Below are 57,671 nucleotides of genomic sequence, written 5' to 3' on the forward strand. Positions count from 1 at the left end.
CTCTTTAACATGGAGCAAAAATAACATATTGCTACCTAAGCGCCTATACCTATTATTTAATACTAGCAACAAGCACTATTTATACCTTCAGGCTTTTAATTCTCCTTTGATTAAGCTCCGTCAGTTCCATCCCCTTCAATAATGTAGATCGCAAGAGCTTTGTGTGCCCGGAATGGATTCACCGGGAGTGGCGCTCCTGGGCGCCGCAGGCATTCCGCTATTAAACTACCTACCTAACCTTTCAAGGGTTTTGAACCCTTGAAGGGTTGAAATCGCTCCACTAATTATTAAACTGCTAAGGATATCAAAACCTCTGGAAGGTTGGACAAAAAACTTCAATTGTTAAACTATCTTTGACATCTTTCAGGGCAGGTACAGCCTTTTACAGAGGCGAACGTTTTTTCTGCCCTAAGAAGCAATCCGTGGCTTTAACCAGGCGGATCCCTAAAAAGGAGTGGGTGCCAAACGTAGTGGGTTGCTTTTTCACAAACCCACCACGTCCCGCTGTTTTTTAATCGGAATATCTTACTTGATAACCAGCCAAGCAATTTGCCTGGAATGGCAGTGGCGATCTTGGACACCGCAGGCATTCCGCTGGCGCGGAATATTCGGATTGCAAATCCGAGTTACATGTAGCTCGCAGTTGAACTGCGATTAGTCCGCAAGGGCTTTAGCAACAACCGTATATTTAATCCTTCCTCGCAGAAAAAATATCCTTTTGGAGATGACGGATCATCTTGACCCTCTTCCGGGCATTGTAATCTGCTGTCAGCATCCTCGGGAAAAGGGTCGGCACCGGAATATGCATCATTGTATAATCGTGATCCAGTTTGTGACTTTCAAATTGCAGAAACATCATCCTGAATATTTCAGCTAAATTTGTAGGCGCAAGTACTTTTTACACTATAACTAAAAATCGAAAACATGCCCAATAAACTGGAGAAATTAAAAAGTCTAGGGAAAGGCCTTTTACATAAATTTGTTGAACAGCAGTTCCACTTTCGTCCCTATTTAAAGCCTCTTAGTATTAGAGATCTAAATGCTGTTTTCTATTACGGCACCCCTCAAGCCTCAGAATGGTATGACCCAATTAAGCCTTATGCCTTGTTGGAGTATAATTGGGTATTAGAAAACATCGAGCTAAAAAATAAGAAGATAATTGATGGCGGTTGCCATCATGGGCAGTATTCTGTAGTCCTAGCCAAAGGTTCAGGTAACACGGCTGAATTAGTGGCCGTGGATCCATTTCCGATGAACTGTCTTTTGACAAACATCAATCGTTGTTTAAATGACTTAAACTTTAAAATTCTTGAGAAAGCAATTAGCGAGAAGGAAACCACACTTTTTTTCTCAGATCAATCAAACGGACATTTAACATCGAATGGAAAGCTTAAAGTGGAATCGACCACTTTGTATAATATAATGCCTGATGCTGAGATAATCAAGCTCGATGTGGAAGGTGAGGAATTTAAAATAATTCCAAATGACATTGAAAGAATGTCGAAAGTTACGACATGGATAGTTGAGGTTCATCCATCTAATCAGCGCATTCCAGATGACCTTATAAAAGTATTTCTAAATAATAATTATGAAATCTTTTGGATTAATAGAGAGAATAATCAAGTAGAAAAATACAACCTGAATTCAGAATGGAGGTCACATAGTACTGTCTTTTGTTTAAAGAGGTAAATGCTGAAAACTATGCAAAAGGAATCAGTGAACGGGTCTGTAATCTGCACTCTGTCCTGCTTAAATTTTAGTTCCTGCCGGGCACCAAGTTAAATTTATAATTGCTGCACGGTCAATGCCAGATGGCAAAATACGACCTCTGAATGGATATAAACTCAATAGCCAGACCTAGTTACGAAAATAAATTCAATCTCTTCATGAGGTAATAAGAGGCGATACTTTTTATGGCGGGACCCGTGCTGAGAATTCCGGAAATGGGAGCACGAGGTATGATCATAAGAAACTATCGCTGTTATCTATTTATTCAATTCCCGAATATTTCATTTGATTCCTCATCCCGTTTGCTGAAAAACCCTGGAATAACAGTGATGGATAGTGTTGAAACATCAGGTATTATGTAACCAGAAGGTTATTGAGTTCTATTACAGCTATCCACTCGCATACACGCCTTACGAAATCTTCAGGTAGGTAGATTCACCGGCAGTGGCGATCTTGGACACCGCAGGCATTCCGCTACTGCGGAATATTCGGATTGCAAATCCGAGTTACATGTAGATCGCAGTTGAACTGCGATTAGTCCGCAAGGGCTTTGTGTGCCTGGAGTAGATTCACCGGCAGTGGCGATCTTAAATGTATATTTGTTGCGCAGAAACCACAACTCTTCATTATAAATAAAGACCCTGTAAAAGTGAAAGAAGCAGCCAACACAAGGACCCTAAGTGCGGAATAATAAAATACATTTAATATTTTAAAGAATTAGTCTCTAAAAAATACAAAAAATGAAAAAACCTGCAATTCTTCTAATGCTATTATTCCTGTCCCCGCTATTAAGTAGAGCACAGGCTCCGGCAACTGACAGTATACGGGAAAGACCTGAAATGGTTAGGGAGGAGAAAATATTCGTTGTGGTAGAGCAAATGCCGGAATTTCCGGGCGGGCAAGTAGCGCTGTTCAAATATATTAAGGAGAACCTGGTATACCCGGAAAAAATGCAATCTGAGGGAATCAGCGGAACTGTTGTTTTAACTTTTGTGGTAAATGAGGATGGCAGCATCACCCAGATCCGGCCTATCAAATTCTTGCATCCTGAATTAGACCGGGAAGCCATTCGGGTGGTTGAGTCAATGCCAGCCTGGGAATGTGGCAAACAGCGTGGACGGCCAGTCAAAGTGCGTATGAATCTTCCTTTTAAATTTGAATTAGATCAGCAATGATTTGCATTTCAGGACTTTGATTTATTCTAATAGGGCATTTAAGCAAAAAAACGTCTGAAGTTTCCCCGTAGTAATTCTCACTTCCCCCTGACGTCCAGCGCGTCCTGCAATCCGTTGCCCACAAGGTAAAACGCCAGTACGGTAAGGCAAATAAAAATGCCGGGCAGCACGGCCAGGTACGCATTGCCAAAAACGATCATCATGTAATTTTCTTTGATCATGTAGCCCCATGACGGAACGGGCGGCTGCACGCCTATTCCCAGGAAACTCAATCCAGCTTCCAACAGTATAGCCGCTGCGAAATTGGCCGCGCATACCACAATGAGGGGGCCTGTAATATTGGGCAACAAATGACGGGTGATGGTGCGGAAGCTCCCGTAGCCCAATGCACGCGCGGCCTCTACAAATTCCTTTTCTCTGGTGCTCATGATCTGGCCCCGGACGATGCGCGCTACTTCCACCCACATACTTACGCCCACGGCCACGAATACCTGCCAGAATCCCTTTCCCAATGCCAGGCTGAATGCGATGACCAGCAACAATGTGGGAAGAGACCACCATACATTTATGAACCACATTACTACATCATCAGCAAAACCGCGGAAGTAGCCTCCGATGGTGCCGAGCGTAATCCCAATTACAAGAGAGATGAGCACTGCTATAAAGCCCACTGACAGCGACACGCGGATGCCTAGCAGAAGGCGGCTGAACAGGTCCCGCCCAAAAGAATCAGTACCCAGCAGAAAATGACGCTTTTCCAGGTTATTCTCTTCCACCAGGTTCGCCAGTTCCTGCAATTCGATTTGCTGCTGGCCGCCAACTGCATCCTCAAAATAAACTGTGTTATCCTCGCTCCGCACCGATTCCAGATCAAGGGCAAAATGAATGTCTGCGAGAAGGTAATGCTCAGTGGGACCTTTTTCCCCTTCCCAGCCAGTAACTCTTGTAATGCGCAGAGAATCTTTTACGAACTCATATTCAGCAACAGGAATAAAATTATAAGGACTTTCCCGGCCCTCCAGCATAGCGCTGAGAAAGGAGGTCTCAGGAAGTTGCAGATTTTTGCGTTTTTTCAGGATAAGCGCCTGGGTTCCCGGTGGCTGCGTCTTTAGCTCAATAATCTGCGCATTTGCATCCGGAGACGGATCCGGGAGGATCAGGTAACCTGGAATAGCAATAAGCGTGAGGAGCAAAATATAGCTGAGGCCCACCACCGCCAACCGGTTCTTCAGGAACCTCTTGCGGGTGTGCCAGGCAGGGGAGCGGCCTTGCTCATGTTCAGTCTTCATCCTCCTGAACGGAGTTATGCGCTACAAGGCCATCGCGCGTGATGAGATAATGGTAAGCATACATATTGTCTGCATCATAAATAAACGAGCGTTTAAAATCCCTGTCTGTTTCACTATACTTCATCGCCACCACCAGTTTATTATCAATCAGCAGTCGCAGACTATCTGCCACCTGGTTTTTCGGAGCATCCACCTCGTCCAGAATATTTTCAAAAGGCTCTACAAAATAGAGCACGTTCAAAATATCATATTCAAGTCCGGTAAGTTTCTTCATTTTACTTTTCGTCCTTTCCAGGTGTAGCCGCCAATATTTCCATAAATACCAATAAAAAGCACATAAAGGATGTGTAAAATAGCTGCAGGCAAAAATAGGATTAATAACGTTTTTCTATTAAAAAAGGAGGTCACCAAAAATAAAAACGCAGACTCGGATAATATTTTTAAGAAGAAAATTAAAATAAAAACCGGCCACCAGCCGGGATAAAAAAAACATAATATCCCTGCCACCAGCAGCAGCAAAGAATAGGTATAGGCCGCTGCAAGAATTACCGTTATTGAACGGTTACTGTAAAAAGTGCTTTTTGACACCCATCTTTTTCGCTGCATTACAAACTCGCGCAGACTTTTCGCAGCCCGTGTAAAAACGGTGGCATCACGGTTTTTCAAAAACAGCACTTTTCCCGGAAATGCATTAAAGAGCTTGTGCATGAGAAATTCATCATCTCCTGATGCAAGATGGCTGTTATCCCTGTAGCCTCCCACGGATCTGAAGGCGCTGAGGGAAAAAGCGAGATTGGCTCCGTTGCACATATTCGGGGTGCCATTGCGCAGTGATGCCGCACCGATCCCAATCAGGCTCAAAAACTCCAGCGACTGCATCCTTTCAAACAGGTTTGCTTCCTTATGGTAAGCCACGGGTGCCGATACCATGACCGGCTCCTTTTCCCGGATAAAGGCTGAGAGGACTGAAAGCCATTTGCTTCCACGATCGGTGTCGGCATCTGTTGTAATGATCCAATCTCCTTTTGCTGCTGCTATCCCTGCTTCTAGTGCCCGCTTCTTAAATGCCACCGCAGGCTGAGGAGCGGTGTCGTCCTGCATCTGCAAAAGCCTGAGTTCCGGTGCGCTGTCTTTTTTCTTAGCAATTAAATCTTTAACTACTGCCGCGGTTGCATCCTCAGAATGATCATTCACCACGATGATCTCCCAGGGGCCCGCCTCATAGTCCTGCACTAATAAATGCCGAAGGGTTCGCCCGATGTTCTCTTCTTCGTTTCGGGCAGCAATAACGATTGTAAAAAAATGGGTAGAATCAAAGCCTGGCACCGGCCGGTACGTATTAAGATTTGTCCAGCCTCGGATAAAACTGAGCACCAGCAGCACATAGAATAATGTGAATATCGCAAGTAAAAAGAAAAATGCTGTGAGCATAGGGTCGCTGCTATTTGCTGCTCAGTGAGGCGGGTCTTTCACTTGCCGTAATGGAGACTTCCTGCTGTGCTGTTTTTCTCAACTTCCGTTGTGTGCCCTCTTTTCTATACCGGGCTCTGAGAATGAAAACGGCTCCGAACAGCGATGGCAAAATGATATTGACGAGCCAGAGGGAATAGGAAGCGCTGAATATACCCGCTGTGTTGGCCGTCAAAACCTGCAGGATAGCGATCGATGCCGCACCACGAATTCCAAGTTCTGAGAGGGCAATTGAAGGAACCACAGACTGCACCAGAAATATTACGGCAATAAGTGCCAGGGCAGGAAACATCGCGACATTAATCTGAAACACCAACAAGAGCAAATAGAATTGCATCGCAAAAACAACATACCGTAAGGCAGAAATGCCCAGCACCGAGAGCATAAGTTTCCGGTCATAACGAGTGAGAATAGCCAGCCCCTGCCTCAGCTTCTTCCATTTTATACTGACCGGAACAAGCCTTACCGCCATCCCTATATTAAACAATGCAAGAAGATAAAGGAGACTCACCACCACCAATGCCCCAAGGATGATTATGATGACGACCGGACTATCGCTTCCTGCCACGTTCGTGATAAATGAAGATTTGTTTTGCCAAGCCATGAAGAGGCCGATGGTTCCGGCTATAAGCGTAACCGCCATTTGACAAAGACTTCCGGCAATCGTGCTGAAAATGGCCTTGATCCGGGCTTTTGGAGGCAGATAGAATACGCGGCCAATATACTCTCCGATGCGGTTGGGCATCCAGGTACTGATCGTTACCCCGCTGAAAACAGCCCTCATGGCGCGCCCAAATGAAATACGGGAAATGTGCCGCATGAGCAACTGCCACTTTCGCGATTCGAGGCTCCAGTTGGCGACCATCAGCAGCAGGGTCAGCAAGATCAGCCACGCCTCGAACCATCCGGTATGCAGCAGCATTTCATAAAGTTCCTTATACCTGCCGGTTCGGATCAGTTCAACGTAAATGTAGCTGAGGGTAACTGCTAAAACCAGAAGTTTGAAAACCCAAAGAAGCCGTGCAGCCAGTGTTTTTTGCTTCCGCATTAAGGAGGTTTAAATGCCGCAAAAGTAAGGCATGAGGCAGGAAGCGGGGTTTGATTTCCGCTATCTTTGCCTCTGTGGCAGCTATAAAAAACAAGATCATCCTTGGCATTGACCCCGGCACTAATGTAATGGGCTATGGCCTGATTACTATCAAAAACCGGGATGCAGAACTTCTGAACTGCGGGGTGGTGAAAATGCAACCCAAGACAGACCACATGGAGCGGCTGGCCAGGATCTTCAACCGCTGCATCTATCTCATAGACCAGTTCAAGCCTGATGTGCTCTCCATTGAAGCGCCATTTTATGGCAAGAATGTACAGAGCATGTTGAAACTTGGCAGAGCACAGGGAATGGCGATGGCCGCAGCTATTTCCCGCTCGGTACCGGTATTTGAATATTCTCCAAGGAAAATTAAAATGGCAATTACCGGCAACGGAAATGCCTCTAAAGAACAGGTGGCAGGAATGGTGAAGGCCATGCTTTCATTGCAATCAGAACCCTCATTCCATGACGCTACTGATGGTCTTGCTGTGGCGCTGTGCCATCATTTCCAGTTTAAAATTGAAGGGGAAAATACCGGTGCAAAATCCTGGAAGGCATTTCTCTCAGCCAATCCTGACCGCCTTGGGTAAAAGGCTCTGAGAAAACTTGTATTTCTTCATTCCAAATTCGACCGGATGTGCGCTGCAATCTGACGGAATTCCTCTTCAGCAAGGTTTAGCTTAGGCCGGGAGAAATTGATGTCTCCCACCTCGTTTATAGGAATGAGGTGAATGTGGGTGTGCGGCACTTCGAGGCCGAGTACCGCGATACCTATTCTCTCGCACGGAACAGCCTGCTCTATTGCAATCGCAACGGTCTTGGAAAAGATCATTAATCCTTTCAGCAATTCGTCTTCAAGATCAAATATATAATCCACTTCCTTTTTAGGCACCACCAGCGTATGTCCTTTCGCCAATGGATTTATATCCAGAAATGCGAAATACTTCTCACTTTCTGCAATTTTATAAGAAGGAATTTCCCCCTTGATAATTTTAGAGAAAAGGCTGGCCATAATGCAGGATTAGATTATTCAATGGTTATATCCAGAATTTCAAAGGAAAGCACACCAGCAGGGACGTTGATTTCCACCACTTCACCTCTTTTCCTCCCCAGCAGTCCTTTGCCTATTGGGCTTTGAACGCTGATTTTCCCTTGTTTCAAATCGGCTTCGTTTTCTGAAACCAGTTTGTACTTTGTGTTTTTCCCACTTCTCATGTTCCTGAGATGAACTGTGGAGAGGATCATTACTTTGCTGGTATCTATATTCTTTTCATCCAGGATGCGTGCATTCCCCAGGATTCCTTCCAGTTTAGCAATCTTCATTTCGAGCATTCCCTGGGCATCCTTGGCTGCGTCATATTCAGCATTTTCTGAGAGATCGCCTTTTTCCCGCGCTTCAGCAATTTGCTTTGAAATAGCAGGTCTCTCCTTTGTGGTTAGATGATGGATCTCCTGCTTCAGCTTTTCCAGCCCCTCCTTCGTAAAATATATTGCATCTTTCATCTTCAGCTAAAATTTCTACCGTTCTGTTAAAAGCAATAAACGCTTTGACCCCGTGGATCAAAACGTTTATTTATTAGTTCAAATTTAATAAGAAAACCTACAAACTCAACCGGCCTCCTATTGAATGAATTCCATTGAAATTAACAGTAGCACGGTATGAATAATCAAGTCCGAAACTTCGCCTGTAATCCCGTTTGCTGGTTTCGAGGGCTGTTCTGCCAAATGGAATATCTACCGAAACTCCGGCAGAAGGACCGGAGAAAGCTGTTCTCCTTTCTTCATCACTGAATATACCTTGCTGATAGGCATAACCACCTCTCACAGAAACAATTTTTCTGAAGGAATACTCGGCTCCAACAGAAAAAATATCAGTAGCAAATGCATTGGAAGAATAGGTTCCGGCAAGTGTCAACCTGTGAAACTCCAGATCCTGCATGATGCTGTCTCCAAACCGGAAATCATAGGAAAGGCCTATGCTAAGCATTGAAGGCAGTTCATATTGGGCAGAGCGGCTTTCCAGCGTTCTGTTCAGTTCATTACCCTGGATGATGCCGTTCACTGAAAGGCCATCACCATTGTAGGTCATGGGAGTTCCCACATTCCGAAGTGCAACGCCAAACTTGACGCGGTCGTAGTCTCCTGTAACGTACTGAATTCCTGCATCAAGCGCAATGCCCGTTGACTTCACGTCACTAATGGATTCCGATATGATCCTGACCAGGCCACCCCCTCTGATGGAGGGGGAAAATGCTTTTACGAAAGACGCCCCCAAGTTAAAATATTGAGGAGAGTAGGTACCGATCCCTCCTTCAGGATCCTCCTCAGTCGTTCTCTCAATATCGCCAAAATCAAATGCCATGAGACTCAGGCCAAGAAATTTAGTTCCTGCGCTGTCAAGGCTTGAAACCAAACCGAAGGAATTGATATTGATCCCGGAACCCCCAAGCCATGAGGTGCGGGAAAACATGAATTCGGTGCCTTTGGTAAATGCTAGTCCTGCAACGTTGAACCGCATGGCTTCCACACCTGATATGGAAGCACTGTTTGCTCCGCTCCATCCGGCACTTCGCGCCCAGGGATTTACTTGTAAACTCATGGCTCCTGCCTGTCCTGCACGATCAGGGTTGCCTGCTTCCACTCCGGCAGATGCCAGCAGGAACAGGAGGCCCAATGCGCTATAATATAATTTTTTCATCGTTGATTCTTCTTAAAGTTTTAAGGTTGAATACAAGGTTAAAATATGTCAAGATCAATGGGCCTCATTACCCCGAACCATTTAATTATCTTCTGGCCCAGTTCGCCACCGTCCACATGAATAATATAAATGCCGGACGAAATAGGAATTCCTGCGTGATTCTTTAAATCCCAATCAAGGAAATTAACATGGTTCTCAAAAGATTCATCTTTCCTGTATTGCCGGATCAGCGTACCATCCAGCGTATATATGGAAATATCCACTTTTGGAGGCAGGTTCGTAATCCTTACACGCGAATCCACCTGGCTATTTTCATACGCTGAATAAGCATAATATGGATTAGGAACAACCTGCACCATTTGCATAGCTTCTTCACCGGCTTCCTTGCTTTTTACGACCTGGATGTTTTCCGTGCTGAACCGGTACAGTGGAAGTGAGTTGTTTTCCACAGGTTGTCCATCGTTCACTTCGTAGGAGGCAAGTGGCTGCGACACACGCAGTTTCATCCTCATATCATTAGGAACTACGCCTTCTTCATACGATAGCATCGGATACTGGGGATTGCTCATCGGCAACAGCGTCCACATAGCTGAAGCGTAAAGTGCTCTTTTATGAACAGGCGAAGGCTGCCCCGACTGACCCAATAAACTAAGATAACTCGCTCCTGCATCATACGCAGATGAGTAATCAATAGCACCAAGCCCTCCGGTTGCCGCCATTACATAGGTGTAGTGCTTTCCAGCCATTACATAACGCAAATAGTTTTTCCCGGCTGCCGTGCTGTTCTGGATGGTTGCAGTAGGATTCCATTTCATATCATCGCCATTCTCGCCTTTGAAAAAAGAATCTTCACCGTAGAGGATATTAAGGCGCTGTCCTGTTTCCAGATCAATCGCATAACCGGGAAACCAGCCCATGCCGACTGCACTGATATAGTGAGGATCATCCGGGTTGTTGGAAGGAGCAGCGGAAGGATCAGCCATGTTTCCGTCTTTATCAATTGAAGGACTTCTCCGCATATCGAATTTCCGGGCACCTCCAACATTGTTCGAAGGATCTTCACCCATTTCAATTACCACGCAACGGGTCCATTTACTTTTATCAGAGGTGAAAACCAGGTCAACGCTGTGAAGACTATTCATGCTCACATCGCAGTGGGAACCTAATTTCGGCCCCAGGGTGTATCCTCCCCTGGACGCATTCACGTCAGATATGGCCGTGAGCGCGTATGGCGCAACGATGCCATCAAGAAGCGTTTCGTACACCGCATTTTCATCCAGCCAATTAGCCGCTCCGCAATAGGCGTCATCAGTTTGATCATTGGTACCTTCTCCGGCAGTACCCCCGTCATCTACATTGCCTGCACGTATCCAATTCAGCGGATTGGCAATTCCATTAAAGTCGCCATCCCCATCAGGAATTCCCGGCAACCATCTTTGGGACGGATCTTCATATTCCATGGTGGCATTGAGAAAACCGTTTTCCTCATCTGTGGTATCGGCTCCGGGCTCTGGCGCAACTTTGTGCGTTACGGAAAGCCCCCACTTCAGGATTACCTTTTCATCCGCACCGGCTGCGGTCGTATCCGATTCAACTGATTCGCCAGTGGAAAGATTAGTAAGCGTCCATTTGGACTGCCCGGTAAGGAGGGTTCCGCGTGCAGGATTAGCCGAAATATTAGGATCTGAAAAGCTTAGCTCAAATTCAGCACTTTCAACGGCAAGGGGGTCTATTACCTTTACATTAACCGGCCCCATTCCTTTTGCATAAACAGGCTCCGGCACAAAAGTATTGGCTAAAATTTCATCCTCCGTTTCAGGAGTGAGTTCCAGTATATTTCCACCGTTCCCCATACCTTCTATTCTTCTCAGTTCAGGTCCGGAACCGTATTCCGCTCCCACTACGGCACCACCAAATTCTGCAATGTTTCTGTGTGGTATACCAGTATAGGTATGAACATTTAAACGACCTGCCAGATATTGCCGGTCCTCATCCGGATTATCGGCATTGGCATAAGCCAATATCATATAGTAGTAAGACTTATAATTGATAAGACTATCCTCACCACTTGCAAAGTAATCCTGGGTAATTGAAAACGTATGGCTAATACCATCATTGGCCGCATCCAGGATCATGGGGACATAGTTCGTCTGTCCGATTACCGGATCGAATTCACGATTGATCAGTTGAGAAACCTGATCCTCTACGTCTACCTGAATGATAAGCCTGGCGAGATCAGCATTTGCCAGTTCAGAGGGAGTAGATTGTACGTTAGAGTTCGCCAATTGATAAATCTGGTATCCCTGGAAGGAATAGTATACAGTGTCACCATCTTCTGTTATTTCAAAGTCCCGGTAGTTCTCAATGGACTGAGTATTATTAAGGATGAGAACGAGTTGCCTGTCCAGTTCCTGAATGACCAGATCAGGTGCATCAGGACCATCAATCAGGTCAAAATTGTTGTTGTAAAGTTTCTGTGCTTTATCGTCAGCCAGTCTCAATTGATCCAGCGAGCCGGTAGCGCCACCCGTGGAAGCACGGGCCCATACAGCACCGGTTACAACGTAATTCACAGCACCAGGCGCAAGGCGGAAAGCCCCGGCTGACTGGAGAAACCTCCTGTCAGCAGGCCTGTTACCGGCTGTCACCTCTGACCATCCGTTCGCATCGCGTGGATCATCCGGAAACATATAGCTCGCAGGAGAGCCTGTTTTATAACCAGAGCCTCCGAATGTGATCGGTGTACCATCCTTCCAGGTACCTGTCAGGTAATTATAAAAATCCTGGCTCTCTTCAGGGTTACCGGTGGCGGTGAAATCATTGTTGTAGTAAACAAATTTTTCCATGCCCAGCACATTTCCATTTTCATCGGTGGGTCCCTGGAAAAAGTCAACTCCTACTGAGGGAGGGTTGCTGCCATATCCATTGGTTCCATCATCAAAGTTGTCACCGTTGTAGCATATCCCCAGGCTTCTTTCCACATCGCATCCTACGTAGTCATCAAAAGCATACCCGAGGTCGGCATCCACCCATTGTCCAAAGTATACGCTGTCCAAGGCATCACGTGAACGGTTTATGATCTTATTATTGTAAAATGTCATGTTATTGATTTCGTCATTCGTGGCAAAGGCAAATGCCTGTGTCTGAATTTCGAGACCGATGGGTGCGGCTTCGGATTCTTCATGAATGTTTCCCTTGTCGTTATAAACAAACCACAGTGTCTGGTCGCCAAAAACATCAGGGTAATCTCCGCCACCAGCATCAGGATTGTATACACCGTCCCCATCTTCGTCCACAAACGGAGCAATAAATTTGGCTTGGCCGGGACTTTTTCCATTGCCAGGCCACTGCCGGATTCCGGGTGTTACTTCGCCCGTTTCCCGGTAATTTTGTATTTCCTGACGGGAAATTTCATAGATCCTGTCCCACTGCAGACATTCCTCTACGCTGATCGTAGCACTTTGGGTATCCAAAGGACCGGGGTAAAAATCACTCCCTGATTGGCGGTAGGTCATGGCTGCAAGCTTAAGATTATTTCCGGCATCATATCCGCCAATCCAAAGGGCACCGGCAAAAAGGGAATAGCGCCTGATGGCACCTTCTTCCGTAACCTTAGGAATTTCATAGCGTGCCTGGCCCACCAGGTCCCACCACATATCGCCACCATTCATGATCCGGGCGCGGACGTTATTTATATCAAGATCCACCTGAGCAGAAGCCGGAGCACATCCCGCTACCATTTTGTTTACCTGGCTGCCCTGCTTTTTTACAGGTATCCCCACATTTTCTTCTGCTGACAATCCCGAAAAGGAGAAGCAGGTAAATGCGATGAAGATCCAATGATTGACTGCTTTATGCATTGTATTAAATTTTAAATCGTGAAAGATTCAATTAGAAATTAAAAATTGCCCCTAATCGGATAAAACGTGGTTGAGCATAATTTGCCGGATTATCCACTTTGAGTGAATACTGATCCACATAGGCTTCCGTACTCGTAGCATTCGCAGCCGTTTGACGACCTTCCACTGAAGCAAGGAATCCGTCATCATCAGGACTTCCGGTGTAAGCATAAACATTTACCACATTCAGGGAATTCAGGAGATTACTCACCCAGATATAGACATTAAGTGTCATTGGATTATTCTGGCGGTAAGCGGAAACTTCACTGTCATCCCGGTTCGTTCCCAGGAGGAAGTTTCTATCTACTTTCAGGTCAGCACGAAACTGCCACGGCAGGCGAGAACCATTAATATTCCCGCTTAATGCTCTTCGCTGTGCAACCCCAATGGCTACGGCCTGGGTCACGTTTTCCTGTTGTGTATAAGGTTCACCGGAGCGGGCATTGATGAGCAGGTTAAAGCCCATATTTTCCAGCAATGGAATATCTTTTTTATCATCGGCTTCTGCTGCAGGATTGGTTCCGTCCTTTTCTCCACGAACCCAGACCGGTCCGTTGTAACGGGGACCATCAAGGTAGCGATAGTCAACTACGGCTGCGATATTATGGCGAACGTCATAGCTCAGCGGCACCGGAATGCGCAGGCCGGGTAATCCAAGATTAGCGAAGTTGGCGCCTGAAGTTGCGGAAGAGCCTGTTCCATCTGCAAATTGAAGGGTATAATTAAAGTTGAGGCTCACATTTGAACCAGGCAACTTCCGGAGATCATATTTAGCTGCGAATCCTTTTACGGTACCAAAGTCAATATTGCCGTAAGAAGTATATTCAATCGGATACGCCTGAACTACTCTTACCACCTGCACCATATCCCGGATCTCTCCATAAAATGCTTGCAACGTCAGCGCGGTATTGACACTCAGCTTTTGCTTGAACCCAAGTTCATAGTTGATTCTCTTTTCCGGTCTTAGTGCCGGATTATTAATACGCCTGGTTGAACGGCTTTCCAGGAAGAAATAATCCTCAATTCCACCAATGTTATAGGTACGGGGGCGCTGTGTCAGGACATCATAGTTTGCAAAGAAAGATGCCTGGTCAGAGATGGGAAAGGAAAATGAAACTCTGGGCATCACAGACACCTGGGGCTGGTAGTCCTCAAATGACTCCGTTGTCAGTTCCTCCTCCGTATTAAGGAGGTAAGGTTGGATTGTACCGGTTGTAGTACTCAGGGCAATATTATTCGGATCATTTATTTCGGCCCCCGTTTCGTCATACCAGGTATCACCATCACGGTAGCCTACAATTTGAGGAGAAGGACTAGACAGGTCATTTACGTATACCTTAAAGTCGCTTCCGATATTTCCCGGGTGGTTATAATTATCACTAATCTCCCCGGCAGTCCGGATTGGATACAGGGAATAGGGATCTTTCAGTACCGGCTGGTTGGCGTCAAAGCGATCTACCCGTACGCCCACCCGGAAGATCAGATCGCGGAAAGCAAATTTATCCTCAATGTAACCAGCTACATAGATGGGATTATAAGGTGCCAACAGGCGTCTTTCATCATCAACAAAGTCCGCAAGCGATGGCCTTCCTTTTAACTTATCCCCTTTATAGTCGTATCCATAATACGCGACCAGTGAATTACCCTGGCTCAGGAGATCGTCTGCACTAAACATATCCAGAGAATAATCAGCCGGGCTGTACCGGTCAATATTGATAATGGAGCGTTCGGTGATAGGATTTCCGTAAATGTCCGTAGCGCCTCTGTCAATCAGTGATTGCCTGAAATTCCGGTCAAAATCAGATTGGGCATCCGGGTTCGTGACCGATTCATCAAACGGAAGAAAATCCACGGTATCCTGAAAAACTTCATCTCTGTATCGGCCAACGGGATTCGCAGTATCAAGCTGGGACAGGTGGCTGTTCATCAACTGGCGCATTTGTGTCCAAAGTCCAGTCGCGTTAATGCCATACGAGCGCTCTACGCGCTGTTCAAACTGCACTCCGAATTTTATTGCATGATTTCCAACATTCCCAGAAGCCGTAGCAAAAAGATTGAACTGATCCTCTTCCAGCTTTTGATAATTGGGGTATTGCGCACCACTGTTGTTCCAAAGAGAATAAATGATCCGTGGTGCGTCCCCGTTTCTAAGGCCACCAAAGGCCACAACCTCATTTAGGCTACTAACATCCCCGTCCTGCAAATCAAAAAATTGTTTAGTATAATTTTCTGTAGTGGGATTCAGGCCTGCCGGTGTAAATTTCACCAGGGTATCCTGATAGCCCTGTAACACATTGGTATAAGTTTTCTGGCCATTCACTACAATGGTATCCAGTGCATAAAACGGTGCCCTGTAGGTTTCAAAAGATCCCAGGTACCCATAGTCAAAAACATTATCCTTATGCGTATCATCCTGGCGGGTAAAGTATTGCTTTGAATAATCAACCTGAACGGAATAATATGCATTCTTAATGGTCGAGGCTGAGTCATAATCGAAATTTTGTCCGAAACGCAGGTATCCCCGATAGTTGCTCCTGATCACCTGGGGATTATTGCTGCTGTTGACCAGGGAATAGCTGTAGATATATTCATTGTAATTTCTATATCCAAACTGTCCTCCAGCGGTCACATTAAAATTCTTAACAGGCTGGAAATCAAGTTTCCCTGAAAGATTAAAATTGATCTCATCAGTATTGGGCTTTATTTTACCCAATTCAAAATCATCCTGGGTAAGAAATTCGGAAGCCGGGACAAAACCAATACCTCCAGGAGCAGGACGAATAGGATTTCGCTGAATCTCGTCAAGCACATCATCTTTTATTGTATAAATACCAATCGCAGAAGGATCATTGTCCCTGGTACGGCTAACGTTCCCTGCCAGGAAATATCCTAACATCACGGAGTCGCGCCTGTCATCCTTGTCTTTTACGATCAGCGGTCCTGTCACGTTTGCCTCAAGGAGATTATAGCCATAAGGATCAAACATCTCTGAAGAAATAAGCTCTAAACCACCGCCAAACCGGGTGGATGGCCCCCTTGTGGTAATGCTGATAATCCCTCCTATAGCATCGCCATATTCGGCAGGAACCCCACCTGTTATTACCTGAAGCTGCTCAATAGCATTCTGCGGCATGCTGAGACGCCCGCGAACCTTCATTCCGTCAATATAATATTCCGTAGCATCGGTTCTTGCACCTTTGATATTGGGGGTTCCGCCATCCTTGGAATATACACCACCGGCAATAGCGGCAGCCTGGTTTACACTTCGGGTTGGAAGTGCCTTGATTTCTTCTTTCGTAATCGTTTCGCCCTGGGTGGTTTCATCCAGCTCGATCAATGGCTTCACGTATTCCACAAAATCTACGGTGGTAAGTTGGGTAGCCGAAGAGGTCATCTTAATATCCACCTTAGTAATTCTCCCAGCGTTAACTATAACATTTCTTGATTCGAAAGGGCGATAACCCACATAGGTAACTCTGATGGTGTAGGATCCGGGCGTCAGAGGCTTGATCGTATAATAGCCTTCAACATCAGTCGCTGATCCGCCTTTTTGCGCTCCGTTTAGCTCTGCCACCACGTTGGCAAACATAATCGGTTCTCCGGTTTGAGCATCGGTTATTCGTCCGCTTACCTCACCTGGTGAGGATTGCGACCAGCCGCAAACGGAGATGAATAACATTGACAGTACGAGAGGAAGTAACTTTATCTTCATGATATCCAGTTTTTGAAAAAAATGTGTCCAAAAATGCAAAAAAATATGGCAATGTCCCTTTGCTCTATCCTGCAAAAAGCAACAAGAGCCTCATTTTCAATTCTTTTAAAAGAAAAATAAATATTTCATCTTTCTTTTCGATCCCATTTTACTGTGAACTGGAATCTAATTCCGGGATAAAAGTAATGAGTCTGAGCGTGTCAAAAAATGGCAAATATATAAGTGGAAAACAGGATGATATAAGTGGATTAAAGCTTTGCCTTCATATTTAATCCGCTCGTGTACGCATCTTTCTGTTTTTTTTACCCTCTTTTAATTCATCTGATTATGCCTTGTCCAGCGCTGCGAGGAAATGCTCCCGCTTTCTTTTGGATACGTCCACCATTGTCCCATCTGTCATCACCACATATCCTCCGTCTCCCCGAACATACTTTTCAATTTCTTCCATATTGACCAGATGGGAATGATGAACGCGGTAAAATCCATAGGCAGACAACAACTCCTCGTATTCCTTGATCTTCTTGCTAACGATAAGCTTCCGGCCATCCTTAAAGTAAAACCATGTGTAACTTCCGTCAGCTTCGCAACGCAAAATATGGCTTACCGGCACAAAGGTAAGCCCTTGCGTTGTAGGCAGGGCAATTTTATGGTTTGAAGATGCTGATTTAAGATTTTGCATGAGCACCTCAAAATTTTTATTTGCCTCGCGGTGGTTCAGGCGCTCTTCCGCTTTAAACACCGCAGCCGTGAGTTCTTCCACATCAATAGGTTTAAGCAGGTAATCTACCGCTGCAAACTTGATCGCTTTCAGGGCGTATTGTTCAAATGCGGTGGTAAAGATTACTTCGAAGTCAGTACTGTCAAGGCTGCTCAGGATATCGAAACCGGTTCCGTTGTTCAATTCAATATCTAAAAAAACCAGTTGCGGTTTTTCATTGGCAATGGCCTCAATTCCACTTTCCACTGAATCGGCTGTGGCAATCACCTTCAGATGTTTACAATACTTCTCTATCAGCGCCTTCAGGTTTTCTCCACTCTTGCGCTCATCGTCAATTATTATGGCCTTTATCATCGCTCTTCATGTTTAGTTCAATTCTCAAATTCGGGCTCAATATACAAGGCTGGATTCTAATGGTATCAGTATTTCTACCCTCGTTCCGGCCGGATTGCCCTTGTCATCTTTTAAATCGGTTATTTTGAATACATGTTTATCGCCCAGTTCATGCAGAATTTCCAACCTGTTTTGGGTCATCTGCATTCCTAATGACTTGTATTGCAATTGCTTGCTTGCTTTGATCATCTGCGCCTTTTCCCTTCCTATCCCATTATCTTCAATTATGCATCGTATCCATTCATTCTCCTTCTTCAGAATAACTTTCAGGTAACCTCTACCTTCCCTATTGATCAGCCCGTGCTTTATAGCATTTTCCACATAGGGTTGGAGCAACAAAGCGGGAACTTCCATATTCTCAGGGTCAATTTCCGGATCCATCTCCACGAGATATTCAAATTTATCTTCAAATCTCAGGGCCTCCAGCTCTACATATAGCTTCAGGGTCTCCAGTTCCTCTTCCAGCGTAATGTAATCCTGGTTGGAATTATTCAGGATCTTACGCATCAGGCTTGAAAATTTAGTAAGATAATTCCTCGCGGCTTCAGGGTCATTGTTGGCTATATAATGCTGGATGCTGGTCAAAGAATTAAATATAAAATGGGGATTCATCTGTGCCCTGAGTGAAGCCAGGCGGGCTTTTACGCTTTCCCCTTCTGCCCAGGCTGCTTTCAGCTTCGATTCCATTACCTGGCTGCGGCTGCGTTGCCTGAAGTTGCGCAACACCAGATAAAAGACATACCCCAGAAATACAAAGCTGAGAACTAAAACCAATGGTAAGAACCACCAGGCAAGCCAAAACGGGGATGCGATGGTAAAAGGGATCTTCTTGCCGGCTGCGTTCCATACACCATCATTATTGGATGCCCGTACATGAAGCATATATTCTCCGGGATCAAGATTGGTGAACGACACAAACCTGTGGGTGCCTGAATATATCCACTGATCGTTCAACCCTTCGAGCTTGTATGCAAACTCATTCTTACCTGGATTGATGTAGTTGAAAGCCGTGAATTCGAAGGAAATGAAATTGCTCTTGTAGTCAAGTACCATTTCCTCGTATTGCCGCAGTTTCTGCTCATAAGGTAAAGGGATGGCCAGTTGCCGGAACATCGCGACCCCAATTTCCGGAACGTATGCGTTCATCTTAATTCGATCAGGATAAAATGCATTCAATCCATTGATGCCACCGAAATACATTCTTCCGTCATCCGCCTTCAGATATGCACCCTGGTTGAATTCATTGCTTTGAAGATCATCAGAATGGTCGAAGTTCTTGAATCTTTGGTTCCATGTCCCTCCATAGCTGAAGATCGTTCCCGGCACCTCGAACCGGGAGATGCCCCGGTTGGTGCTGATCCAAAATGCTCCCTGGCTGTCTTCCAGGATACCGTACACCACGTCATTCGGCAAACCCTCCGCTTCTGACAACGAAAAGAACCGCCCGGTCTCCGGATCAAAATAATTCAACCCACCGCCAAAGGTGCCTACCCAGAGCCGGTTCTTGCTGTCTTCAAAAATTGTCATTACCTTATCATTACTGAGGCTAAAGGGATCGTGAATATCATTGCGGTAATGCTTTGCAATGGTGTGGTGTTCCTTATCATAAAGCGCCAGGCCACCCCCAAAAGTGCCGAACCACAACCTGCCCTTGCTGTCTTCTTTAATGGCAAAAACCGAATTGCTGCTAAAACTCCTGAAGTTGGCGGTATCCACACGGAGGGATCTGAATTTCTCAGTTCGCGGATCAAACCTGCAGAGTCCGTCATCAGTACCGGCCCATACGATCCCCTGTTTATCCACCAAAACAGAATAAAGGAAGTTGCTGCTAATGGTATGTTTCAGCCCCTGTGTCGACTGATAGCTTTTAAATTGCTCTGTCTCCGGATCGAATTTATTCAACCCTCCGCCTAAGGTCGCAACCCAGATATTGCCACTGGTATCCAGCGCCAACCCGCGTATTTTATCGCTGTTCAGACTGCCCGATTTTTTCGCATCAGCCCTATACCAGATGAATTTTTCTGAAATGATGCGTCCGCTGCTATCCCTTTCCTGTACAATTTTATTCAGACCACCGCCTTCCATTCCTACATATATGTTATGCCCGGTGTCCTCCAATAATGCAAAGATGCTATTGTCACGCAGGCCTTTTTTATCTCCCGGTCTTGACTGGTACAGGTCAAACTGGTTCTGACGCCAGTCCATTTTGCTCAACCCTGAGTTAGAAGTTCCTACCCAAATTACTCCGGAGCGGTCCTGGAAAACGGCATCCAGGTTATTACTGCTGAGGCTTCGTGGATCTGCCGGGTCATGGTAGTAATTGAAAAAGCGTTGCTTTTTTTTGTCAAACATGCTGAGGCCGCCATCCGTAGCAATCCAGATCCGGTTTTGATCATCCTGATAAATTTCCTGTATATCGTTGTTGCAAAGGCTGGAAGGGTCTTCGGGTTCATGGAGATACTGCCTGAACGTGGAAGTAACCGGATCATAAAACTGCAGTCCTTTGCTGCTGCCAAACCACAATCCGTGGTCTTTATCCCGGTAAATACAGTTTACAGGATCTGCTTCGTATAGCGAATCTGTTTCCTGTAAAATGTGGGCGAAGGTTTCCTTTTCGGGATAAAAAATATTCACTCCCCGGTCTGTTCCAATCCATAAATAACCTTTTTCATCCTGGAGAATGGAAAATATGCTGTAGCTTTTAACGCCTTCAGGAAGGTAGTTTCTGATGTTGCCTGTTACCGCGTCCAGCCGGGACAGTCCGTGGTTGGTGCCAATCCATATATTACCTTCCTTGTCGCCCGCTATGGTAAATACATTATTGTTTGCGAGGCAATTTTCACAACCGGGTTCCTTTCTATAATGCGTAAAATTTTCGGAGAGGGGATTGTAGCGGGTGAGGCCACCTCCATAGGTGCCGATCCAGAGATTGCGTTGCTGATCGGCATAGAGGCAGTTAACGAAATTGTCCGGAATGGAATGGGTGTCATTCGAACGGTATTTATAATGAACGAATTCGTAGCCATCGAACCGGTTCAGCCCGTCTGCGGTGGCAAACCACATATAGCCGGTGCTGTCTTGTAAAATATCGTATACAGCACTTTGCGACAGTCCCTCATTTACCGAAATGCGGTCGAACCGGAGATCATAGGTTTGTGCGGGGGACAACCCTGGCATCAGAAAAAACAGCGATGCTATCAGTAACTTACTTTTCATGCAATAGGTACAGGAAATCCAATGTTTCACAGGCGAAGGGAATGTCAACCACAGGTTTAATTGCAGCTTGGCGGTTTGCCCATTTGTTTCTATATTCCTCCTTTCCAGGCTTTTTATGGTAATCAAAAAGATTAGAATAGAAATATTTGAAAGATAATATGAGGCGATGGATATATAACCCGTAAGCTCACAAACCGCTGTTGTTGTTCCATAACAGGGCAAAAATCTGACATTACGCGGCAAATATTTTCAATAAATGGCAGCGAATGAGATTTTCCGGTAAGATTTTAAGAGCCCGATTACGGCACGGAAGCCAACACCTCCGGAGCTGATAACAATATCAGGATGGGTATAAATAGAAAATAGCTGCACCCAATTAAGCGTGCAGCTATCTCCCCAACCAACCCAAAAAACAACCTATGATAATTTCTTGCTCTTGCCGCGAAATAAACGGGGCAAGGTGTCTATTTATATATTTTTAATTACTTCCCGTTTGACAATACAAAGATGATCTGCCGCTGCCCTGCGAAAAATTTACATACTGAATTGCTCAAACATCTGTAAGGGAGGGAGCAATAGCGGATCGTTTATTCGTGGTAATCACCCCCGTTTCTGTCTTTCTGCCTCTCCGAGAAGCAGCGGGACTATAAAAAAATAAATTCAGGCATGGGATCAATCAGCTCCAACTCTGAATTTCCTGTCAATCCGTTTTCATTTTTCCTGTCCGAAGCCTGTAATCTAATATCCCTAACCTCCGTCTCTTTTCACCTTTGGTAAAAATCCTGGATTTCCGGTTTCCTTGCAGTCTCTTATAAAATCCCGCTTCACCTCAGGCCGAATATTAATAGTATAGCTGTCATCTCTCTGTCACGGTTTTCGTTGTTATTATAAAATATGTTAATAAAGAGGCGTCTCCAAAAACAATGGCATTAATTTGTGTCTTAATAGAAGATTCCACAGAAACACATATAATATTAAGTCAGATGAATTTTAAAATATTTAAGTACCTGCCGGTTTTCCTGATGGTTTTCACCTTTTGCTCCTATGCGCCCCCAACGGAAAACGACCGCAAAAACACCGTAATGCTGGAGCTGATCATGCAAGGGCTGCAATCCAGCCATTTTGAAGCTATCGAGATCAATGACGAGTTTTCTGAAAAGGCTTTTGATCTGTATCTGGAACGGCTGGATGCTACCAAGCGCTTCCTGGTACAATCTGATGTGGAAAAACTGAAAGCCTACCGTACCAAAATTGACGACCAGATCAGGCAGAATTCCTTTGAGTTCTTCGACTTCTCAGAGGATCTGATCAATAAGCGTGTGAAGGAAGCTGAGGGTTATTACCAAAAAATCCTCAGCAAGCCCTTCGACTTTAAAAAGGATGAGCAAATAGAGCTTGATACAAAAAAACGGGAGTTCCCTGCTGATGAAGCAGCACAGAAAGAGGAATGGCGAAAATATCTGAAATACCAGACAATGACCCGGTTGCTCAATGCGGTGGAACGACAGGAGAAGGCGCTTAAAGAAAACGATGAAACCGTGGAGCAAAAGAAATTTGCAACTCTGGAAAAAGAAGCGCGTGAGGGTGTTAAGAAAAGCCATGACGACCTCTTTTCCCGGCTGAACCGGCTTGAGGAAGAAGACAGGCTCACTGTCTATATAAATGCGATCCTGAATACTTATGATCCGCATACCAGTTACTTCCCTCCTCAGGACAAAGAGAATTTCGACATTTCCATGAGCGGGCAGCTAGAAGGTATTGGTGCAACGCTTCAGGAGAAGGACGGCTATATTACCGTTCAGCGAATTGTTCCCGGAAGTGCATCGCACCGCCAGGGGGAGTTGGAGGTAAGCGATATGATCCTGAAAGTAGGCCAGGGAAGTGATGAGCCGGTTGATATTGTGGATATGCGGCTGGATAAAGCTGTTAAGCTGATTCGTGGAAAAAAGGGCACCGAAGTCCGCCTCACCGTCAAGAAACTTGATGGTACCATCACCGTGATCCCGATCATCCGTGACATCGTAATAATAGAAGAAACCTACGCCAAGTCTGCTCTCCTGAAACATCCGGACAGTGAGAAGAAAATCGGGTACATCCAGCTTCCCAGCTTTTATGCTGATTTCAACAATAAAGGCGGAAGAAGCTCCTCCACTGACGTAGCCAATGAACTGGAAAAACTGAAGGCACAAAATATATCAGGACTGGTGATTGATCTGCGAAACAATGGAGGCGGGTCTCTTCAGGATGTAGTGGATATGGCGGGTCTCTTTATAGAATCAGGACCCATTGTTCAGATAAAGGCACGGAAAGGAGCACCTTATGTTTTGGCGGATGAAGATCCTGCTGTGCAGTATGAAGGACCATTAGTAGTGATGGTGAACGAGTTCAGCGCCAGTGCTTCCGAGATTATGGCTGCTGCCATGCAGGACTACAAACGAGCGGTGATCATGGGAAGCAAATCCACCTTCGGGAAAGGAACGGTGCAGCAATTTGTGGAGCTTGACCGCTTCCTGCCAGCCGAATACAATGATCTCAAACCCCTGGGTTCTGTGAAACTTACGCTGCAAAAATTCTATCGGATCAATGGAGACGCTACCCAATTGCGCGGGGTTACGCCTGATATTATCTTGCCGGATGCCTATCAATATCTCGAAGTAGGCGAAAAGGAACTGGATCATCCTATGCAATGGAGCCAGATTCAGCCCGTAAATTATAGCACCTGGACCACTACCGCGCCTTTGGAAGTTCTGGAACAACAGAGTATGAGCCGGATCAATACCAATCACACTTTTGAAATGGTGCAGGCAAATGCAAGGCGCCTGGATGAGCAAAGCAAGAAAACCCTATATCCGCTCCACCTGGAAAAATACCGCGCCCATCAGGAAAAGGTAAAAGAGGAAGCAGATAAATACAAAAATGTGCAAAAGGAAATTGAAGGATTCACAGTATTGCCCATGCCGCATGCAAATCCTGAAGCAAGCATGGATACCACAAGGATAGCCATGATCGAGGAATTCTATAAGAATATTCGCAAAGATGTTCACCTCTTTGAAGCTACTTCCGTTCTTCAGGATATGAAGTGATCTGGAGTTCGGATCCATCTTCGCCAAAAGCGGGGTGGAGTCAAGGGAACATACATAACATCAGCCGCTGAACTACCTTGTACTTTCAGCGGCTGATGTCGTTTTAGCACGATTCCGGATTTTGCGGGAGAACCCCGGAAGGAGACTCTTGTGGCTCACCCGGCTTTAGTTAACCAGAGTGGCATTCAATTCAATTTCAGTATCCAGTAATTTAGATACCGGGCAGGTTTTCCTTGCTTCTTCTGCCAGTTCTTTGAACTTGGATTCGTCAATATTCTTTATGCCAGCCTTCAAAGTTAAATGCGATTGGGTAATGGTACCTTCCTCAAGCGTAATCTCACATTTTACATCCAGCTTATCGGGTGTATAACCTGCTTTTTCCAAGATGAATCCGAGTTTCATAGCAAAACATCCTGCATGCGCTGCAGCTATAAGTTCTTCCGGGTTTGTCCCATTTTCATCTTCAAATCTGGATTTGGCTGAATAGCGCGCTTTATTAAGCACACCACTTTGGGAGGCCAGGTGCCCGCTGCCTTCTTTGCCGGTCCCTTCCCATATTGCCGTTGCTGATCTTTTCATAATTCTATAGTTTGATTTTTTACCCTAAGAAGCATCCGGCCACTAAAAAGTTCAGGAGCATGAAATAATCGTGGAAATGAAAAAAGCCGGGCACAAAAAAAAGGCGCTGTATAAGCGCCTTCTATATTCAATATCTCAAAACCCATATTATTCTTCAGCGGGAGGAGGAGGAGGAGGAGGAGTTCCCTCGCCCTGTTGTTGTTGCTGCTGCGTGCCCGGAGGTGGTTGGTTCAGGTTTTGAGGAGCCATGCCTTCTACCCGGTCTTCCAGGCGGCTTCGCCTTTCATCTTCCGGTCCCCCCATAGTTGGCATAAAGAAGTTAGAACCCAGGGAAAGGACAATGATCCCAATTGCCAGGTACCATGTGGCCTTCTCCATGAAATCCACGCTTTGGCGTGCTCCCATGATCTGGTTTCCTATGCTTCCAAATGATGCGTTCAGTCCGCCACCTTTTGGATTCTGCGCAAGGATCACTACCACAAGCAATGCGCAGGCGATCATGATAAATATTACTACAAAAGTGAACATGTTAATTTCTTGATTTGTGTCTTAAATCCTTAATAAGGGCCGCAAAGTAACTAAATTTCTCAGGATATTTTTTTCCTAATTTCTCATACATTTCTATGGCCTTCTTCAGGTTACCCTGCTCTGCATTGATCCGTGCCAACGTTTCCGAAAATAGCTCATCATCCTCCTCTGCACTTCGGGTGGCCATCGCGGATGGCGAATAAAACTCAGTTTTGGGCGGTTTTATCCTAGGCGATTCTTCAATGAATTTATCAATGATCTCAGTGACATCTGCGGGTGCCGGTCTGCTTTTGAACTCAAAGCTTAAATATTTTTCCCTTTTCTCTTCAGGAGATACACTCTTTTCCTTCTGCGTATTTTCTACTATGATTTCAGGGGCTCCACTCTCGTCATTATAATAGTGGAGCCATTCAATAAAGCTCTTCCTGCCTGCATCCTCAGGGCTTTCGTCTACCACTGACGCAGGCTGCATCGCAGTATCCTCCGCAGCCGTCACCTCCTCTGAATCCGGAGATTCTTCGGCCTCAGACAGATCTTCATCGGTATCCAAAACCTCCGTTCGTGACTGAACTGTATTTTCCTCTGTATGAACAACTCCAGGTTCTTCAACAACCATTTCGGGTATTTCCTGATCAGACCTATCATTTTCTTTGTCCTCAGAAGGAACATCCGCACTTTCTTCCATCCTCTTTGTCTCCGGTGTGCTTATCTCCGCAACAGGTTCTGCCGTTTGTAAAGCTGGGCTGTCATGCTGTAATGAGGGTTCAGGGAGATTCGTCTCCTCAACTTGTTCCGCGTCTTGCTCCTCAGTGTTTTGAGGCAACTCCGTAAATTCCTCTGGACCGGTATCAGAGGTTTCCGTCATTTCCTCTGCTTCCTTCTCCTTATCTGTACCGGTTTCTGAAACTACGGGAATATCCTCCTCCGTTTTCGTTTCAGCCGCAGTTTCGGCCATCGTTGTTTCTCCCGGAGCGCTGGTTTCTTCCGGAACATTTAATTCAGCAGGGCTTTCTGATTCCGGTTCTACCGCAGTTTCAGCTTCCGGTTCCCGGAATGTGCTGACCGGCTTCTCTTCATCCTTAGCTTCTATTACTTCTTTAATTTCGTTTTCTGCTTCATTTTCTCTTACGGCTGCAGCCTCTTCTTCATTTGATCTTGTCGGTTCATTTTCAACTTCTGGAGTTGGAGCAGGTTTTGCCTTCTCAAGTGATGATGTCGTAGCAACATCCTCTTCGGATTTTTCCGTTGATAAATTCCATGTTTGTTTTGTTTTGTCTTTATATAAAAAATGATAAAGCGCACTGCGGTCAGCGCTATGGGCAGCGGTTGTTTTCAGTGTTTTCTCAAAATTAATTGTATTGCGGTCACTCAGGGTTTTAGTGAACAATGCACGGGCAGAATGAAAATAAGGATATTCCCCAATTACCTGCCTCAGAAGTTCTGATTCTTCCTGGTTCATTGGCTTTTCCGGGTTTTGCAGAAGCTGATGAAGCGTTTCCTTTTTCATTTTACCAATTAATTACTGCTTTATTAAAAATTTCTTGTACAATAATATCTGTAACCTCTTCTACTAATGCATCCTGCACCTGCTGAAGATTTTGCCGGCTATCATAATCAGAGAATGCCGAAAAGTTCTGCTCGAAGCTCTCCTTCTCGTTTTTAGTATTTACAAAGATCACATTTACCTCCATCGTGAAGCGCGTCAGGGAAGCCGTGGTATTGCCCTGGATGGCCACCGGATTGGTGTATATTCTGGTAATGGCCCCGCTAAATTGCATATCTCCATTGTTTCTCACCACGCCCAATTGCGTTTCCCGGATGAATTTGTTCTTGAGTTTTTCGCTGAATGTCTGGCTTACGGCAGGAATGGTTAATGCCGCCTGGTTGGGAAAGGTCTCCACCGAAACCGTTTGGATTGAAGGATCAATCTGTGCTCCGCTCAGCGTATAACTTATGCAGCCGGGGACAAACAGGATTATCCAAATAAGACAAAAAAAGGAAAGATATTTTTTCATTCAATTAATAAATAATTAAATAAACCGACACCGGTGATTCTTAACATTCTTCAAAATTATAATTGAAAAATCCAGCCATAAAGGATGGGGAGCATTTTTACTCCAAATCATATTCCTTAATTTTCCGGTAGAGAGTGCGTTCGGAAATTCCAAGTTCATCTGCTGCAGGCTTGCGTTTGCCTTTAAATTTCTGTAAGGCCTTGCGGATCATATCCTTTTCCACCACCTGCAGAGAAAGTACTTCTTCTGGTTCATCATCTTCGCTAGAGTCCACCAATACTTCCTCCTCACGGAAGCTACTGGGAACGGCATATTCTTCCTGGTGCAATAAAGGCTCGTTCTCATTACTGTGAGCCGCTTTCAGCAGGCGGTGCTTCAGTGGCGAAATATTGTCGTTTATTTCTCTTCCCGTTTCATTTACATTTTTTGCCAATTCATGCATGGTCGCCTTCATTTCTGACAGATCCTTTTTTATTTCAAAAAGAAACTTGTATAGAATTTCACGTTCGCTAAACCCATCGAAACCTGCGGATTGTCCTTGCGGACGTAATGCAATTTGCTGCGAAGGCTCTTCCGGGAGATTATTTTCGATGGCCGCTCCTGTAAGTTTTCTTTCCTGCTCTAACACAGAAAGCTGCTCAACGAAATTCTTGAGCTGCCGAATATTTCCGGGCCATGAAAATTTATTCAATTGCTCCTCTGCTTCCCGGGTCAGCTCCAGGGAAGGTACGCGGTACTTGTAGCTGAAGTCGTTAGCAAACTTGGTGAAGAGCAGGCCGATGTCTTCCTTCCGCTCGCGCAGGGCCGGGATCTTTATGGTTACTGTGCTGAGGCGGTAATAGAGATCATCGCGGAATTTTCCTTCCTGAGTATGCCGGTACAATTCCTTGTTGGTTGCTGCTATTACGCGTACATCGGTTTTTTGCGTTTTAGAGGAGCCCACCTTTATGAATTCGCCTGACTCCAGCACCCGCAGCAGCCGCGACTGCGTTTCCAGCGGAAGTTCACCGATCTCGTCCAGGAAAATGGTTCCGCCATCCACAGTTTCAAAGTAGCCTTTACGGGCTTCGTGCGCGCTGGTAAAGGAGCCTTTCTCGTGTCCGAAAAGTTCCGAATCAATTGTTCCTGAAGGAATCGCCCCGCAGTTTATTGCGATGAATTTTCCATGCTTCCGCTTGCTCAGGCTGTGAATGATCTTGGAAAACGCCTCCTTCCCCACACCGCTTTCGCCAACAATGAGGACGGTCATATCCGTGGGTGCTACCTTCTTTGCCGTTTCAATGGCCCGCAGAAGCACGGGCGAATTACCTACAATTTCGAACCTGTTCTTAATACTTAAAATTTCTGGATCCACTTCTTAATTTTTAATTGAGATGTTTATTGTCCTATTAAAAGAATGTTTAAACTTTTCATTTTCACGGTTGAAATATTTTCCTTTTTTAATTTTAAATGCCAATTATATCCTGGTGTTTCCAGCCAGTAAGGATTAAGTTTCTATTAAACGGATTTAACCTCATGAATAGCCACATCCTTTTCCACGATCTTGCCCAAGAGTGTAGCACTGGTACAGTCATGCACTGCCACCTGCACGTAGTCGCCCCTTTTGTATCCTTCTGCCTGGAAGACGATCATTTTATTCTGGTCATTCCGTCCTTTCAGCATTTCATCTGATTTTTTCGAGGTTCCTTCAATCAGCACCCGGAATGTTTTGCCGATATCCTGCCTGTTGCTTTCTTCTGAATTTTGCTTTTGAATGGCGATCACTTCCTGGAGTCTCCGTTTTTTTACAGCTTCCGGTACATCATCAGCGTAGCGCTTTGCGGCCAGCGTTCCGGGCCTTTCACTATACATAAACATGTAAGCAAAGTCATACTGAACCAACTTCATGAGGCTCAGTGTTTCCTGATGCTCATCCTCCGATTCGCTGCAAAACCCCGTAATAATGTCCGTGCTAAGTCCCATATCCGGAACAATGCTGCGGATCATCTGCACCCGGTCAAGGTACCATTCGCGGGAATAGCCCCTGTTCATCAATTCCAAAACCCTGGAACTCCCTGCCTGTACAGGAAGATGGATGTAGTTGCAAATATTTTTGTAACGGCTCATGGTTAGGACTACCTCTTCCGTAATATCTTTGGGATGTGAAGTTGAAAATCTCACACGGAGCAATGGATTCACTTGTGCCACCATTTCCAGCAGGTTTGCAAAATTGACCTCATCCCCGGTTTCGGCTTTGAGACAATAGGAATCTACGTTCTGGCCGAGCAGCGTTACCTCACGGTAGCCCCGGTTGAAGAGATCTGTCGCCTCTGCAACAATGCTGTGAGGATGGCGGCTTCGCTCCCGGCCACGTGTAAAGGGGACCACGCAAAACGAGCACATATTGTCGCATCCGCGCATGATGCTGATAAAGGCCGTTACCCCGTTGCTGTCCAGCCGCACAGGACTGATGTCTGCATAGGTTTCTTCGCGGCTGAGGAATACGTTTACCGCCTTTTGGCCGGTTCCCGCTGTACCAACCAGGTTGGGCAGCTCGCGATATGCATCCGGTCCGGCCACGAGGTCTACGATCTTCTCCTCTTCCAGCAGTTTCTGCTTGAGGCGTTCAGCCATACATCCCAGCACTCCGATCACCATATCCGGCCGCTTCAGCTTCAGGTGCTGAAAGTTCTTCAGCCTTTCCCGGATCCGCTGTTCCGCTTTATCGCGAATTGCGCAGGTATTGATGAACACAACATCCGCCTCTTCTATGAGGGGTGTTGGTTCAAAACCGTTTTCTATCATCACAGAAGCTACTATCTCGCTGTCAGAGAAATTCATTTGGCAGCCGTAGCTTTCGAGGTATAATTTCTTGCCCGCGCCCGGTGCCGGTGCTCCGGCTGTAAAAATCTCTCCCTGGCGTTTCTCCTCAATCTTCTTATCTAATATTAATTCTTGCATATCCTTTTTATTAGCCTCTTCTTCTGAAACGGAAGCGCAAAAGTAAGAAAAATCAAGCCTCTTTGCTGACAAGATGGCAGGAGATTATTGGGCGATTCAGGAGGTTCCTGTGCGTGAAGAGTGCAAAGAGCTTATTATGCTTAGGCAGGTCAGGCGGAGTTATTCAGGACAGTGAACACAGGATTGGAAATCCAGCGTGAAAATACCTTCAATCAGGATTTTCACTCCTTATTTTTTCAAATAATTCATCCGCATCCTTTTTATGCAGCAGTTCAGAGCCCGGAGTCATGATGGCGGCACTTCCGCAACATAAGCCATAACGCACCGCTTCCCTGATCTCCATTCCTTCTATGAGCTTCGATACGATGCCCGCCACCATGCTGTCTCCGGCCCCCACCGAACTTTGTTTTTCAACCTGTGGTGCAGCCAGTTTTTCTATATTTCGGGAGGTGGCAAGGATTGCCCCTTCACCTCCCAGGGAAACAACCAGCACTTCAATATCATACTTATTAATAACCTCTTCTGCCGCATTTTTCCAATCGCTTTCATTGGTCAGTTTTCGGCCTACCAGCGCTGCCAGCTCATTCTTATTTGGCTTCAGCAGAAATGCACCGGCCTCGGTAATCTTGCATAATGCCGTTCCTGAAGTATCAAGGATAAAGCGCACATTATGCTCCCTGGCTTTCCGGGAAAGACGGGCGTAGAAGTTTTCAGGCGCACCGGGCGGCAGGCTTCCGCTGGCTATCAAATAATCCGCATCGGCATAATCATTCACAAGGTCAAGCAGCATTTGCCATTCCCTTTCTTCCAATTCGCCTCCCGGTAAAATAAAACGATACAGATCGTTATGCTCCTTATCCGTGATCATTATACTTTCCCGTGTGGCGCTTTTTACCTTAAGCGGATGCTGGTCAATTTTCTCCTTAGCCAACAGCGATTCATACATTTCACCGGTAGGCCCGCCAGAGGGAAAAATTGCCGTTGCATCGCAACATAACCGCTTTAATGCGCGGGCTACATTTATTCCACCTCCGCCCGGTTCGCGAAGCGGCTTTGCACAACGTAGCTTTTCTTCAGGAATAAATTTATCTGTACTTGTACTCAGATCCAGTGCAGGATTGGGGGTGCATGTGATGATTTGAGGCATAGTAGCGATTAAACGGATTTTGATTGAAGCGCACTGATCCGCACACCTTCCTTCACCATCTGGCTGGCATATCCCCATTCGTTATCATACCAGGCGAGTATTTTCACCAGGTCGCCATCCACTACCTGTGTACTGGTGCCATCCACTATCGCAGCGCGGGTATCCTTTATGATATCGGAAGACACCAGTTCCTCATCGCTAAAGCCTACTATTTTCCTGTAGCGACCAGAATTCGCTTCATCTATAAATGCGTTGTTAATTTCCTCCGCTGTTGTCCGTTTTCCTGTCACAATTGTAATGTCGGATATTGATCCTGCCGGGACGGGACCGCGAATAGCCATTCCATCGAATTTGTCCTTTAATTTAGGCAGCACTTTAATGGCAGCTTTTGCGGCTCCGGTAGTGGTTGGAACCAGATTTATTGCAGCAGCCCTTCCCCTGCGCAGCTTTTTATTATGGCCATCCACAATTCCCTGAGAAGATGTATAGGCATGGACGGTGGTCATCATAGCCTTCTTTACACCAAATCTGCGGCTCATGATCTCCATAACCGGGGCAATGCAGGTGGTAGTGCAACTGGCTGTAGAGATTACCCTGGCTGCCGGATCTACTTCATTAACTCCACCAACCACTGTGGCCACATCATCACTTTTAGCCGGTGCTGATAAAATTACCTTTCCGGCACCCGCTTTCAAATGTTTTTCCAGATCTTCCTTGCGCGTAAAAAGCCCTGAACATTCGAAAACCAGGTCAACCCTCAGATCCTTCCACGGCAGTGATGCAGGATCTTTTTCGCTCAGGTAGCGAATTTCCCTTCCCCCTATATTAAGATTATTGCCAGCCGCCTCCACGTTTTTTTCATAGCGCCCGTAAACTGAATCATAACGGAGCATGTACACCATGTCATCAATGGGTACAATATCATTTACTGCCACAAGCTGCAGCTCATCGTTATTCATAATTATTTTTAAGGTGGCACGCCCAATACGTCCCATTCCATTGATTGCTACTTTAGTCATGATTTAAGGTCTATTTGCTTTTAAAAATACTCATTCGATTTGTCGCATCGCTCATTTCTTCACACCTCCAATAAACCTCTGCTACTTAAAGATGTTTTAGTTTGCCAAACGAAACCTATGAGCAGCTTTGGAAAAATCCTGATAGCGAGTTTAACCGGAACGGCATTTATGACGCTTTTCAGCTATAGTATTTCAAGAAAGGACAAAAAACAATACCGGGAGCCGGAACTGCTGAATCACCTCACAGGAAAAATTTCCAGGGGATTATTTATTCCCAAGGAAAAACATCCGCTCGGATATATCCTGCATCTGCTTGTGGGCATGGGTTTTACCACTGCTTATTGGGCCGTGTGGAGATCCACCAAAATAGATCCTCACTGGGACAATGCTATGATATTTGGAGCATTTAGTGGCGTTGCAGGCATTATCATTTGGGAAATTAACTTTAAACTACATCCTGATCCTCCTGAAATTGACAAAAGAAATTATTACATCCAATTGATGATCGCACACATCATATTTGGTACAACTGCCGGTGGTCAATGGCAATTAATGGAAGGGAAATATTGATTAAGATGTAAAAAAAGATAGCAGGAAAAAAATAAAAATTTCAGCCAGCGATTTATAGCAACTTGTTTGTTTCGTAAATATTTGGTTTTAATTGAATATCGAAATTAATTAATAAGGCCGTTCCAAAAACTTTAATAAGAGCGATTTAACCGCAGAGAGCGTAATGGGATGCGCAACGGTCGCAAAGAGAAAAATTAATTAGTGTACTTTATGGTAAACCTTTGTGCGCTTTGTGGTAAAAATTTGCCCAACCTTATTTTAAAATTGGTTTACCTTTTATATAATGTTACTATAGTTTTAAAAAATAAAAACAAGACCACCATTCTTTATAACCAGTTTATTTTCCATTTATTTCATTAAGATTCCAGTAAATATAAAAATCTTTGAGTTCCTTTGTGTCTTAGAGCCTTTGTGTCTAAAATCTTATATTCTGAGTTCCGAAAAATTAATTTCTTCCTGCATCTTTGTCTTAACGATAACAAGACATTTAATCCAAAAAAAGAAGGAATCATGGGTATGTCTCAATTCTTCTCCTTCTTCTTTCAAAGAAGGGAGGAACGCAAAATTCGCAAGCTGGTAGAACGGCTGGAGCAGAATGAGGATGATGCAGAGGCGCAGGAGCACCTCTTCAATTCGCTGGATAAGACGGCTGCGGCACTGGAAAAAGAGATCGGCAAAAAAGTGAGGCCAGAGCACATACGCGCTGAAAAACTCCTTGCACAGGAAATCATAGCACGCTCTGCAGGCGAGCGGGAACAGCGCAGAAGCACGCGCAAAAAGGAAAAGCAGGAAAGACGCCAGGCACGATACGACCGTAAGGAAGCGCGCAAAGCTGCCCGCAAAAGGAGAAAGGGCGACCGCGAGGAAAACCTGATGGAGGCTCTTGAAAAGCGGAATACCGGCAGGCGCAAAGTCTGGTACAATGCTATCGAAAGCCAGAAAGTACAGCCGCTCCGCATTTTCTATCCGGAAAGCCTGGAAGCTCTGATTGATATTGTGGAAGAGGCCGATGAACTGGGTATAAAGGTAAAAGCTGTGGGTTCCGGCCATTCAGCTTCTAATATTGTTACCACATCCGATTTTATGGTTTATACCCACGGACTTGACGAGCCTCTGGAGCTTGACCGCTCTATATTAAAGGAGGAGACAAATTCGCTGCATCTGTTCGAGGCTGAGGCGGGCATCACCGTGCGCGAACTCAATGGCGAACTAGAAGATGCAGGACTTGCGCTGCCCAACGCTGGCGGCTCGGATGTGCAGACGCTGATGGGCGCAATATCCACGGCCACGCACGGCTCGGGGATTAAATTAGGTTCCTACCCTGATCTGGTTCGCTCTATGGTGATGGTGACAACGGAAGGAAAGGTGTACCGCATTGAGCCTTCGGATGGCATCACAGACCCGCTCAAGTACAATGACCCGGACATTCCTCTGGTGCAGAATGATGAGTGGTTTTATGCTGCGGTGGTAAGCATGGGCTGCTTGGGAATTGTGTATTCTTTAATCATTGAAGTAGTGCCATCTTACTGGCTAAAGGAAACGCGCGAATTGATCCTATGGAGCCAGCTCAAGCCTCTGCTGGCTGAGGGCAGCATCCTGCAGAAAAATGAGCATTTTGAGGTTTACCTGAATCCTTATAAAACCGATGGAGATTATACCTGCCTTATCACCACGCGCAAACACATTGATGTGCAACAACGGCCAAAAGGACCTCCAGGCAGACGGAATTTCTTTTCCAGCCTGCTACTCAGTTTCAGCTTCACCCCTAAAGTGATGCTCCAGCTTTTTCTATTAATGCCCAAAAAAACCCCGGCACTTATTGACCGTGCATTGAAAGCGCTCGTTGACGAAGCTTACATCAACAAAAGCTACCTGGTGCTGAACCAGGGATTGCGGCAGGTAAAAACCACCGGCACAGCCATTGAGATGGGTTTTCCGCTAAGCAACTACCTCCCGGCAGTAGAGCGAATATTTGAAATAGCAGCCGAGCGGGCCGGGGATGGCGGGCAGTATGTTACTTCTCCTTTTGCATTGAGATTTGTGAAGTCGAGCAAAGCCTACATGAGCATGATGAACGGAACCGACACCTGCATGATTGAGATTACAACGCTGACACAGTCGCTGGGTCGTGTAGACATGTTGCGCCATTTTCAGGAAGAACTCTACGCCTTTGGTGCACGCCCACATTGGGGTCTTGAACTGGATCACCTTACCGGTAGCCATGACCTCATCAAAAAGATGTACCCGGAATATGACAAATTCATAAAGGTATTTAATGAATTAAATTATAAAGGAACTTTTAATAATGCTTTTACGGACCGGGTTGGATTTTCGGAGGTTGGGTTTAAACGGGAATGATTTATTTTTGATTTGAAATAAGCATGAAATATCTGGTTCCCTCACACACAAAACCAAAGGTTTGAAACCCTTGAAGGGTTGGGTTTGCCGGTACGGACTGCGGAACAATTAAATCAGATTCTTGAATTCTTCAATCGTAAGGCCAGCATCTTTAACAATACCCGCCATAGTATGGGCATTTATAGGATTAGAACGGGGAATGGTAAGAATCTTCCGGCCATCCGTCATGATGATGTGCTTGCTTTCCCGGGCTATTCTAAATCCCGATTTTTCAAATGCGCGGACAGCTTTCCTATGATTTATACCTAGTAACTTGGGCATTTGATCAAGCCGCTATTTCTACTTCGCGCAACTCAGAATTATCCTGCTATGCCAGTTCATTTGCGACCTCGAGATATTCTTTAATAGCCGTACGAATATTTTCCAGCGCCTCTTCCTCTGTCCTGCCTTCTGACCAGCAACCGGGAAGCCCCGGACAACTGACGCTATAGCCTTCCTCGGTTTTCTTTAACGCTACTTTGTATTTCATCTGTTTTCAATTTTAAAAACTGCAAGTTAAGAAATTAGATAGCTTCTTTTCAGTTTGTCCTTTTCGAAGATGCTGCCCATCCTCACCAAAACCTTGAAGGTTTGAATTTGCTTGGATATCCACCTGCGCCCGAATATTTCATCCGGTATCCTCACTTTTGCAGTACTCAATAAAAATAAATGTTATGGCTCAATTTCAATTCCTGAAGAACGAACAGCAGCAGAACCTCCAATACATTACGCTGAACCGGCCTGAAAAACGCAATGCGCTGAACGATGGAATGGTGGCTGAACTGAAACAGGCCCTTCATGAAGCCGCTGAGAATCCTTCGGTCCGGGTGATCATTTTGCGCGGGGAAGGCAAGGCTTTCAGTGCCGGAGCTGATCTGGCTTACCTGCAACAGTTGCAGCAAAACACGCTTGAGGATAATATTGCTGATTCCACCCACCTTATGGAGCTTTTCCGTCAGATATACTTTTGCAGCAAAGTAGTAGTGGCGCAGGTGGAAGGACATGCCATTGCGGGTGGCTGTGGACTGGCAACGGTTTGCGACTTCATCTTCTCCGTACCAGAAGCCCAATTTGGATACACCGAGGTAAGGATAGGATTTGTACCGGCCATCGTTATGTTTTTTCTCATCAGAAAAATTGGCGAGGCCAAAGCGCGTGAATTGCTGCTGACAGGCAAACTCATTTCGGCAACTGAAGCTGCGAATCGTTTCGGAATTGTCAATGAAGTAGTTGATGCCGGAAGAATTGCGCAGCACGTCAGAAGCTTCTCTGAGGACCTTGCACGCGATACATCACCGGCTTCTATCGAAATAACGCGCAGAATGATCGCAGAAATTCAGCACGAAGAAACTATGGAAGCGCTGACTTATGCCGCGCAAAACAACGCCCGCGCCCGCGAAACCGAAGACTGCAAGCGCGGTATTGCTGCTTTTCTTAATAAAACTAAAATAGAGTGGAAATAAAATTTGCCACTTAATAATTACATGGAGGGGATAATCTGAACAAGGTCCCCGTTTCAAGTGCCCTGTCCTTCTTCTTTCTGCCCTTTGCAGCCGGGAAAATTTTCAAGTATCTGCTTCATCACCGGCTCGAACTTATTCTTTTCTTCTGCCGGGTAGCTGAAGTCGAGCGTTACGAATTGATCATCCAAAAGATACGTTTTCCGGTAAAAAATGCTTCCCCCTTCTGTTCCGGAAACTACAAACCAGTTATCACCTTTTGTGGAATAGGTAATGTTCCTTGCCTGTTCGTCCTGATTTTCACTCTTCTCAAATTCAAAAGCTTCTTCCAGCGTTTCGTCAGTGGTAATCTGGTTGCGTCCATAAGCCTCCATCTGGAAGCCATCCATATTCACGAAGCTTTTGCCATCATTATTTTGTGATTCTTTATCAAGCTGAAAGGTTTCACGCGGGTAAGAGACGCAGAAATTAAAGCGGTCATTATGATATAATGTTATGGCGCTGCCGGCATTTCTGTCGTTTTGCTTTGTTGCCGTTTCCTCTCGCGGCTGAGCAGGCAGCGTTGCTGTGTCTTCATCAAAAATATCAGTGCCGGAATCTCCACTGCTTTGGTTTTCCTGCGTATCGCATCCCACCATCAAAAAGATTGGCAGCAGGAAGATTAAGATTGACTTTTTCATTATAATGATCATAAATTTAGCGTCCGCAAAAATAAACGCTGGCCGGGAAGGAAAGTTGAAGTGAAGCCGCCTCCTGGGCTTTTTTTTTTAAAAATTTAATTTTAAAATAATTTAAATATTAATATAAAAATAAAACAAACACTCAGGATTGAAAAGAAATTGAACAGCCATTATTATTTACATTTAAAGTTGAAGGCATTCCCATAACCATTGCCAGGTTCCGAGGGCCATGCCCTGCCGGAAATCCGAAAGCCACGGGATAAGTATAGTCCTCCACATGCGCCCGAATAATTTCTTCAGCAGACTGCCCGAAAGGAACGGCATTATCGTTCATCCCCGTCATGCCGCCAATGAGGAGGCCTGCCAGGTTCTCCAGCTTTCCGGCCCGCTTCAACATCACCATCATGCGGTCCACATGGTACAGGTATTCGTCAAGATCTTCCAGGAAAAGAATCTTCCCGTCCGTATCAGGCTCTGACGCTGTCCCGGTCAGGTTGTAAATGATGGATAAATTTCCCCCGGTCAATTCCCCTGACGCCATCCCCGCGCGGTTCAGCAAATGTGGATCAAAATCATAATTTTTTATCTTACCTTTTAAAACTGCAACCAGGGAATCAAAACTCTCCTGATCCTGATCGCACTTCAACATATGAAGGGGCATCGTGGCGTGGAGCGTGGCAACACCATGATTTTTCACTACATGGCAATGCAGCACCGTTACATCACTATATCCCACAATCCATTTTGGTTTCTGCTCAAACCGGGAGAAATCTAGACGGTCAATGATCCGGGAGGTTCCGTATCCGCCACGGGCGCAAATAATCGCCTTTACTTCGCCATCATCTATCATCTCCTGGAAATCGGCTAACCGCTCGTTATCGCTTCCGGCAAATTGATGGAAACTCCTGCCGATGGTTTTGCCCAGCCTGACTTTAAACCCTTCCTTTTCATACGCAGCGACAGCCGGCAGCAGCTCATCAGGCGCTATCTTCCGGGCGGTAGAAACAATAGCTATCGTATCGCCATTTTTCAAAAACGGAGGAACAGCAACGCTTTTCATACCCATATAATTAATTTCGCGCAATTTAGAAAAATGACCAACCCAACCCGGTATACCATCACTGCTGCACTGCCTTATGCCAATGGCCCCATCCATATCGGGCATCTGGCAGGCGCCTATTTGCCTGCTGATATTTACGTTCGCTACCTGCGATCGCAGGGCCGAGAAGTGGCATTTATCTGTGGCTCAGATGAACATGGAGTTGCCATCGAATTAAAAGCAAAAAAAGAGGGCGTAACTCCAAGAGCTATCGTGGATAAATATCATGCGATGATCCGGAATTCCTTCCAGGAATTTGGGATCAGCTTCGATGTTTACTCCCGTACCAGCACTGAGCTACACAAGAAAACGGCAAGCGATTTTTTCCTCAATCTTCATGAAAAAGGAATATTTGAGAAAAAGATAACCAGCCAGTTTTACGACCGGGAGAATAACCAGTTTTTGCCAGACCGGTACATTACCGGCACCTGCCCTGTGTGCGGCAACGAGAGTGCTTATGGCGATCAGTGTGAAAAGTGCGGCAGCAGCCTGGATCCCGCTGATCTTATCAATTCGCGATCAGTGATCAGCGGCAATGTTCCTGAGCTAAAGGAGACTGCGCACTGGTATCTGCCGCTTGACAAGTATCAGGATTGGGTGCAGGAATGGCTGGAAACCCATCCCGGCTGGAAAAGCAACGTGCTGGGGCAGTGCCGCTCCTGGCTGAAGGAAGGGCTCCACCCACGCTCCATTACGCGAGATCTTAGCTGGGGCGTTCCGGTTCCGCTGCAGGATGCAGAGGGAAAAGTGCTATACGTATGGTTTGATGCCCCCATTGGCTACATTTCCGCTACAAAGGAATTTGCCAGCGGAATGGGCAAAAGCTGGGAACCATACTGGAAAAATGAGGATACCAGGCTCATTCATTTTATAGGGAAAGACAATATCATTTTCCACTGCATTATTTTCCCGATTATGCTGCATTTGCATGGTGATTATATTCTTCCGAAAAATGTTCCCGCCAATGAATTCCTGAATCTTGAAGGGCAGAAAATTTCCACCTCGCGAAACTGGGCCGTCTGGCTTCATGAATACCTGCAGGATTTTCCCGGAAAGGAGGATGTGCTGCGTTATCATCTCACCTCCATTATGCCGGAAAATAAGGACAATGACTTTACGTGGAAAGACTTCCAGGCAAAAAATAACAATGAACTGGTAGCAATTCTCGGCAATCTGGTGAACCGGATGGTTGTGCTCACGGATAAATATTTTGCCGGTAAAGCTCCGCAAAGGGGAACGCTGACGGAAGCGGAAACGGCACTACAGGCTGAGCTGAGCAACTACCCGGGGCGAATAGCCGCATCTCTTGAGAAATTCAGGTTCAGGGAGGCATTGAACGAATACATGAACCTGGCGCGGCTGGCCAACAAATATCTTACAGACCATGAACCCTGGAAGCTCATAAAAACAGATGAAGCCCGGACGAAAACGATCCTGAACACGGGCCTGCAGGTGGTTGCCAATCTTGCTATCCTGGGTGCGCCTTTTTTACCCCACACGGCAGAAAAAATTAAAACGCTGCTGAACCTGGGAGAATTTTTCTGGAAAGATGCCGGATCGTTGGACCTGGTAATTGAAGGTCAGCAAATAACAAAAGGTGAACTCATCTTTGAGAAAATAGATGACGCGGCAATTGAGAAGCAAATGGAAAAACTGAATCGCCAAAACCAGGCAACGAACCAGGCTGTCCCGGAGCGGACAGTTCCGGGGGCCAGGGAGGAAATTCAATTCGATGATTTTATGAAGCTTGATTTACGCGTGGGCAAAATTTTAAAAGCTGAAAAAATTGAGAAAGCAGATAAACTTCTAAAGCTATTGGTGGATGTCGGATTTGAGGAGCGGACAATCGTGTCAGGAATTGCGCAGCATTTTAAGCCTGAAGAAATTGAGGGCCTGCCAGTTAGCGTAGTGGTGAACCTGACGCCAAAGAGCCTGCGGGGCGTGGAATCTAAAGGAATGATCCTGATGGCAGAAAACGAGGAGGGCAAACTCTCCTTTATTTCTCCCGGAAATGAACAACTTCCAGGATCAATAATCAGATAATTTTAAAGCATTAACAGACTAAAACAGAAAAACATGAATTTGGCACAATCAGGATATCATCTTTTAATGATCCTATCAATCGTAGATGGAAAATACCAGCAAATAGAAGGAGAAGTTATCCTCGATTTTCTGACTAAGAATTATGATGAGAAATTTAATCTTGATGCAGAAAATCGCAAGCTTACATCGTTGAAAAAAGAAAAAATAGCGGACCACTTCAGTAAATCCGCCAAAGAATTCCATCTGCACTCCACCACTCCCCAGCGCCTGGATCTGCTCACTTTCATGATTGATTTGGCTACAGCCGATGGCAGCATTACAAAGGAGGAGCGGAAAATCATCACCAGCCTTGCAAAGTCCTGGAGCATTGATATTGAACCCATTTTCAGCAAAAAGCTGGGGAGCGGAAATGCCTGACAGACGCTGGCGGGCCGCACCATCATCAGGAGAAAATGATGCAGTGCGGCTTTCACGGGCAGATTTAATTTAAGTATCATTAAGTTTCCCCCGGCAACTGCCAATTCCAAATTGTTTTATAATGAGGGAAGCAAAAAAACTAAATCTTTTCGTGGGCCTGCTGATGTGGGTATTGACTTCGGGCCTTCCGGGAACGGTTGCCGGCCAATCCTATTCCTTTCGTTATTTAACCGTGAATGACGGCCTACCTTCCAACGAGACATATTCCATTTATCAGGGAGAAACGGGAAAGCTATACATCGGCACTGAATTCGGGCTGGTTCATTATGACGGGGAATATTTTAACCCGGTTCCTTTTGAAGACCACCGTTTCAGCGGATCAATGGTTTTTGAGATTAAAAAAGATATTACCGGCAAAATTTGGATAAGGACCTATCGTGACGGGTTTTTTTATTTAGAAAATGATACACTTAGGGCATTCACAGGGAATGCTACAATTAATAAAATAATAGAAGAATCCTACATCTATCAGTTTTATGTAGATAGCTCAAATTCCATTTGGTTTACTTCCGGAAATGTAACGGATACGATTTTCAGGATTGATGCAGAAGGAAAAAACCTGCAGCAGATACCGGTAAAAGACGATCCGGAGATTGAGGTCCAGCAGTTTATATATTGGATTAATTCAAGCGCTTCTTTAACGGTAAGAAGCAGGATACACAATTTGTCTGCTCCGCAACCCGGTGCCATTTTGGAGCAAAAAAACGGATTCGGAGTGATCCCGCCCAAAGAACACCTGGAAACCCATGTTTCCAGGTCGGGACTTTTTGTGGATCATCCTCATCACTTCTGGCTGAGCATGAGAAACGTCATGCTGCACTACCACAAGGATACCCGTAGAATGGAAAGCTACACACTGAACGATGAGATCATCAGTGTGTATGAAGACAAGCTCGGCAATATTCTGATAGGCACCAGAAGTGCAGCATATATTTATTCAGTTGCCTCTGGAGAAATTGAAATACTATTCGACAACCGGCAAGTGACCGGCATTTGCCAGGATAGTGAAAGAGGGTATTGGTTTACCACCAACAACGGAATTGTATATATGCCCTCCCTGGAAATCTTTCTTATACCCGGAAATCAGCTCGGAAACACCTATATTTCTGCCATCGCAGGCTCTGACAGCCTGTTCGCTACCGCAGGCTCTGATCGCTATATACGTTTCTTCAATACCTCTGGCCACCATCCTGAAATCTACAAACTGTATGACCGCCAGCGCAACACCCACCCAAAGAGAATATTATTTAATGCTAATAAATTATTAAGCGAGTGGCACTATGTTGATTTAAATAGCTGGGAAGAAGTTCCGTTACATCCAGAACCCTTTGGGTCAATACTGGATGCCGAGGCTACAGAGCACCAAATGCTATTAGCATTTAAACGAGGGTTTGCGGTTCTAAATTCAGACGGAGACAATCCTGACCGCATGTCCTCAAAACACACGGATCTATTTTGCCGCGCAATTTATCAGGATGACGATAACATCTATATCGGTACTGACCGGGGCGTTCATATATATAATGAAAAATCAGGACTTCGGGCATGCTTTCCGGGCGTTTTAAAATTTAGTGTCAACGATATTCATGGTACCACTTCCGGAGAAATAATAATTTCAACCAGGGCCGGTGGTATCTTTATAATTAAAGAAGAAAACATTTATCAGCTCAGCCTGGAGCAGGGTTTATCCAGCCCGTTCTGTACCCGCTTACTTGTAGAAAATGACAGCACCTTTTGGGTAGGTACCAATCACGGACTGAACAGGGTTCAGCGATCAGACACCCGCAGCAACCATTGGCAAATTGATAATTGGTATGCAGAGGATGGGCTTGCTTCGGATAAAATAAATGATTTGGCGAAAGCCGGCAACTTTCTGTTCGCCCTTACTGATGAAGGAATTAATTATTTTAATCCGGGTAATATAAGTACAACTCCTCCGAGCCTGAACATTGATATGATAAAAGCTAGTATAAAAGGACGAAATGCGGCAGTTGACAGCGTTATTCATCTCATGCCCAATGAACGGGATATCTGGTTCGAGTTCAGAGTATTCGGATTTAAGAAGCGGAGAAATACACAAATGATGTATACCCTGAGTGGCAATGAGCAGTACCTGAGCCAGACCGGTGGGCAAACAATTCTGTACCGTGATCTTCTGCCGGGTGAATATTTACTGGAAGTCAAGGCCATCTCACCAGCAGGAAAAACCATTGGAAAGCCTGTAGTGTATTCTATATTAATTGAACCCCATTTCTATGAAACATTAATTTTTAAAATTATAGTCGTCATTATTTTACTTTCATTACTTGCCGCAGCGGTAATAAACTACCTGCGAAGAGTGGAGAACAAAAGACGCAGGAAGTGGGAGTTTGGGAATGCCCAACTGGAGGCTCTGAACCTTCAAATGAACCCGCACTTTTTATTTAATGCATTAAATAATATTCAATATTTATCTTTTTCTAAAGATCATAAAATGTTGAATCGTTTTGTTTCGGGATTATCAGGATTATTGCGGAGTATTTTAATGCTCTCAAAAAATCATCTTATTCCGTTGGCTACGGAACTAAAAAACCTGGAGCAATATATTGAACTGGAGGTAATACGTATTGAAGATGAAACTTTTAGTTATGAAATAATTGTAGATAAGGAATTGGATCTGGAGAAAGAATTTATTCCGCCAATGCTCCTTCAGCCTTTGGTTGAGAACGCGATATGGCATGGATTACTTCCCCGGAAGGGAACGAAATTTCTACAGATCAGCTTTACTAAAAGCAACCGGGGGTTCGCAATTGAAGTCTTAGACAACGGAGTGGGTATAAACCAGGCACGGGAGAGCAAAATTAACGGCCATATTGCCATTAAGCCTTCATTGGGCTTAGACAATATCAAGCGAAGACTTAAATTATATGAGAGCATGGGATTTGGTACTGCCGGGATAATTATTGATGATCTTGAAAGCGAAAAGGCCGGAGGTAGCGGAACCAGGGTCTCTATGTCTTTTGTGCTTTCTGATAAAAACGATTCATACGATGCAACTCAGAGTGATTATAATAGATGACGAACCCAAGAGCGTTAGGCTCCTTCAGGGTTACCTTGAAGAGTTCAGCAGTGTCACCGTTCTGGACGTAGGATATAATACGCAGGAGGCCTACGCGCTCATCATGAAACACCAGCCTGACCTTGTGTTTCTGGATATTTCAATGCCAGGTGGAAATGCATTTGAACTCCTTAGCAAATTCAGATCAAGGAAATTTGAGGTGATCTTCACCACGGCCTTTGACCAATATGCCTTACGTGCTTTTGAAGAAAATGCACTGAATTATTTGCTGAAGCCTATAGACCACAGCAAATTAGAGAGTACCATTCAGCGATGCCTGAAGGTACTTGACAAGGAATCGACTTTGGCGGAGGAAAAAGAGGGATTCAAATTATCCATTCCCGCACAGTATGGCTATGACCTGGTGGATGCAAAAGAAATTATCCGCTGCGAGGGAGAAGGAAACTACACCCGGCTATACACGGTGATGAATAAAAAATATCTTGTCAGCCAGAATATTAAAATCTATGAGGAAAAACTTGTGCCTCATGGTTTTTTCCGTGTACATAAACGGCATCTGATCAACCTGGCTTTTGTGGATGGTTTCAGCCGCGGAAAGGGCGGCTATGTCACGCTTCTGGACGGAACGGAAGTGGCTATTTCATTCCGGAAGAAGAGCGAATTTGTGCAGTTAATCAATGAGCAGGGTTCGCCAGTGGCCCAAAATTGAACCTTCATCATTTCTCCTCTATGCTTGAATAAGAAAGCTGGGAAAAGCTATTGTGATTCCTGGCAAATCTCCGCACAGAATGGCAGATTTCCCGGTCCCTCAGGAAACGACCAGACAAGCAGGTCCTAAAGAAACCTCCTTCTTTTTTAAGAAAACTTTACCTGGTGTTACGTTGCCTCAATTTTATGCAACGCTTACTAATTAACGGCTTTGATCCTTATAACTAATACATTACTTCGGAAGGTAAGAAAGGCAGTCAGCGATGTTGAAATGCTCAGCTATTTCTTAACATAACCTATTTAAAAATAAATCGAATGAAAAGAACATCCAACCTTAACCGATTTCGATCAGGAAGCATCCAGGCTTGGGTTTCCATGATCTCATTTTTCACATTAATGGCATTTACAAATAATGTATATGGTGAAAATCCCAGGACACCTTCAACAGGATTCATTGAGAATAAAGGACAAATTGTGGATCAAAACCACGATTTAAATCCCGATGTAAAATACCTTCTCAATATGCCGGGGCTGAACGTGCAACTCAAAGGCAACAGTTTCAGCTATGATGCTTATACTGTGGAGGTGCAGGAGAAAGCACCTTCAGCGCATGACCTAATGTATCCGGGCGAGGAGCAGCCAGAAGTCATTTACAGCTTCCATCGAATTGATGTGGAATTTATTGGCGCCAATCCTTCTCCACAAATTATTGGTGAAGAGGCAGGTACTGATTATCTGCACTATTATACTACCGGAACGCCAGAAGAAGGAGTTACCTATGTAAGGCATTATGGCAAGGTAACTTACAAGAATATTTATCCAGGGATTGATCTGGAGTTTTTAGCCAGGCCGGGTACGAATAAGCCGGTAGAGTATAACTTTATTGTGAATCCAGGAGCTGACATTTCTCAAATTAAATGGAGATATAACGGAAGCAATGGAGCAAGTATATCTGAAGATAAAATAATGATCGGTACTATTCATGGCAAATTGTACGAGAACATTCCCCTGTCCTATGAAAAAGAAAGCAACACCACCATCAATTTGACATACAAGGCCCTCGGTAGTGGAGCGTTTGGTTTTAATGTTCCTCAATATCAAATCCAACATACCCTGATTATTGATCCGATGCCCGACATTGAATGGGCTACATATTATGGAGGCACAGGTGTAGACAATGGGTTCGGGGGTGCGGCCACAGATGCGGCTGCCAATATTTTCCATGCTGGTCAGGCAAATAGTAACACCCTTGCCACATCAGGCGCTCATCAAACTTTTGGTGGAGGTACTTATGATGCTTACCTCGTGAAATTTAGCAAGGATGGAACACGGCTCTGGTGTACATATTATGGAGCGAACGGCAATGAGACAGCCAATGGAATTACTACGGATGCGTGGGGAAATGTAATAATAGCCGGAACCACAAGCAGTGCCTCAACTACGAACATCGCAACACCAGGCGCACACCAGGCATCACCTAGCCCCGGGAACGAAGGTTTTGTGGCACGGTTTAATGGAAATGGAATTCGCCAATGGGGTACCTATCTGGGAGGATCCAACAACCGGGACTTCGGACAACGACTAGCTACGGATTCAGATGGCAACGTATACTTCTCCGCATACATGGCTTCTGCGGGCTTGGCCAGCACAGGAGCGCATCAAACAGCGGCAGGCGGAGGTGATGATGCAATCATCGCCAAGTTTGACAGCACAGGTACTGCGCAGTGGATTACTTACTTGGGAGGAAATCAAAATGATGCAGCACTGGCAATTGTTGTCAACTCCAATGGTGATGTATATGTAGCTGGACAAACTGGCTCCAGCAACAATATTTCTTCCTCAGGGTCTTATCAGTCTGTTCATGGGGGAGGAAATGATGCCTTTCTGGCTAAATTCAATTCCAGCGGTGTGCTACAGTGGTCCACCTACTTAGGTGGTTCAGGGGCTGACGATGCCCGCGGAATCGGCCTTGATGCTTCAGAAGATATATATATAGGAGGGGGGTTCTCCTCATCTGGTTTTTCAACGGTTGGACCTTCACATCAGGGAGATATGGATGGGTACATGGCCAAGTTTACCCCTTCCGGATCGCTGGTATGGCTCAGGTATCTTGGCGGTTCTGGCGCAGACCGCGTCTTTTTTCTGGTAACTGATATGGCAGGGACAAGCTATGTTTCCGGCCAGACCGCCTCATCCAGTGGGATTGCCACCACTGATGCCTATCAGGAGACATTTGGAGGTAGTACTGATGCCTTTTTTGCAAAGTTTAATTCTACGGGGGACCTGCAATGGTCAAGCTATTTTGGAGGTTCGGGAAATGAAGACTCAAGAGGACTTACCATTGATGGATTAGGAAATGTTATCGTTACCGGGAGGACAGGCTCTTCCTCTGGAATAGCCACTTCGGGCGCATTTCAAACTACTTATGGCGGAAGCACCTTCGATGGTTACATTGCCGTGTTTAAAGATTTGGTGGGCGAAAACAATGCAGGGACAACAAAGATGACCAGTCCGGCAGGTTTAACCTGTAGCGGAAACCATGACATAAAAGTAGAAATTGTAAATGCCGGGATTGATACCATACAGTCGGTAGATGTGGAATGGTCTGTAGATGGCACAGCACAATCTACGGTGAACGTAACCACAGCAATCAATCCAGGTACCCTTCGGGAGGTAACTTTAGGCAACATAAGTTTTCCTGCAAATACTACCAAAATCATTAAAGCATGGACTTCGCAGCCAAATAATAAGGCTGACACCTTTAACACCAACGACACAATAAGAGAAGAAATTCGCCCCGGCCTCAGCGGTACCTACACAGTTGGCGGCACAAGCCCGGATTATCCTGATCCTGCTGCTGCAGCGGCAGATTTAAGCGATTACGGAATGTGCGGGCCGGTGGTGTTCAATTTAGCAGCAGCTACCTTTAGTGGCCCTGTAGTGTTGAATCAGCCTGAGGGAAATTCCTCCACAAACACCATTAGCTTTTTGGGTGCTGGCAAAGGGGCCACTATCCTCACCCATGCGGGTACAGGAACAGGTGACATGGCGACTGTGATGCTAAACGGAGCTGACCATGTTACATTTCGCGATATGACGATAGAGAACACCGGCAGCACTTTCGGTGCAGGCATCTGGTTGACGAATGCTGCCGACAGCAATCACTTCATTAATTTGGATGTGGAGGTGGACGCCACCTCTGCAAGCAACAGCGTAAATGGAATCATAGCAAGCGGCAGCGCAACAGGAATCAGTGACGGCAACACAGGAAGCCATAACCTCTTCGACAGCCTTAACGTAACGGGCGGTTTTCATGGCATAAGACTGAATGGCCCTAACACCAGCAGCAGTTATGCAATGGAAAATACAATAAGCAACAGCGTCTTTTCAGATCAGTATCAGTTTGGGGTATACCTGAGGAGCCAAACCTTTCCAGTCGTACGTGTAGATTCCGTGAAGGGCCTGAGAAATACCAGCAGTTATGGCGTGTATGTAAGTTATTCGGCTAACGTAGAGGTGGCCAATAACGTGATTGAGGGCAACGATATCGGTATATACCTTACGTATGTGAACAGCAGCCTGGCGGACAATAACTTTGAATCCCGCATTTATAACAACATGGTGAGCAGCACCTCCGATTATGGATTGTACAGCGCTAATTCTGAGAAACTGCATATCTGGCACAACTCCTTCAGCGCTGAGGCAGACCACAGCACAATGCGGTTCCAGGGTAGCCAAACAATGGACCTGCGCAACAACCATATTGACAACCGCAGCACAGTTCCAAACCACTATGCACTTCATGCCGATGCATTGTCCACGTTTTCCGAAATGGATTATAACAACTACTACACGCTTTCGAGTTTTGTAAATATTGGGGTTACCTATTATGCAAATCTTCCGGTATTGCAGGCGGCAGTGACTCAATACAACCAGAACAGCAGCAGCCGGGATCCGCAGTTTAATTCAAATACTGATCTTCATACAAGTATTAACATATCGGGCACCTATGTAGGCATAGACGAGGATATTGACGGAGATTTCAGGAACACATCCGCACCGGTGGTAGGCGCTGATGAGGTAAATATTCCTGACAATGCCGGTACCACGCGGCTTATCTCTCCCGCTCCCGCCTTTTGTGCAGGCAGCCAGGATGTGATTGTTCAGATTGGGAATTATGGCATCAATGTCATTAACAGTGTGGACGTACACTGGGAAGTTAATGGAGTGGCTCAGCCCGATACCAGCATTACAACGGCTATAGCGCTGAGAGGATTCAGAGACATAAACCTCGGCAGCGTATCTTTTGCAACCGGAGAAAGCAAGGACATTAAAGTCTGGACATCAATGCCAAATGGCATAACGGATCCGCTTCGCAATAATGATACACTCAGAATCACAGTACGAACAGGGCTTGACGGCACTTACACCGTAGGAGGTACGGCTCCTGACTATGCTGACTTCAGCGAGGCTGTATTTGCATTAAATACATGGGGCGTATGTGGAGCCGTAACGTTTGACGTCAGCCCAGGCACTTACAATGAACGACTTGCCATAGGCAACGGGATAAGAGGTGTTTCTGCTACTAATAACATTACTTTTAATGGAGCCGGAAGAACCTCCACCAACCTGAGCTATAGCGCCAACGGCATTTCAGACTGGGCCACACTCCTGCTCAATGGTACAGATCATTTCACCTTTAGTGATATGACCATTTCTGCGATGAATGCTAATTATGGAATCGGAGTACAGCTTACGGGTGGCGCAGACAGCAATACTTTCCGCAATGTGATCATCCAAACCAGCACTACTTCCAATTCTCTGGACCTGGTAGGAATCGCAATAATGACCAGCACCACCGATCTATATTCTGCACCAGGCCAACCGGGAGATGGCAATGTATTCGACAGCTTGGAAGTTACCGGAGGATATTATGGCATTTACCTGAACGGCAACAGTGAACACCAGGTTATAAGCAACTCCGTATTTACTGAGCAGCAGGTGAGCAGCATTTATTGCTCTGCCCAGGATTATTTAAGGCTCAGTAATAATGACATCAGCCCGCTGAGAAACAGTTCCTTTTCATACTCGGTAAATCTTGATCAGATCTCCAATTTTGAAATTAATGCCAACACCATTGATGCAGTTGGGGAAGCCGGATTATACCTTCAACTTGGAAATGACCTGGGAGCCGATCCAAATTTCACATCAATGATATACAACAACATGGTAAGCAATACCGTGGGTTATGCTTTTTACTGTGCCAATTCCAGTGAGATCAGCATTTATCACAACTCTTTCCGGTCAGTTGGCAGCAGCAGCAACGTATTAGGCGCAGCTTATTTCAGTACCACCGGGGCCATTGATTTACGAAATAATATCATCAGGAATGACAATCCGAACAGCTACGCGCTCTATGCGGACCTAAATCCTTTTGATTCCATGGATTATAACAACTACTATTCTTTTGGAAATTTCGTGAATATCGGAACGGATTATCCCGACCTCTCAGCCCTGAGAAGCGGATTGCCAAACCTCAACCAGAACAGCTACAGCCAGGATCCACAGTTTGTATCGCTCACTAACCTGCATGTGAGTTCATACCTGCCGGGCGAATATGTGGGTGTGGATATTGACATTGATGGTGAGAGCCGCTGCCCGCAAAACCTTTCCCTGGGCGCAGATGAAGATGGAGACTGGAACTTTGCCAAGCCGGTGATCAGCACCAGCCACAGCAATTTCTTTGAGAATAATCCACTCCGGTTCAGCAACAATATCCCTGATCCGCAGGATAAGCCGGTAGACTATTCCTGGTATATAGATGGCATCATGGTATCGGACAGCACAGCATTCAATTATGCTTTTACCGATTCCGGAAGTTTCAGCGTAAAACTGGTAGCCGAAAATTGCGCTTACCGGGACAGCACTACTATCAATATTATGGTAGGTTCAGGAATACCAATTCTGGTTTTGACCGGTGATAATCCCGATACATCCCTGGTTTTTGATCCTTACACGGATCCGGGAGCTACCGCAACTGACCGTCTCGGCCAGGATATTACAGGCCAAATCGTTGTGATCAGCAACAATGTAGATGACAATGTAGTGGGCAGTTACGAAATCTGGTACACAGTGGAAGATTCCTGGGGAAATATAGATTCCGCAATGAGAATCGTGGATGTGATAGATGATGAAGCACCCGAACTTGATCTGGTAGGATTGGATACTATCACAATTCAGGTATTCGGGTTCATCAACGATCCTGGTGTTACAACAACGGACAACTATTACAAGACCGTAAGTGTGGTAGTGGACAGCAGCACGGTTGATAAAAACCAGGTGGGAATGTATACCATGACCTACACAGGTACTGACAGTTCCGGAAACAGCGCCCAGATTACACGATGGGTAAATGTGCAGGATACTATGGCACCGGAACTTGTGTTGATCGGTCCTGATACCATTACGGTTGATGTATTCAGTGCATACTTCGAAATGGGTGCAAGGGTTACAGATAACTATTGCAATGGAGTAATGAACTGGCACGTGGATCAACTCCCCGACATTAATGTGCTCGGAGAATATATCCTGACGTACTCAGCAATGGACTGCCAGAATAATTCGGCAATACCCGTTACGCGCCTGGTCAAAGTAGTGGATCGCGAAGCTCCGGTCATTGACCTGATAGGCGATGGCGCTGTTACCATTGACCGGTGGGACGATTATGCGGATGAAGGCGTAACAATTTCTGACAACTATTACGAGGAATCCATTTTACAAGGTTTGCTACAGACTGATGAAAGTGTGAATCCTCTGCTGGATGGCACTTACAGCGTTTGTTATGAAGTAACGGATCCTTCAGGCAATAAAGCCAGGAAGGAATGCAGAATTGTAACAGTACGCGCGAATACGACCGGGGTATCCGAATCCCGTTCGCGCTTGTCCATCAAAGCATTCCCGAATCCTGCCAATGGAGTGGTTACCCTGGAGCTCGGTAATGGAGTTATCAACAGAGCAAATCTTTCGATAACCGACCTTGCCGGACGAATCGTTTACCAGGCTGATGTGGTGAAAGGACAGACGCAGCTAAACCTTGACCTTACTTCAGAAGCTGAAGGCATGTACCTGGTTAGGCTGATGGAAGATCATAGGACAACCACTATTAAATTGAGTATTGTAAAAAATTAGGTTGCATTATTTTGTTAGGTTAAAAAGCCCCGGACAAAATCCGGGGCTTTTTTATTTTCGACTTTATTTCAAACCTCATAATTTCCAACTTCCTGATGTATTCCAAAAATTGTATTTGGTTAATCGAAAAAAAGGTGGTTCCTGAAAAATGCAGAAAATATAGGTTAGTTTTTGTTTGCCAACTGACCGCAAGCGGCATCAATATCCTGTCCACGGCTGCGCCTGATGTTGCAGATGAGTTTGTGCTCTCCTAACCTTTGCTGAAATGCTTCAGCCTGGCTCACTTTAGAGCGCTGGAAAATTCCGTTATCAATAGGATTATATTCAATAAGATTAATCTTGCATGGAACCTTGCGGCAGAAACGCGCCAGTTCATCGGCATCCTTCATTTGATCATTAAAATCTTTCAGAAGAACATATTCGAAGGTGATCCAATTATTGGTTTTCTCGAAATAGTGTTGCATGGCTCCTGCCAGCGCTTCCAGATTGTTGCTGTCATTGATGCTCATAATCTTACTGCGCTTCACATCATTGGCAGCGTGCAGAGAAAGGGCCAGGCCAAATTTCACCTCCTCATCGCCCAGCCTGCGGATCATCTTAGCAATACCGGCCGTTGACACCGTAATCCGGGAGGGCGAGATTCCCAAACCATTTTCGCTGGTAATTTTCGCTATTCCTAAAGTTACCTGCTTATAATTCAGGAGCGGTTCTCCCATTCCCATAAACACAATATTGGTTAAAGGGCGGCTATAGTGCTCCTGCGCATTCTTATTGATGATAGCTACCTGATCATATATTTCATCGAAGTTCAAATTACGCTTCAAGTCAATTGCGGCAGTAGCGCAAAAGCTACAGGCAAGGCTGCACCCTATCTGGCTGCTGACGCATGCCGTCATCCGCTTTCCGGAAGGAATCAGCACTCCCTCTACAAAGTGCCCGTCATGCAGCTTAAAGGCATATTTCATGGTCCCGTCCCGGCTCTCCTGCATCGTACTTACTGAAATGGCATCAGTGACAAAATCGCGCGATAACTTCTTGCGCAATGGCACTGAAAGATTTGTCATTTCATCAAACGATGTAGCCGATTTTTTCCACAACCACTCGCTTATTTGTTTTTCACGAAAGGCAGGCTCACGCTGTTCCTTTAGGTAAGTCTGGATATCTTCCCGCTCCAGGTGGCGGATATTGTTGGTTTTCTTCATAGCGCGCTGCAAACGTCAATTTTCATGCAGAATGAGAAACCAAGGGCCTTACTGTAAAACTCTGATGAAATGAATGGTAAGAACAGCTTCTGCCGGGAAGCATCTTTTTTATTTAGTTTAAATAAAACATTTACGGATATAAGATCAATATCCAAAATAAAAACGCTGGCCTTTTGTCATTAAATCCTCTTCTCAACCTGTTCTTTCATTTTTCCACAATTTCACAGAAATCGGAGTAGAACCAGAATGTCGCTGATGCCTTCTAAAATTCTCATGAAACAATGACTGCGTAACGGTGTTCAGGATTTTGGAAGTTAATTGAAGTATTTGATTTTTAATGAACTTGTGTACCTAATAAATAATCAATTCATTTTTGTAAATAAATCCATTTTAGCGCTGACCTAAAAAATAAAACTATGAAAAAGTACACGATTGCCCAGGGAAAACATTTTCCGCAAGGATTAAACCTTAACTTGTATATTGGAAAGACATTCCTGCATTTCCGTGCCCGGTTTGGCAGCTCGTGCAGATATGAAATTGGCCAACCTGATCAGGACGATATATGCAAATTAACCGGATTAACTCCGGGATTTATCAGGAACAGGAATTCAGCAAGGTGGGGTTGGCGTTTTGATGTGGAGCGTGATCAGGTAGAACTATTATATTATTGCCAGGTAAAAGGAAACCTTGAATTCGGTTCAATAGGGTTTGTGAATTTAGAGCAAGACTTCGAGGCAAGTTTAGAAGCATCATCATCGCAATATATATTTAAGCTACTAAAACCCACAGCCCAGGAACATACAGTAGCAAAAAACAACACCCTCAGTATTGGCTATCGCAATGTTCCCTACTTTGGAGGCAATCAAACGGCACCGCATGATATGGAGCTATGGATCGAGGTGCTGAAAATGACATAGCCAGAATTTATATTGCAAAAAATATTGAAATCAGATAATTCATCCCTCTCAGTATTTTACTAATACCACTTATACATCTTTAGCCCTATAGCGAAACATGCCGTTCCCAAGCCGGTAAGTACTGCCATTTCCAGCCATACCTGTTGCATGCCTGCTCCTTCAATGAAGATGCTGCGCACTCCGTCAGCAAGGAGGGTGAGCGGGAGCATTCTGATAACCGGTACCAGCCACTCAGGGAAATTATGGTAGCTGAAGAAGATGCCGGAGCAAATCATCATCGGCATAACGACAAGATTTATCCAGCCATTGCCAACCTGCGTATTGGAGGTGCGGGAAGAGACGAAAATCGCGATGCCCGTAAAAGCAAAGTTTCCGGCTAAAAAGATAAGCACCAATGCCGGCAAACTTCCCTGGATCTCAATGCGGAAATACCACCAGGCAAATGCCAGTAACAAAGCTGCTTCCACCACACTTAATGCGATGCGTGCCACAAGGTGGGATACCAGAAAACCGATTTTTGACATTGGTGTTGCCACCATTCTGCGCAGAAGTTTTTTGCTGCGTTTCTCAATCAATGAATAACTGATTCCCCACATCGCTGACATCATGATGCCCATCGCCAGCAGGCCCGGCACCAGAAAATCCACATATCGGGTGCCCGTCTGGCTTAGCGCCCGGATGTTTTCAGCGTCCATTGCAGTATTTTTCCCTGACATGGCATCAGTCAACTGCATATATATCAGTTGCGCTTCCGGGTTCTGAGGATCCAGGAGATAGCGCAAATTCTGCCCGGCCGCATCCATTATCACGGCCGCTTTCCCGCGTTTCACCATCAGGGTTGCTTCCTCCTCCGAAACCGGATGAAAATGAAAGATGGTATTGCCGAGCTTTTCATTGCCCAACCGGACCTGATATCCGGATTGATCATGGCTGCCCTGGCCGAAGAATTTCTGTAGTTGACCATGCTCCCCGTTATAATTAACTACAGCTACATGCCGTACCTGATCTTCCTTCTGCGTAAAGGCAATGCCGAGGCCCCAGGCCATCAGCACCGGAAAAGCCAGCGTCCAAAAGAGAATTCCCGGTTCCCGAAAAAATTCCTTAAACTGTATTGAAATAAGTTGTAATTGTTGTTGCATTGGGTAGATATAAAAATGATGTTCTTTTTTTAATTTTAAAATTACACGAAAAATTAAAGGTTAAATATTCTAATACATGAAAATTAAAATAATGAAAAACCTTTATTCGTCCAGTCTTCTTCCGGTCATTTTAATAAACAGATCATCCAAAGTCATTTTGCGGCATTCCAGGGTAGAAAGCGTTAATCCCTGCTCCTTTATTGTTGCCAGGAAATCAGGAAGATACTGCACGATGTCGTGTACTGAAAGCTGCCACTCCTGCTCCTTCTCGTCCCAGTGCAGCTTATGTTCGTGGCCGTTGCGTGGCAATTCAAATTTTTCAGTTCGCTCTCCCAGCCTGAACTGGATGATTTCGTTGCTTTCGTGAGCCGCCAGCAATTCTTCAAGCGTTCCCTGCGCCAGTATCTTTCCCTGGTCAATGATCACAATGCGGTCGCAGAGATAATCCGCTTCCTCCATGTAGTGTGTGGTCAGGATCATTGTGGTATTAAACTTTTCTCTCAGCTCGAAAAGGATGTCCCAGATTTCCCTGCGGGCTGCGGGGTCCAGTCCCGTGGTAGGTTCATCCAGCAAAAGAATCTCCGGGCGGTTAAGGAAGGCGATGCCTAATGCCAGGCGCTGCCGCTGTCCGCCTGATAGGTTCTTTGTGTAGCTCTTCTGCTTTTCCTCAAGGTTCACCAGTTTCAGGATTTCCTCAATGCGCCCTGCTTCCAGGCTGTAGAAGCTGGCAAACAGCTTCAGTGTTTCTCTCACCGTGAGCTTATCTATGAAATGCGTTTCCTGAAGTGAAAGGCCCAACATTGCGCGCAGCTTAGCCTGATGCTTTTTCCAGTTCATGCCGCGAATACTTATCGTGCCGGAATCAGGACGCTGAATGCCCTCGATCATCTCTACCAACGTAGTTTTGCCCGCCCCATTGGGGCCCAGCAAAGCCAGGAATTCGCCCGGCCATATTTTCAGATCAATTCCGTTTACGGCCTTTATTTTCCCAAAATGCTTCCTGACTTCCTTTACTTCAATTACAGGTTCCTTATCCATTGGCTTGAAATATTATAGCCCGCAAAAATAAAGGAAGAAAAAGGTTTCAGGAATGTGCTGAACTTTCAATGGTCTACGGAGCTTATTGCAGAAGCATTAGTACTCTGAAAATAGATTTGGGTGAGATGCCTGTGCATCCGGTCATATCAGGTTTAGCGCGGCAGCCGCTGATTGTTTTTTAGGTATCGAAAAGTAAAAAGTAGACCCAATTCCTTTCTCTGATTCCAGCCAGATAGTTCCAAAATTTGATTCAACGATCTTCTTTACTACCGCCAGCCCAACTCCCGTATCCTGTGTTTCGTCACGGAAAGAGAGTGTTTGGAATAACTGAAATATTTTCTTGTGATATTTCTTCTCAATGCCTATTCCGTTATCCTTAATGCCAATGATCCAGTGCTTGCCATCTTCTTTGCAAAAAACGCTGATGGCTCCGTTTGCTTTATCGTTAAATTTAATTGCGTTTCCTATCAGGTTTTGAAATACCTGATAGAGCTTTACCCGCTCAAAGGCCAGCACCGGTAAGTCCGGTTGCACCTCCACCTTAATACTGGCAGGCGGTTGTAAATTCTCCAATACTTCTGTAACCAGATCATTTATGCGCACTTCACATACATCGTGCTTTAACCTGCCCACCTTAGAGTAGTCGAGGATAGCATTAATAAAATCATCCATCCGCACGGAACGATTAATGATCATTTCAAGCAACTCCCTCCCGTCATTATCCAGTGCGTTTGCATAATCTTTTTGTATCCAGGAGGCCATATTGGAAATAGCTCTCAACGGTGCCTTCAGGTCGTGAGAAACGATATAAGCAAACTGGCGTAGTTCTTCATTGCTCTGCTCCAGCATCAGGTTTTTCTTTTTAATATACTCTTCTGCCATCTTTCGGTCCGTAATATCATAGATCAATGCCAGGCCGCCCATTACGGAGTTTTCTTCATTCATCAAAGGCATCATCTGCGCCTCAAAATAGCCGTTGCGGTTAGGGTATCTGTT

General features: G+C 45.4%; 40 protein-coding genes (1 of these 40 running past the window's edge). 13 read left to right on the forward strand and 27 right to left on the reverse strand.

Translation table 11 applies throughout. The features are described from left to right. The first annotated feature begins 924 nt into the window (after positions 1-924). Both WD077_09660 and WD077_09665 read left to right on the forward strand, forming a co-directional pair. Positions 925-1,689 (forward strand): FkbM family methyltransferase, encoded by a 765-nt coding sequence (locus WD077_09660; protein MEX0967493.1) that lies wholly within the window; start codon positions 925-927, stop codon positions 1,687-1,689. 779 nt (positions 1,690-2,468) lie between these two features. Continuing rightward, complete coding sequence (locus WD077_09665) at positions 2,469-2,903, forward strand: energy transducer TonB (GenBank protein MEX0967494.1); 435 nt, start codon at positions 2,469-2,471, stop codon at positions 2,901-2,903. Positions 2,904-2,980: 77 nt separating this feature from the next. On the opposite strand, the gene WD077_09670 is transcribed toward WD077_09665, so the two are convergent. Genes WD077_09670 through WD077_09685 form a run of 4 tightly spaced genes read right to left on the reverse strand, consistent with a single transcriptional unit; the run spans position 2,981 to position 6,710 of the window. Beyond that, the gene (locus WD077_09670; GenBank protein MEX0967495.1) at positions 2,981-4,192 is read right to left on the reverse strand and encodes an ABC transporter permease; all 1,212 of its coding nucleotides are present in this window, start codon (positions 4,190-4,192) and stop codon (positions 2,981-2,983) included. Then, positions 4,182-4,466, reverse strand: coding sequence for a hypothetical protein (locus WD077_09675; protein MEX0967496.1), 285 nt, complete (start codon positions 4,464-4,466; stop codon positions 4,182-4,184). The genes WD077_09670 and WD077_09675 overlap by 11 nt, the downstream gene beginning before the upstream one ends. After that, on the reverse strand, positions 4,463-5,623 hold the full coding sequence (locus WD077_09680; GenBank protein MEX0967497.1) for a glycosyltransferase: 1,161 nt from the start codon (positions 5,621-5,623) through the stop codon (positions 4,463-4,465). Before WD077_09680 ends, WD077_09675 begins: the two co-directional genes overlap by 4 nt. A gap of 10 nt (positions 5,624-5,633) precedes the next feature. Then, the gene (locus WD077_09685) at positions 5,634-6,710 is read right to left on the reverse strand and encodes a lysylphosphatidylglycerol synthase domain-containing protein (protein MEX0967498.1); all 1,077 of its coding nucleotides are present in this window, start codon (positions 6,708-6,710) and stop codon (positions 5,634-5,636) included. A gap of 74 nt (positions 6,711-6,784) precedes the next feature. Here WD077_09685 and ruvC point away from each other — a divergent pair, with 74 nt between their 5' ends. Further along, the gene (gene ruvC, locus WD077_09690) at positions 6,785-7,342 is read left to right on the forward strand and encodes a crossover junction endodeoxyribonuclease RuvC (protein ID MEX0967499.1); all 558 of its coding nucleotides are present in this window, start codon (positions 6,785-6,787) and stop codon (positions 7,340-7,342) included. Positions 7,343-7,368: 26 nt separating this feature from the next. Here the strand turns inward: ruvC and WD077_09695 are convergent, their stop codons facing one another. The 7 genes from WD077_09695 to WD077_09725 form a co-directional block, all read right to left on the reverse strand. Beyond that, positions 7,369-7,764: an HIT family protein gene (locus WD077_09695; protein ID MEX0967500.1), complete on the reverse strand. Its 396-nt coding sequence runs from the start codon at positions 7,762-7,764 to the stop codon at positions 7,369-7,371. Between the two features lie 14 nt (positions 7,765-7,778). Further along, positions 7,779-8,255, reverse strand: a complete 477-nt coding sequence (greA, locus tag WD077_09700) for a transcription elongation factor GreA (protein ID MEX0967501.1) — start codon at positions 8,253-8,255, stop codon at positions 7,779-7,781. A gap of 97 nt (positions 8,256-8,352) precedes the next feature. Beyond that, a complete protein-coding gene (locus tag WD077_09705) occupies positions 8,353-9,450 on the reverse strand; it encodes a PorV/PorQ family protein (GenBank protein MEX0967502.1) in 1,098 nt (365 codons plus the stop codon). A 38-nt stretch (positions 9,451-9,488) separates the two neighbouring features. Next, a complete protein-coding gene (locus WD077_09710; protein ID MEX0967503.1) occupies positions 9,489-13,310 on the reverse strand; it encodes a T9SS type A sorting domain-containing protein in 3,822 nt (1,273 codons plus the stop codon). 31 nt (positions 13,311-13,341) lie between these two features. Continuing rightward, on the reverse strand, positions 13,342-17,061 hold the full coding sequence (locus WD077_09715; protein ID MEX0967504.1) for a TonB-dependent receptor: 3,720 nt from the start codon (positions 17,059-17,061) through the stop codon (positions 13,342-13,344). 325 nt (positions 17,062-17,386) lie between these two features. Next, positions 17,387-18,133 carry a LytTR family DNA-binding domain-containing protein gene (locus WD077_09720; GenBank protein ID MEX0967505.1) on the reverse strand — a complete coding sequence of 249 codons (747 nt, stop codon included), beginning with the start codon at positions 18,131-18,133 and terminating at the stop codon, positions 17,387-17,389. Between the two features lie 36 nt (positions 18,134-18,169). Continuing rightward, positions 18,170-21,388 (reverse strand): two-component regulator propeller domain-containing protein, encoded by a 3,219-nt coding sequence (locus WD077_09725; protein MEX0967506.1) that lies wholly within the window; start codon positions 21,386-21,388, stop codon positions 18,170-18,172. A 983-nt stretch (positions 21,389-22,371) separates the two neighbouring features. Between WD077_09725 and WD077_09730 the strand changes: the two genes are divergently transcribed. After that, the gene (locus WD077_09730) at positions 22,372-24,471 is read left to right on the forward strand and encodes a carboxy terminal-processing peptidase (protein ID MEX0967507.1); all 2,100 of its coding nucleotides are present in this window, start codon (positions 22,372-22,374) and stop codon (positions 24,469-24,471) included. Between the two features lie 165 nt (positions 24,472-24,636). On the opposite strand, the gene WD077_09735 is transcribed toward WD077_09730, so the two are convergent. The 8 genes from WD077_09735 to gap all read right to left on the reverse strand — a co-directional run bounded on the left by WD077_09735 (position 24,637) and on the right by gap (position 32,699). Then, positions 24,637-25,050: an OsmC family protein gene (locus WD077_09735; protein ID MEX0967508.1), complete on the reverse strand. Its 414-nt coding sequence runs from the start codon at positions 25,048-25,050 to the stop codon at positions 24,637-24,639. A gap of 147 nt (positions 25,051-25,197) precedes the next feature. Beyond that, positions 25,198-25,578, reverse strand: a complete 381-nt coding sequence (gene secG, locus WD077_09740) for a preprotein translocase subunit SecG (GenBank protein ID MEX0967509.1) — start codon at positions 25,576-25,578, stop codon at positions 25,198-25,200. A gap of 1 nt (position 25,579) precedes the next feature. After that, complete coding sequence (locus WD077_09745) at positions 25,580-27,085, reverse strand: hypothetical protein (protein ID MEX0967510.1); 1,506 nt, start codon at positions 27,083-27,085, stop codon at positions 25,580-25,582. A 1-nt stretch (position 27,086) separates the two neighbouring features. Further along, positions 27,087-27,593: an LPS assembly lipoprotein LptE gene (lptE, locus tag WD077_09750; protein ID MEX0967511.1), complete on the reverse strand. Its 507-nt coding sequence runs from the start codon at positions 27,591-27,593 to the stop codon at positions 27,087-27,089. Positions 27,594-27,690: 97 nt separating this feature from the next. Next, complete coding sequence (locus tag WD077_09755) at positions 27,691-28,947, reverse strand: sigma-54 dependent transcriptional regulator (GenBank protein MEX0967512.1); 1,257 nt, start codon at positions 28,945-28,947, stop codon at positions 27,691-27,693. A 143-nt stretch (positions 28,948-29,090) separates the two neighbouring features. Further along, a complete protein-coding gene (miaB, locus tag WD077_09760; GenBank protein ID MEX0967513.1) occupies positions 29,091-30,533 on the reverse strand; it encodes a tRNA (N6-isopentenyl adenosine(37)-C2)-methylthiotransferase MiaB in 1,443 nt (480 codons plus the stop codon). A 208-nt stretch (positions 30,534-30,741) separates the two neighbouring features. Next, positions 30,742-31,680: a 1-phosphofructokinase family hexose kinase gene (locus tag WD077_09765; protein MEX0967514.1), complete on the reverse strand. Its 939-nt coding sequence runs from the start codon at positions 31,678-31,680 to the stop codon at positions 30,742-30,744. An 8-nt stretch (positions 31,681-31,688) separates the two neighbouring features. Next, the gene (gap, locus tag WD077_09770) at positions 31,689-32,699 is read right to left on the reverse strand and encodes a type I glyceraldehyde-3-phosphate dehydrogenase (GenBank protein MEX0967515.1); all 1,011 of its coding nucleotides are present in this window, start codon (positions 32,697-32,699) and stop codon (positions 31,689-31,691) included. A gap of 117 nt (positions 32,700-32,816) precedes the next feature. Here gap and WD077_09775 point away from each other — a divergent pair, with 117 nt between their 5' ends. Together WD077_09775 and WD077_09780 are read left to right on the forward strand one after the other, a co-directional pair. Then, complete coding sequence (locus WD077_09775; GenBank protein MEX0967516.1) at positions 32,817-33,269, forward strand: hypothetical protein; 453 nt, start codon at positions 32,817-32,819, stop codon at positions 33,267-33,269. 510 nt (positions 33,270-33,779) lie between these two features. Further along, positions 33,780-35,627: a D-arabinono-1,4-lactone oxidase gene (locus WD077_09780; protein ID MEX0967517.1), complete on the forward strand. Its 1,848-nt coding sequence runs from the start codon at positions 33,780-33,782 to the stop codon at positions 35,625-35,627. Positions 35,628-35,735: 108 nt separating this feature from the next. On the opposite strand, the gene WD077_09785 is transcribed toward WD077_09780, so the two are convergent. Both WD077_09785 and WD077_09790 read right to left on the reverse strand, forming a co-directional pair. Further along, positions 35,736-35,948, reverse strand: a complete 213-nt coding sequence (locus WD077_09785) for a type II toxin-antitoxin system HicA family toxin (protein MEX0967518.1) — start codon at positions 35,946-35,948, stop codon at positions 35,736-35,738. A 46-nt stretch (positions 35,949-35,994) separates the two neighbouring features. Then, on the reverse strand, positions 35,995-36,156 hold the full coding sequence (locus WD077_09790) for a type II toxin-antitoxin system HicB family antitoxin (GenBank protein ID MEX0967519.1): 162 nt from the start codon (positions 36,154-36,156) through the stop codon (positions 35,995-35,997). Between the two features lie 184 nt (positions 36,157-36,340). Here WD077_09790 and WD077_09795 point away from each other — a divergent pair, with 184 nt between their 5' ends. Next, positions 36,341-37,129: an enoyl-CoA hydratase/isomerase family protein gene (locus tag WD077_09795; GenBank protein MEX0967520.1), complete on the forward strand. Its 789-nt coding sequence runs from the start codon at positions 36,341-36,343 to the stop codon at positions 37,127-37,129. A gap of 53 nt (positions 37,130-37,182) precedes the next feature. Here the strand turns inward: WD077_09795 and WD077_09800 are convergent, their stop codons facing one another. Together WD077_09800 and WD077_09805 are read right to left on the reverse strand one after the other, a co-directional pair. Next, positions 37,183-37,806 carry a hypothetical protein gene (locus WD077_09800; GenBank protein MEX0967521.1) on the reverse strand — a complete coding sequence of 208 codons (624 nt, stop codon included), beginning with the start codon at positions 37,804-37,806 and terminating at the stop codon, positions 37,183-37,185. A 142-nt stretch (positions 37,807-37,948) separates the two neighbouring features. Continuing rightward, positions 37,949-38,866, reverse strand: a complete 918-nt coding sequence (locus tag WD077_09805) for an LD-carboxypeptidase (GenBank protein MEX0967522.1) — start codon at positions 38,864-38,866, stop codon at positions 37,949-37,951. Between the two features lie 33 nt (positions 38,867-38,899). Here WD077_09805 and metG point away from each other — a divergent pair, with 33 nt between their 5' ends. The 5 genes from metG (at position 38,900) to WD077_09830 (ending at position 52,379) form a co-directional block, all read left to right on the forward strand. Further along, complete coding sequence (metG, locus tag WD077_09810; GenBank protein MEX0967523.1) at positions 38,900-40,948, forward strand: methionine--tRNA ligase; 2,049 nt, start codon at positions 38,900-38,902, stop codon at positions 40,946-40,948. A gap of 33 nt (positions 40,949-40,981) precedes the next feature. Continuing rightward, positions 40,982-41,365: a TerB family tellurite resistance protein gene (locus WD077_09815; protein MEX0967524.1), complete on the forward strand. Its 384-nt coding sequence runs from the start codon at positions 40,982-40,984 to the stop codon at positions 41,363-41,365. Between the two features lie 121 nt (positions 41,366-41,486). Then, positions 41,487-44,483, forward strand: a complete 2,997-nt coding sequence (locus WD077_09820; GenBank protein ID MEX0967525.1) for a histidine kinase — start codon at positions 41,487-41,489, stop codon at positions 44,481-44,483. Then, entirely contained in the window at positions 44,455-45,192 is a 738-nt protein-coding gene (locus WD077_09825; GenBank protein MEX0967526.1) for a LytTR family DNA-binding domain-containing protein, read from the forward strand. Before WD077_09820 ends, WD077_09825 begins: the two co-directional genes overlap by 29 nt. A gap of 314 nt (positions 45,193-45,506) precedes the next feature. Beyond that, complete coding sequence (locus WD077_09830; GenBank protein ID MEX0967527.1) at positions 45,507-52,379, forward strand: immunoglobulin-like domain-containing protein; 6,873 nt, start codon at positions 45,507-45,509, stop codon at positions 52,377-52,379. A gap of 164 nt (positions 52,380-52,543) precedes the next feature. On the opposite strand, the gene rlmN is transcribed toward WD077_09830, so the two are convergent. Further along, positions 52,544-53,581 (reverse strand): 23S rRNA (adenine(2503)-C(2))-methyltransferase RlmN, encoded by a 1,038-nt coding sequence (gene rlmN / locus WD077_09835; GenBank protein MEX0967528.1) that lies wholly within the window; start codon positions 53,579-53,581, stop codon positions 52,544-52,546. 416 nt (positions 53,582-53,997) lie between these two features. On the opposite strand from rlmN, the gene WD077_09840 reads away from it, so the two are divergent. After that, on the forward strand, positions 53,998-54,498 hold the full coding sequence (locus tag WD077_09840; protein MEX0967529.1) for a hypothetical protein: 501 nt from the start codon (positions 53,998-54,000) through the stop codon (positions 54,496-54,498). Between the two features lie 59 nt (positions 54,499-54,557). Here the strand turns inward: WD077_09840 and WD077_09845 are convergent, their stop codons facing one another. The 3 genes from WD077_09845 to WD077_09855 all read right to left on the reverse strand — a co-directional run. After that, the gene (locus WD077_09845; protein MEX0967530.1) at positions 54,558-55,637 is read right to left on the reverse strand and encodes an ABC transporter permease; all 1,080 of its coding nucleotides are present in this window, start codon (positions 55,635-55,637) and stop codon (positions 54,558-54,560) included. A 102-nt stretch (positions 55,638-55,739) separates the two neighbouring features. Next, positions 55,740-56,675 carry an ABC transporter ATP-binding protein gene (locus tag WD077_09850; GenBank protein MEX0967531.1) on the reverse strand — a complete coding sequence of 312 codons (936 nt, stop codon included), beginning with the start codon at positions 56,673-56,675 and terminating at the stop codon, positions 55,740-55,742. 141 nt (positions 56,676-56,816) lie between these two features. After that, positions 56,817-57,671, reverse strand: the 3' portion of a protein-coding gene (locus tag WD077_09855; GenBank protein MEX0967532.1) for an ATP-binding protein. 321 nt of this gene lie beyond the right edge of the window; 855 of the gene's 1,176 nt are visible here — the last part of the coding sequence; the start codon falls outside the window, past its right edge — the gene reads right to left on this strand; its stop codon occupies positions 56,817-56,819.

This window comes from Bacteroidia bacterium (genome assembly GCA_040880525.1).
Lineage (GTDB): Bacteria > Bacteroidota > Bacteroidia > CAILMK01 > JBBDIG01 > JBBDIG01.

Excerpts from the sequence above, each read along its gene's own strand:
- WD077_09660 (MEX0967493.1), top strand. The coding sequence starts at position 925 with ATGCCCAATAAACTGGAGAAATTAAAAAGTCTAGGGAAAGGCCTTTTA.
- WD077_09665 (MEX0967494.1), top strand. The coding sequence starts at position 2,469 with ATGAAAAAACCTGCAATTCTTCTAATGCTATTATTCCTGTCCCCGCTA.
- WD077_09670 (MEX0967495.1), bottom strand. The coding sequence starts at position 4,192 with ATGAAGACTGAACATGAGCAAGGCCGCTCCCCTGCCTGGCACACCCGC.
- WD077_09675 (MEX0967496.1), bottom strand. The coding sequence starts at position 4,466 with ATGAAGAAACTTACCGGACTTGAATATGATATTTTGAACGTGCTCTAT.
- WD077_09680 (MEX0967497.1), bottom strand. The coding sequence starts at position 5,623 with ATGCTCACAGCATTTTTCTTTTTACTTGCGATATTCACATTATTCTAT.
- WD077_09685 (MEX0967498.1), bottom strand. The coding sequence starts at position 6,710 with ATGCGGAAGCAAAAAACACTGGCTGCACGGCTTCTTTGGGTTTTCAAA.
- WD077_09695 (MEX0967500.1), bottom strand. The coding sequence starts at position 7,764 with ATGGCCAGCCTTTTCTCTAAAATTATCAAGGGGGAAATTCCTTCTTAT.
- greA (MEX0967501.1), bottom strand. The coding sequence starts at position 8,255 with ATGAAAGATGCAATATATTTTACGAAGGAGGGGCTGGAAAAGCTGAAG.
- WD077_09705 (MEX0967502.1), bottom strand. The coding sequence starts at position 9,450 with ATGAAAAAATTATATTATAGCGCATTGGGCCTCCTGTTCCTGCTGGCA.
- WD077_09710 (MEX0967503.1), bottom strand. The coding sequence starts at position 13,310 with ATGCATAAAGCAGTCAATCATTGGATCTTCATCGCATTTACCTGCTTC.
- WD077_09715 (MEX0967504.1), bottom strand. The coding sequence starts at position 17,061 with ATGAAGATAAAGTTACTTCCTCTCGTACTGTCAATGTTATTCATCTCC.
- WD077_09720 (MEX0967505.1), bottom strand. The coding sequence starts at position 18,133 with ATGATAAAGGCCATAATAATTGACGATGAGCGCAAGAGTGGAGAAAAC.
- WD077_09725 (MEX0967506.1), bottom strand. The coding sequence starts at position 21,388 with ATGAAAAGTAAGTTACTGATAGCATCGCTGTTTTTTCTGATGCCAGGG.
- WD077_09730 (MEX0967507.1), top strand. The coding sequence starts at position 22,372 with ATGAATTTTAAAATATTTAAGTACCTGCCGGTTTTCCTGATGGTTTTC.
- WD077_09735 (MEX0967508.1), bottom strand. The coding sequence starts at position 25,050 with ATGAAAAGATCAGCAACGGCAATATGGGAAGGGACCGGCAAAGAAGGC.
- secG (MEX0967509.1), bottom strand. The coding sequence starts at position 25,578 with ATGTTCACTTTTGTAGTAATATTTATCATGATCGCCTGCGCATTGCTT.
- WD077_09745 (MEX0967510.1), bottom strand. The coding sequence starts at position 27,085 with ATGAAAAAGGAAACGCTTCATCAGCTTCTGCAAAACCCGGAAAAGCCA.
- lptE (MEX0967511.1), bottom strand. The coding sequence starts at position 27,593 with ATGAAAAAATATCTTTCCTTTTTTTGTCTTATTTGGATAATCCTGTTT.
- miaB (MEX0967513.1), bottom strand. The coding sequence starts at position 30,533 with ATGCAAGAATTAATATTAGATAAGAAGATTGAGGAGAAACGCCAGGGA.
- WD077_09765 (MEX0967514.1), bottom strand. The coding sequence starts at position 31,680 with ATGCCTCAAATCATCACATGCACCCCCAATCCTGCACTGGATCTGAGT.
- gap (MEX0967515.1), bottom strand. The coding sequence starts at position 32,699 with ATGACTAAAGTAGCAATCAATGGAATGGGACGTATTGGGCGTGCCACC.
- WD077_09775 (MEX0967516.1), top strand. The coding sequence starts at position 32,817 with ATGAGCAGCTTTGGAAAAATCCTGATAGCGAGTTTAACCGGAACGGCA.
- WD077_09780 (MEX0967517.1), top strand. The coding sequence starts at position 33,780 with ATGGGTATGTCTCAATTCTTCTCCTTCTTCTTTCAAAGAAGGGAGGAA.
- WD077_09785 (MEX0967518.1), bottom strand. The coding sequence starts at position 35,948 with ATGCCCAAGTTACTAGGTATAAATCATAGGAAAGCTGTCCGCGCATTT.
- WD077_09790 (MEX0967519.1), bottom strand. The coding sequence starts at position 36,156 with ATGAAATACAAAGTAGCGTTAAAGAAAACCGAGGAAGGCTATAGCGTC.
- WD077_09795 (MEX0967520.1), top strand. The coding sequence starts at position 36,341 with ATGGCTCAATTTCAATTCCTGAAGAACGAACAGCAGCAGAACCTCCAA.
- WD077_09800 (MEX0967521.1), bottom strand. The coding sequence starts at position 37,806 with ATGAAAAAGTCAATCTTAATCTTCCTGCTGCCAATCTTTTTGATGGTG.
- WD077_09805 (MEX0967522.1), bottom strand. The coding sequence starts at position 38,866 with ATGAAAAGCGTTGCTGTTCCTCCGTTTTTGAAAAATGGCGATACGATA.
- metG (MEX0967523.1), top strand. The coding sequence starts at position 38,900 with ATGACCAACCCAACCCGGTATACCATCACTGCTGCACTGCCTTATGCC.
- WD077_09815 (MEX0967524.1), top strand. The coding sequence starts at position 40,982 with ATGAATTTGGCACAATCAGGATATCATCTTTTAATGATCCTATCAATC.
- WD077_09820 (MEX0967525.1), top strand. The coding sequence starts at position 41,487 with ATGAGGGAAGCAAAAAAACTAAATCTTTTCGTGGGCCTGCTGATGTGG.
- WD077_09825 (MEX0967526.1), top strand. The coding sequence starts at position 44,455 with ATGCAACTCAGAGTGATTATAATAGATGACGAACCCAAGAGCGTTAGG.
- WD077_09830 (MEX0967527.1), top strand. The coding sequence starts at position 45,507 with ATGAAAAGAACATCCAACCTTAACCGATTTCGATCAGGAAGCATCCAG.
- rlmN (MEX0967528.1), bottom strand. The coding sequence starts at position 53,581 with ATGAAGAAAACCAACAATATCCGCCACCTGGAGCGGGAAGATATCCAG.
- WD077_09840 (MEX0967529.1), top strand. The coding sequence starts at position 53,998 with ATGAAAAAGTACACGATTGCCCAGGGAAAACATTTTCCGCAAGGATTA.
- WD077_09845 (MEX0967530.1), bottom strand. The coding sequence starts at position 55,637 with ATGCAACAACAATTACAACTTATTTCAATACAGTTTAAGGAATTTTTT.
- WD077_09850 (MEX0967531.1), bottom strand. The coding sequence starts at position 56,675 with ATGGATAAGGAACCTGTAATTGAAGTAAAGGAAGTCAGGAAGCATTTT.